This is a genomic window from Amycolatopsis sp. NBC_01286 (assembly GCF_035982555.1).
Taxonomy (GTDB): domain Bacteria; phylum Actinomycetota; class Actinomycetes; order Mycobacteriales; family Pseudonocardiaceae; genus Amycolatopsis.
The window spans coordinates 2,542,308-2,596,813 of the sequence record NZ_CP108428.1; the positions used below are offsets into that span (position 1 = coordinate 2,542,308).

62 protein-coding genes (2 of these 62 cut by a window edge) are annotated in these 54,506 nt (G+C 70.1%); 32 read left to right on the plus strand and 30 right to left on the minus strand.

The annotated features are described in order from the left end of the window. Positions 1-588: the 3' portion of an FtsX-like permease family protein gene (locus OG570_RS12315; RefSeq protein ID WP_326956570.1), read on the plus strand. 1,926 nt of this gene lie to the left of the window's left edge; only the last 588 of its 2,514 coding nucleotides appear in the window; its start codon lies beyond the left edge, outside the window; its stop codon occupies positions 586-588. A 27-nt stretch (positions 589-615) separates the two neighbouring features. Continuing rightward, complete coding sequence (pyrE, locus tag OG570_RS12320) at positions 616-1,182, plus strand: orotate phosphoribosyltransferase (RefSeq protein WP_326945248.1); 567 nt, start codon at positions 616-618, stop codon at positions 1,180-1,182. A 36-nt stretch (positions 1,183-1,218) separates the two neighbouring features. Here the strand turns inward: pyrE and OG570_RS12325 are convergent, their stop codons facing one another. Beyond that, positions 1,219-1,407, minus strand: coding sequence for a CsbD family protein (locus OG570_RS12325; RefSeq protein ID WP_247059337.1), 189 nt, complete (start codon positions 1,405-1,407; stop codon positions 1,219-1,221). A gap of 157 nt (positions 1,408-1,564) precedes the next feature. Here OG570_RS12325 and OG570_RS12330 point away from each other — a divergent pair, with 157 nt between their 5' ends. The 11 genes from OG570_RS12330 to OG570_RS12380 all read left to right on the plus strand — a co-directional run bounded on the left by OG570_RS12330 (position 1,565) and on the right by OG570_RS12380 (position 7,153). Beyond that, a complete protein-coding gene (locus OG570_RS12330) occupies positions 1,565-2,131 on the plus strand; it encodes an RNA polymerase sigma factor (RefSeq protein WP_247059336.1) in 567 nt (188 codons plus the stop codon). Then, positions 2,122-2,724: an Asp23/Gls24 family envelope stress response protein gene (locus tag OG570_RS12335; RefSeq protein ID WP_326945247.1), complete on the plus strand. Its 603-nt coding sequence runs from the start codon at positions 2,122-2,124 to the stop codon at positions 2,722-2,724. The genes OG570_RS12330 and OG570_RS12335 overlap by 10 nt, the downstream gene beginning before the upstream one ends. Next, entirely contained in the window at positions 2,721-3,083 is a 363-nt protein-coding gene (locus OG570_RS12340) for an Asp23/Gls24 family envelope stress response protein (protein WP_326945246.1), read from the plus strand. The genes OG570_RS12335 and OG570_RS12340 overlap by 4 nt, the downstream gene beginning before the upstream one ends. Continuing rightward, positions 3,080-3,376: a hypothetical protein gene (locus tag OG570_RS12345; protein ID WP_326956571.1), complete on the plus strand. Its 297-nt coding sequence runs from the start codon at positions 3,080-3,082 to the stop codon at positions 3,374-3,376. The genes OG570_RS12340 and OG570_RS12345 overlap by 4 nt, the downstream gene beginning before the upstream one ends. A gap of 331 nt (positions 3,377-3,707) precedes the next feature. Further along, the gene (locus OG570_RS12350) at positions 3,708-4,160 is read left to right on the plus strand and encodes an Asp23/Gls24 family envelope stress response protein (RefSeq protein WP_326945244.1); all 453 of its coding nucleotides are present in this window, start codon (positions 3,708-3,710) and stop codon (positions 4,158-4,160) included. 2 nt (positions 4,161-4,162) lie between these two features. Continuing rightward, positions 4,163-4,345, plus strand: a complete 183-nt coding sequence (locus tag OG570_RS12355; RefSeq protein ID WP_326945243.1) for a hypothetical protein — start codon at positions 4,163-4,165, stop codon at positions 4,343-4,345. Positions 4,346-4,349: 4 nt separating this feature from the next. Further along, positions 4,350-4,703 (plus strand): Asp23/Gls24 family envelope stress response protein, encoded by a 354-nt coding sequence (locus tag OG570_RS12360; RefSeq protein WP_247059323.1) that lies wholly within the window; start codon positions 4,350-4,352, stop codon positions 4,701-4,703. Positions 4,704-4,729: 26 nt separating this feature from the next. Beyond that, a complete protein-coding gene (locus tag OG570_RS12365) occupies positions 4,730-5,221 on the plus strand; it encodes a DUF6286 domain-containing protein (protein ID WP_326956572.1) in 492 nt (163 codons plus the stop codon). Then, positions 5,218-5,775 (plus strand): alkaline shock response membrane anchor protein AmaP, encoded by a 558-nt coding sequence (locus tag OG570_RS12370; RefSeq protein WP_326956574.1) that lies wholly within the window; start codon positions 5,218-5,220, stop codon positions 5,773-5,775. The genes OG570_RS12365 and OG570_RS12370 overlap by 4 nt, the downstream gene beginning before the upstream one ends. Before the next feature lie 313 nt (positions 5,776-6,088). Beyond that, on the plus strand, positions 6,089-6,481 hold the full coding sequence (locus OG570_RS12375) for a DUF2784 domain-containing protein (protein ID WP_247059320.1): 393 nt from the start codon (positions 6,089-6,091) through the stop codon (positions 6,479-6,481). Positions 6,482-6,496: 15 nt separating this feature from the next. Further along, positions 6,497-7,153 (plus strand): TrmH family RNA methyltransferase, encoded by a 657-nt coding sequence (locus OG570_RS12380; RefSeq protein ID WP_326956575.1) that lies wholly within the window; start codon positions 6,497-6,499, stop codon positions 7,151-7,153. On the opposite strand, the gene OG570_RS12385 is transcribed toward OG570_RS12380, so the two are convergent. Next, a complete protein-coding gene (locus OG570_RS12385) occupies positions 7,154-9,292 on the minus strand; it encodes a molybdopterin-dependent oxidoreductase (protein ID WP_326956576.1) in 2,139 nt (712 codons plus the stop codon). It abuts the gene before it with no gap. Positions 9,293-9,364: 72 nt separating this feature from the next. Here OG570_RS12385 and OG570_RS12390 point away from each other — a divergent pair, with 72 nt between their 5' ends. Further along, complete coding sequence (locus OG570_RS12390; protein WP_326956577.1) at positions 9,365-10,363, plus strand: glycoside hydrolase family 76 protein; 999 nt, start codon at positions 9,365-9,367, stop codon at positions 10,361-10,363. Between the two features lie 62 nt (positions 10,364-10,425). Here OG570_RS12390 and OG570_RS12395 read toward each other — a convergent pair whose 3' ends face one another. Continuing rightward, positions 10,426-11,292: a LacI family DNA-binding transcriptional regulator gene (locus OG570_RS12395; protein WP_326945235.1), complete on the minus strand. Its 867-nt coding sequence runs from the start codon at positions 11,290-11,292 to the stop codon at positions 10,426-10,428. A 69-nt stretch (positions 11,293-11,361) separates the two neighbouring features. Then, entirely contained in the window at positions 11,362-12,399 is a 1,038-nt protein-coding gene (locus OG570_RS12400) for a LacI family DNA-binding transcriptional regulator (protein WP_247059310.1), read from the minus strand. 118 nt (positions 12,400-12,517) lie between these two features. Between OG570_RS12400 and OG570_RS12405 the strand changes: the two genes are divergently transcribed. From OG570_RS12405 to OG570_RS12445, 9 genes are all read left to right on the plus strand, one after another. Beyond that, entirely contained in the window at positions 12,518-13,534 is a 1,017-nt protein-coding gene (locus tag OG570_RS12405; RefSeq protein ID WP_326956578.1) for a substrate-binding domain-containing protein, read from the plus strand. Next, positions 13,531-14,529: an ABC transporter permease gene (locus tag OG570_RS12410; RefSeq protein WP_326956579.1), complete on the plus strand. Its 999-nt coding sequence runs from the start codon at positions 13,531-13,533 to the stop codon at positions 14,527-14,529. Before OG570_RS12405 ends, OG570_RS12410 begins: the two co-directional genes overlap by 4 nt. After that, on the plus strand, positions 14,526-15,335 hold the full coding sequence (locus OG570_RS12415; RefSeq protein ID WP_247059304.1) for an ATP-binding cassette domain-containing protein: 810 nt from the start codon (positions 14,526-14,528) through the stop codon (positions 15,333-15,335). Before OG570_RS12410 ends, OG570_RS12415 begins: the two co-directional genes overlap by 4 nt. Then, on the plus strand, positions 15,332-16,174 hold the full coding sequence (locus OG570_RS12420) for a PfkB family carbohydrate kinase (protein ID WP_326956580.1): 843 nt from the start codon (positions 15,332-15,334) through the stop codon (positions 16,172-16,174). Before OG570_RS12415 ends, OG570_RS12420 begins: the two co-directional genes overlap by 4 nt. Next, positions 16,171-16,806 carry a nucleoside/nucleotide kinase family protein gene (locus tag OG570_RS12425; protein WP_247059300.1) on the plus strand — a complete coding sequence of 212 codons (636 nt, stop codon included), beginning with the start codon at positions 16,171-16,173 and terminating at the stop codon, positions 16,804-16,806. The genes OG570_RS12420 and OG570_RS12425 overlap by 4 nt, the downstream gene beginning before the upstream one ends. Positions 16,807-17,027: 221 nt before the next feature. Further along, positions 17,028-17,834, plus strand: coding sequence for a hypothetical protein (locus tag OG570_RS12430; protein ID WP_326956581.1), 807 nt, complete (start codon positions 17,028-17,030; stop codon positions 17,832-17,834). Positions 17,835-17,863: 29 nt separating this feature from the next. Continuing rightward, positions 17,864-18,301, plus strand: a complete 438-nt coding sequence (locus OG570_RS12435) for a hypothetical protein (RefSeq protein ID WP_326956583.1) — start codon at positions 17,864-17,866, stop codon at positions 18,299-18,301. 27 nt (positions 18,302-18,328) lie between these two features. Then, positions 18,329-19,075, plus strand: coding sequence for an SDR family oxidoreductase (locus OG570_RS12440; RefSeq protein WP_326956584.1), 747 nt, complete (start codon positions 18,329-18,331; stop codon positions 19,073-19,075). A gap of 176 nt (positions 19,076-19,251) precedes the next feature. After that, complete coding sequence (locus OG570_RS12445) at positions 19,252-19,665, plus strand: VOC family protein (protein ID WP_247059298.1); 414 nt, start codon at positions 19,252-19,254, stop codon at positions 19,663-19,665. Position 19,666: 1 nt separating this feature from the next. On the opposite strand, the gene OG570_RS12450 is transcribed toward OG570_RS12445, so the two are convergent. The 4 genes from OG570_RS12450 to OG570_RS12465 form a co-directional block, all read right to left on the minus strand. Further along, positions 19,667-20,344, minus strand: coding sequence for a DedA family protein (locus tag OG570_RS12450; RefSeq protein WP_326945229.1), 678 nt, complete (start codon positions 20,342-20,344; stop codon positions 19,667-19,669). Positions 20,345-20,474: 130 nt separating this feature from the next. Next, entirely contained in the window at positions 20,475-21,296 is an 822-nt protein-coding gene (locus OG570_RS12455; protein ID WP_326945228.1) for a YceI family protein, read from the minus strand. Then, the gene (locus OG570_RS12460) at positions 21,293-23,884 is read right to left on the minus strand and encodes an MFS transporter (RefSeq protein WP_326945227.1); all 2,592 of its coding nucleotides are present in this window, start codon (positions 23,882-23,884) and stop codon (positions 21,293-21,295) included. Before OG570_RS12460 ends, OG570_RS12455 begins: the two co-directional genes overlap by 4 nt. Then, the gene (locus OG570_RS12465; protein ID WP_247059290.1) at positions 23,881-24,414 is read right to left on the minus strand and encodes a MarR family winged helix-turn-helix transcriptional regulator; all 534 of its coding nucleotides are present in this window, start codon (positions 24,412-24,414) and stop codon (positions 23,881-23,883) included. Before OG570_RS12465 ends, OG570_RS12460 begins: the two co-directional genes overlap by 4 nt. A 264-nt stretch (positions 24,415-24,678) precedes the next feature. On the opposite strand from OG570_RS12465, the gene OG570_RS12470 reads away from it, so the two are divergent. Together OG570_RS12470 and OG570_RS12475 are read left to right on the plus strand one after the other, a co-directional pair. Next, positions 24,679-25,104 carry a PPOX class F420-dependent oxidoreductase gene (locus OG570_RS12470; protein ID WP_326956585.1) on the plus strand — a complete coding sequence of 142 codons (426 nt, stop codon included), beginning with the start codon at positions 24,679-24,681 and terminating at the stop codon, positions 25,102-25,104. 131 nt (positions 25,105-25,235) lie between these two features. Beyond that, entirely contained in the window at positions 25,236-26,627 is a 1,392-nt protein-coding gene (locus OG570_RS12475; protein ID WP_326945225.1) for an FAD-binding oxidoreductase, read from the plus strand. 67 nt (positions 26,628-26,694) lie between these two features. On the opposite strand, the gene OG570_RS12480 is transcribed toward OG570_RS12475, so the two are convergent. The 4 genes from OG570_RS12480 to OG570_RS12495 form a co-directional block, all read right to left on the minus strand. Then, positions 26,695-27,405, minus strand: a complete 711-nt coding sequence (locus tag OG570_RS12480; RefSeq protein WP_326956586.1) for a DedA family protein — start codon at positions 27,403-27,405, stop codon at positions 26,695-26,697. A gap of 45 nt (positions 27,406-27,450) precedes the next feature. Beyond that, positions 27,451-27,840 carry a hypothetical protein gene (locus OG570_RS12485; RefSeq protein WP_326956587.1) on the minus strand — a complete coding sequence of 130 codons (390 nt, stop codon included), beginning with the start codon at positions 27,838-27,840 and terminating at the stop codon, positions 27,451-27,453. A 23-nt stretch (positions 27,841-27,863) separates the two neighbouring features. Next, positions 27,864-29,015, minus strand: coding sequence for an N-acetylglucosamine-6-phosphate deacetylase (gene nagA / locus OG570_RS12490; RefSeq protein WP_326951713.1), 1,152 nt, complete (start codon positions 29,013-29,015; stop codon positions 27,864-27,866). Positions 29,016-29,106: 91 nt separating this feature from the next. Further along, on the minus strand, positions 29,107-29,679 hold the full coding sequence (locus OG570_RS12495) for an RNA polymerase sigma factor (protein ID WP_247063810.1): 573 nt from the start codon (positions 29,677-29,679) through the stop codon (positions 29,107-29,109). 189 nt (positions 29,680-29,868) lie between these two features. Here OG570_RS12495 and OG570_RS12500 point away from each other — a divergent pair, with 189 nt between their 5' ends. After that, positions 29,869-30,153 (plus strand): YciI family protein, encoded by a 285-nt coding sequence (locus OG570_RS12500; protein ID WP_326945222.1) that lies wholly within the window; start codon positions 29,869-29,871, stop codon positions 30,151-30,153. On the opposite strand, the gene OG570_RS12505 is transcribed toward OG570_RS12500, so the two are convergent. The 6 genes from OG570_RS12505 to OG570_RS12530 all read right to left on the minus strand — a co-directional run bounded on the left by OG570_RS12505 (position 30,148) and on the right by OG570_RS12530 (position 36,011). Next, a complete protein-coding gene (locus OG570_RS12505) occupies positions 30,148-31,083 on the minus strand; it encodes a PDR/VanB family oxidoreductase (protein ID WP_326956588.1) in 936 nt (311 codons plus the stop codon). The two genes, OG570_RS12500 and OG570_RS12505, sit on opposite strands and share 6 nt — an antisense overlap. Before the next feature lie 119 nt (positions 31,084-31,202). Next, the gene (locus OG570_RS12510; protein ID WP_326956590.1) at positions 31,203-32,072 is read right to left on the minus strand and encodes a metal-dependent hydrolase; all 870 of its coding nucleotides are present in this window, start codon (positions 32,070-32,072) and stop codon (positions 31,203-31,205) included. Next, positions 32,069-33,541 carry a flavin-containing monooxygenase gene (locus OG570_RS12515; RefSeq protein ID WP_326956591.1) on the minus strand — a complete coding sequence of 491 codons (1,473 nt, stop codon included), beginning with the start codon at positions 33,539-33,541 and terminating at the stop codon, positions 32,069-32,071. The genes OG570_RS12510 and OG570_RS12515 overlap by 4 nt, the downstream gene beginning before the upstream one ends. Before the next feature lie 81 nt (positions 33,542-33,622). Next, positions 33,623-34,096 (minus strand): pyridoxamine 5'-phosphate oxidase family protein, encoded by a 474-nt coding sequence (locus tag OG570_RS12520; RefSeq protein WP_247059279.1) that lies wholly within the window; start codon positions 34,094-34,096, stop codon positions 33,623-33,625. Positions 34,097-34,105: 9 nt separating this feature from the next. Beyond that, complete coding sequence (locus OG570_RS12525) at positions 34,106-35,020, minus strand: SDR family oxidoreductase (protein WP_326945218.1); 915 nt, start codon at positions 35,018-35,020, stop codon at positions 34,106-34,108. Between the two features lie 82 nt (positions 35,021-35,102). Then, a complete protein-coding gene (locus tag OG570_RS12530) occupies positions 35,103-36,011 on the minus strand; it encodes an aldo/keto reductase (protein ID WP_326945217.1) in 909 nt (302 codons plus the stop codon). Between the two features lie 72 nt (positions 36,012-36,083). Between OG570_RS12530 and OG570_RS12535 the strand changes: the two genes are divergently transcribed. Both OG570_RS12535 and fbaA read left to right on the plus strand, forming a co-directional pair. Beyond that, positions 36,084-36,905 (plus strand): LLM class F420-dependent oxidoreductase, encoded by an 822-nt coding sequence (locus OG570_RS12535; RefSeq protein WP_326945216.1) that lies wholly within the window; start codon positions 36,084-36,086, stop codon positions 36,903-36,905. A 161-nt stretch (positions 36,906-37,066) separates the two neighbouring features. Next, on the plus strand, positions 37,067-38,098 hold the full coding sequence (fbaA, locus tag OG570_RS12540) for a class II fructose-bisphosphate aldolase (RefSeq protein ID WP_326945215.1): 1,032 nt from the start codon (positions 37,067-37,069) through the stop codon (positions 38,096-38,098). A gap of 47 nt (positions 38,099-38,145) precedes the next feature. Here the strand turns inward: fbaA and OG570_RS12545 are convergent, their stop codons facing one another. The 3 genes from OG570_RS12545 to OG570_RS12555 are packed head-to-tail and all read right to left on the minus strand — an operon-like array spanning position 38,146 to position 40,025. Continuing rightward, positions 38,146-38,550, minus strand: coding sequence for a type II toxin-antitoxin system VapC family toxin (locus OG570_RS12545; RefSeq protein WP_326945214.1), 405 nt, complete (start codon positions 38,548-38,550; stop codon positions 38,146-38,148). Next, entirely contained in the window at positions 38,543-38,821 is a 279-nt protein-coding gene (locus tag OG570_RS12550) for a type II toxin-antitoxin system Phd/YefM family antitoxin (protein WP_326945213.1), read from the minus strand. The genes OG570_RS12545 and OG570_RS12550 overlap by 8 nt, the downstream gene beginning before the upstream one ends. 22 nt (positions 38,822-38,843) lie before the next feature. Beyond that, entirely contained in the window at positions 38,844-40,025 is a 1,182-nt protein-coding gene (locus tag OG570_RS12555; protein WP_326945211.1) for a hypothetical protein, read from the minus strand. 255 nt (positions 40,026-40,280) lie between these two features. Between OG570_RS12555 and OG570_RS12560 the strand changes: the two genes are divergently transcribed. Together OG570_RS12560 and OG570_RS12565 are read left to right on the plus strand one after the other, a co-directional pair. Beyond that, entirely contained in the window at positions 40,281-40,691 is a 411-nt protein-coding gene (locus OG570_RS12560) for a DUF3151 domain-containing protein (protein WP_247059272.1), read from the plus strand. A gap of 92 nt (positions 40,692-40,783) precedes the next feature. Then, positions 40,784-41,428, plus strand: a complete 645-nt coding sequence (locus OG570_RS12565; protein ID WP_326956592.1) for a TetR/AcrR family transcriptional regulator — start codon at positions 40,784-40,786, stop codon at positions 41,426-41,428. Between the two features lie 11 nt (positions 41,429-41,439). On the opposite strand, the gene OG570_RS12570 is transcribed toward OG570_RS12565, so the two are convergent. From OG570_RS12570 to OG570_RS12580, 3 genes are all read right to left on the minus strand, one after another. Beyond that, complete coding sequence (locus OG570_RS12570) at positions 41,440-42,603, minus strand: GGDEF domain-containing protein (RefSeq protein ID WP_247063808.1); 1,164 nt, start codon at positions 42,601-42,603, stop codon at positions 41,440-41,442. A 323-nt stretch (positions 42,604-42,926) separates the two neighbouring features. Further along, a complete protein-coding gene (locus tag OG570_RS12575; protein ID WP_326945209.1) occupies positions 42,927-44,186 on the minus strand; it encodes an MFS transporter in 1,260 nt (419 codons plus the stop codon). 313 nt (positions 44,187-44,499) lie between these two features. Continuing rightward, the gene (locus OG570_RS12580; RefSeq protein ID WP_326956593.1) at positions 44,500-45,645 is read right to left on the minus strand and encodes an LLM class flavin-dependent oxidoreductase; all 1,146 of its coding nucleotides are present in this window, start codon (positions 45,643-45,645) and stop codon (positions 44,500-44,502) included. A gap of 124 nt (positions 45,646-45,769) precedes the next feature. On the opposite strand from OG570_RS12580, the gene OG570_RS12585 reads away from it, so the two are divergent. Continuing rightward, positions 45,770-47,662: an FAD/NAD(P)-binding protein gene (locus OG570_RS12585; protein WP_326956594.1), complete on the plus strand. Its 1,893-nt coding sequence runs from the start codon at positions 45,770-45,772 to the stop codon at positions 47,660-47,662. On the opposite strand, the gene OG570_RS12590 is transcribed toward OG570_RS12585, so the two are convergent. Together OG570_RS12590 and OG570_RS12595 are read right to left on the minus strand one after the other, a co-directional pair. After that, on the minus strand, positions 47,646-48,752 hold the full coding sequence (locus OG570_RS12590; protein WP_326956595.1) for a glycosyltransferase: 1,107 nt from the start codon (positions 48,750-48,752) through the stop codon (positions 47,646-47,648). The genes OG570_RS12585 and OG570_RS12590 overlap by 17 nt on opposite strands. A gap of 16 nt (positions 48,753-48,768) precedes the next feature. Further along, the gene (locus OG570_RS12595) at positions 48,769-49,668 is read right to left on the minus strand and encodes a glycosyl hydrolase family 18 protein (RefSeq protein WP_326945205.1); all 900 of its coding nucleotides are present in this window, start codon (positions 49,666-49,668) and stop codon (positions 48,769-48,771) included. Positions 49,669-50,144: 476 nt separating this feature from the next. Between OG570_RS12595 and OG570_RS12600 the strand changes: the two genes are divergently transcribed. After that, positions 50,145-50,456, plus strand: coding sequence for a hypothetical protein (locus OG570_RS12600; RefSeq protein ID WP_326956596.1), 312 nt, complete (start codon positions 50,145-50,147; stop codon positions 50,454-50,456). Between the two features lie 61 nt (positions 50,457-50,517). Here OG570_RS12600 and OG570_RS12605 read toward each other — a convergent pair whose 3' ends face one another. The 4 genes in view from OG570_RS12605 to OG570_RS12620 are tightly spaced (each overlapping or abutting the next) and all read right to left on the minus strand, a layout consistent with a single transcriptional unit that may run on beyond the window. Further along, positions 50,518-52,086, minus strand: coding sequence for an ABC transporter ATP-binding protein (locus tag OG570_RS12605; RefSeq protein WP_326956598.1), 1,569 nt, complete (start codon positions 52,084-52,086; stop codon positions 50,518-50,520). Continuing rightward, a complete protein-coding gene (locus tag OG570_RS12610; protein WP_326956599.1) occupies positions 52,083-52,916 on the minus strand; it encodes an ABC transporter permease in 834 nt (277 codons plus the stop codon). The genes OG570_RS12605 and OG570_RS12610 overlap by 4 nt, the downstream gene beginning before the upstream one ends. Next, positions 52,909-53,865 carry an ABC transporter permease gene (locus tag OG570_RS12615; RefSeq protein ID WP_326959995.1) on the minus strand — a complete coding sequence of 319 codons (957 nt, stop codon included), beginning with the start codon at positions 53,863-53,865 and terminating at the stop codon, positions 52,909-52,911. Before OG570_RS12615 ends, OG570_RS12610 begins: the two co-directional genes overlap by 8 nt. Further along, on the minus strand, positions 53,862-54,506 hold the 3' portion of the coding sequence (locus OG570_RS12620; protein ID WP_326956601.1) for an ABC transporter substrate-binding protein. 969 nt of this gene lie beyond the right edge of the window; 645 of the gene's 1,614 nt are visible here — the last part of the coding sequence; its start codon lies beyond the right edge, outside the window — the gene reads right to left on this strand; the stop codon is at positions 53,862-53,864. The genes OG570_RS12615 and OG570_RS12620 overlap by 4 nt, the downstream gene beginning before the upstream one ends.

Genomic DNA, 54,506 nt, shown 5'->3' on the forward strand with positions numbered 1-54,506 from the left:
AGCCTGCTGTTCCCCGCCGGGCTGCTCGCGCCGCACACGACCACCGGGCTCGTCCCGCAGCTGCTGGTCCGCGCCGCTCCCGGCGTCGACCCGGCGACGCTGGCTTCGCACCTCCGCGCGGCGACAGCGGGGTTGCCGGTGCAGATCGGCGACCGGGACACGCTGATCGCGGCGCACGCCAAGGGCAACGAGGTCGGCGCCTGGGTCAACTACCTGCTCGTCGGGATGATCATCGCGTACACCGTGATCTCCGTCGTCAACACGCTGGTGATGGCGACCGGCAAGCGGCGCCGCGAGTTCGGGCTGCAGCGGCTGAGCGGCTTCACCCGCGGCCAGGTGCTGCGGATGGCCGGCGTCGAAGGCGGGCTGATCGCGACCATCGCGATCCTGCTCGGCACGGCGACGGCAGCCGGCGCGATCGTCCCGTTCTGCCTCGTGGTGACCGGTTCCGTGCTGCCGCAGGGGCCGATCACGATCTACCTGACGGTGCTCGCCATCGCCGTAGTGCTTGCGCTGGTGGCGATCTTGGTCCCGGCCTGGGCGGCGACGCGCGGGCGTGCGGTCGACGCCACATCCATCGGGGAGTGAACCCGGTCGTGTGTAAGACTCACGGCCGTGGCGAACCCCGTTCTGGATCAAGCGGCGAAACTCGAACTGGCCAGGTTGGTCACCGATCTTTCCGTGGTGCACGGAAAAGTGACCCTGGCGTCCGGCAAGGAAGCCGACTACTACATCGACCTCCGGCGGGCGACGCTGCACCACGCGGCCGCGCCGTTGATCGGCAAGCTGCTGCGGCAGCTCACGGCGGACTGGGACTACGTGGCGGCCGGTGGGCTCACGCTCGGCGCCGACCCGGTCGCGCTGGCGATGCTGCACTCCGCGGCGACCGACGGTGTCGTGCTCGACGCGTTCGTCGTCCGCAAGGACACGAAGGCGCACGGGATGCAGCGGCGCATCGAGGGCATGGAGGTCCGCGGGCAGCGCGTGCTGGCCGTCGAGGACACCTCCACGACCGGCGGCAGCGTGCTCACCGCGGTGGCGGCGCTGCGTGAAGCCGGCGCCGACGTCATCGGGGTCGTGACGGTCGTCGACCGCGACACCGGCGCGCGCGAGGCCATCGAGAAGGAAGGCCTCGAGTACCGGTTCATCCTGGGCCTGGACGACCTGGGGCTGGAAGGCTGACGCGGGGCCGGGGGCGGCCGCGCGTCAGCCCCCGGCTCACTTCTTGCCGAAGAGGTCCTTCGCGGCGTCCTTGACGTGCTCGACGGCGTCCTTCAGGCCCGCCTTCGCCTGGTCGCCCTGGCCCTCGGCCTTCAGCTGCTCGTCGCCGGTGACGTTCCCGGCGGTCTCCTTGGCCTTGCCGCCCAGGTCCTCGGCCTTGTTGCTGATCTTGTCGCCCAGCGACATGGGACACCTCCCGATCCGTGGCACCCCGGTGGGTGCCTGGTGCCGGAAGGACCCCGGCGGTGATCTTTCGTCACGGATTCGCACGAGTGATGGCTGTCACCCACAATCAGTGCGTGACGTTTCCCGGGCTCCCGTGTCCTCTTGCCGAGGAGGTGCCGTGACGACGACCAGCGCGGATCCCGGCACGCCGCTCGACGACGCGACCCTGGTGGGCCGCGCGCGGGACGGCGACGTCCGGGCGTACGAACAGCTCGTGCTGCGCTACCAGGGCCCGATGTTCCGGCTCGCGGCGAAGATGCTTGCGAACCGCGGTGACGCCGAGGACGTCGTGCAGGAGGTGTTCCTCAACGCCTGGCGCAAGCTCGACCAGCTCGGCGAGGACGCCGCGTTCGTCGGCTGGCTCTACCGGGCCACGACGAACCGCTGCCTGAACGCCATCCGGGCGCGCCGGCCGCAGGCCGACGTCGATCTGGACACGGCGGAGTCGCCGCGTCGCGACCTCCAGCCGGAGCGGGCCGCGCAGGTGAGCGGCCAGCTCGCGGCGTTGAACACGGCCTTGGCGCAGCTCACCCCGGAACAGCGGGCGTGCTGGCTGCTGCGTGAGGTGCACGGCCGGTCCTACGAGGAGATCGGCGAAATCGTCGGCGTGAACGGCACCGCGGTGCGGGGCCGGATCGCGCGGGCCAGGGCACAGCTGGCGGAGGTGATGAAGCCATGGCGATGACGGACTACGAACTGCCCTGCGAACGCGATGTCGAGCAGGTGTGGGAGCGGCTCGACGCGGTCGGCGCCGGGCTGGCCGACGAGCACGAGCTGACCTGCCCGCACTGCCGGGCGGCGCGTGAAAGCCTGCTCGCGTTGCGCGAGGCGACGTCCGAGATGGTGGCCGAAGCGGACGCGCCGCCACCGGACCTGTTCGGCCGGATCATGTCGGCGGTCCGGGCCGAGGTGCGGCGCGGCTCGATGGTGCCGCTGCCGAGCCCGGAACCCGGGTCGGTCGAGATCAGCGAGCAGGCGGTGGCGGCGGTGCTGCGCTACGCGGCGGACACCGTCGTGGGCATCCGCGCCCGGCGCTGCCGGATCCACGACGACGGCGCGGGTGTCGTCGAAGTCCAGCTCACCCTCGCGGTGAGTCTGCGGAACGCTACGGGCGGTGAAGCGTTGTCGCTGGTGCGGGAGCGGGTGACCGCGGCGGCCGCGGCCCGGGTGGGCCTGACGCTGGCGAAGCTCGACCTGCTGGTGGACGACGTTTTTGAAGAGGACGCTGTCGAGGAAGACACTCTCGGCGAGGACACTGTCGGGGAGCCAGGGGAATGACTGTGGAGTACGTCATCGCCGACCCGGTGATCGCCAGTGTGGCGGCCCGGGCGGCGATCACCGCGCCGGGCGTGGTGCGGCTGGAGCCGGGCCTGCGGGGGCTGGTGACGGCGTGGACGCGGGCGGCCCGCCAGCGCTGGAAGGGCCTCGACCCGGCCCCGGCCGACGGCGTCCGCGTCCGCACGGTGGACGGCAGGCTGAGCGTCCAGGTGGACCTGATCGCGTCGGGCGCCGACCAGGCCGCGACGGTCGGCCGGTCGGTGCAGCGCGCGGTCAGCCGGTACGTCACCGCGCAGACCGGCCTGGTCGTCGACGAGGTGTCGGTGTCCATCATGGACATCGAAACGGCGAACCGGTGATCGCGGGCGAGGCGGTCGAGAAGATCATCGTCGCGATCAAGGGCATCCCGGGCCTCCGCCCGGCGACCCCGGTGTCCGCCGGCACGACGTGGCTCCCGGTGGACTGGGAAGGCATGGCGGTCGACCTGACGCCGGAACTGGTCCAGATCCGCCTGATCGCGTCCCGGCTGCCGATCCCGCCACTGCTGGACCGCGCGACGGAAGTCGTGCGCCCGGTGCTGGCGGGCACGGAGTGGGAGAACGCCCACCTGCGCTTGGTCGTCACCGACCTCGACGGCGCGGCCTTCGCCTGATCGCCCCCACACACATACCCCCACCGCTCCCTGGGGGGACGTCCCACGCCCAGCGTACCGGCGCCCACGGACAAAACTGGTGTCGTGCGGCCGATTCCGCCGAGTTGTCCACATGTGGCTCACCCTGGGGACAACCGGCCTGAGGCCCACGGATCCGCTCCACCGACAGCGTTTCGGGGCGCCGGACCCCAGCGGACACCCGCGGCCCAAGCCGAGACCCACGTCACACGATCGGGGCAGTGACGATTCCCCATCCCCGGTGTCCTTACCTACGAACCAGGCGGAAAGCCTTGTTCCCCAGGACATTCCCAGAACACCCGAGGAGGACCTCATGACCGCGACCGCCGAGAAGACCGTGGTGACCACCGCGAACGACGCCACCAGCGCGCTCGTCTCGAAGCAGGGCACCACCACCATCGCCGACACCGTCGTGCAGAAGATCGCCGGGCTCGCCGCCCGTGAGGTCAACGGTGTGCACGAACTCGGCGGTGGCGGGGCCGCTCGCGCTCTGAGCGCGCTGCGCGACCGCATCCCCGGCGCGTCCTCCAGTGTCGGCCAGGGTGTTTCGGTCGAGGTCGGCGAGAAGCAGGCCGCCGTCGATCTGCAGCTCGTCGTCGAGTACGGCGTCGCCATCGCGGATCTCGCGCGGTCGGTGCGGCGCAACGTGATCACCGCGATCGAGCAGATGACCGGGCTGCAGGTCGTCGAGGTCAACATCAACGTCAACGACGTCCACATCCCGGGTGACGACGACGTGCCCGTCACCAGCGACCGGGTGCTGTGACCGTGAACGGCACCCTGATCGGCCTGCTCTTCGGCCTGGCGCTGGGGTTCGCGGCCGCCTTCGGCGGGTTCGGCGCTTTTGTCGCCGTGCTCGTGCTGGGCGGCCTCGGCCTCCTCGCCGGCCGTTGGGCCGACGGCAAGCTCGACCTGTCCGCCCTCGTCGGGGCCGCCCGGGATCGGAGGTAACCCCATGTCCACGGTCACCGCGCGGCACCGCCGCGACGACGTCGAGACGGTCGAAGAAGAAGAGCGCGGCGAGACGACCGTCGAGCCGCGGGCGGTCGGGCGCATCGCCGCCCGGGCCGCGCGTGAGGTCGACGGCGTCGCCGCCGACGTCACCGCGAAGGCCACAGTGGACGGTGAAGTGACCACTGTGGACATCCGGTTGCCCGTGGTCTACCCGGCGCCCGTCACCGGCACCGCCGACCGGGTCCGGGCCCACCTGCTCGGCCGCACCACCGAACTGACCGGCCTGCGCACCCAGCGCGTCGACATCACGATCGCGCTCCCGCCGGTCGAGCAGCCGAAGCGGCGGGTCCGATGAGGCGGCCACGGCGGAGCGTGCCGGCGATGCTCACCGCGCTCGTCCTGCTCGCCGCGTGCGCGTTCGTCGTGACGGCGCTCGTGCAGCGGCTGCTGGGCGTGCCGCCGGTGCTGTCCTACGACGCGGTCGCCGCCCGCGTCCACGACACCTCCTGGAACGAACTGCCCGTGCTCGTCGGGGGCGGGGCCGCGGTTCTCGTGGGGTTCGTGCTGCTGGCGGCGGCGCTGCTGCGCGGCCGCCCGGTCGTCCTGCCGCTGGCGCCGGAGCCGGGTTTCGACACCGGCACCACGCGCCACGGCCTGCGGACGTCGCTGCGGGCGACCGCCGCGCACGTCGACGGCGTCTCGGCGGCCGCGCTCAAGCTGCGTCGCCGCACCGTGCGGGTGAAGGTGAAGACCCAGCGGACGCGCACCGACGGGCTCGCCGACGCCGTCCGCTCCGCGCTCGAAACGCGGCTCGGCCAGGTCGATCTGGCCACGCCGCCGCGGGTCCGCGTCCGCGTGCGAGGTGCGCGATGAACCGGCCCGCCGCGCTCAACCGCACCCTGCTCGCCCTGATCGGGCTCGTGCTGCTCGCCGCCGGCGGGTTCGCGCTGGCCACCCACTTCGGGCGGCTGCACGTCCTCGACCCGGAATCTTCGCTGGTCCCGGGCTCGACGGCGCCGCCGACCTGGGTGTTCTACGCGGCGATCGCGGTCGCCGTCGTGCTGGGGCTGCTGTGCCTGCGCTGGCTGACGGCCCAGGCGTTCCGGCGGCCGAAGACCGTCGCCTGGCGGACCGAGGAGGCCGAGGGTGCGACCACGCTGGACTCGTCGACGGCCGCCGCGCCGGTCGCGGCCGACGTCGAGGGCTACGCCGGCGTCCGGTCGGCGTCGGCCTGGCTCACCGGGCCGCGCGAGGCGCCGGCACTGTTCCTGATCGTCACGACCGACGCCGAGGCCGACGCGGGGGCGATCCGCGCCCGGATCACCGAGCACGCCGTCCCGCGGTTGCGCCAGGCCCTGGAGGTCGACGCCTTGCCGGTGCGGCTCGAAGTTCGGCTGACGGCGAAATCCGGCGCTCGCGCCCGGTGAAGCGGTGGCCGCCGGGGTTACCGTCGACGGATGGACGAGCAGCCGTCGACGCCCGGTGAGCCGCACCGCCCGAACGACCCGAACCGGAAGAAACCGGACGGCGCACCCGATCAGTACCCGCACGAGGAACCGACGAAGTACCCGGCGAAACGGCCCCCCGAATTTCCACCCGGTGTGACGCCTCCGTCACCACCCAGGTGAAGAAGTTGCTCCGGTGGGTTGAACATCACACGCCTGGGCATTCTTCGAGCAGGCCGATTCCGATCAGCGGAGTAAAGTCCCTGGTAGGGGGATCGGGGTAAGGGGGTGGGCGGTGGCGAAGTTCCTGGCCGACGTGACCGTTGCGGTGCACATCCTCGCCTTGCTGCTGATCGGCCTCGGCGGGTTCCTCGCCTGGCGCTGGCCCAAGCTGATCTTCGTGCACATGTTCGCGGCGTTCTGGGGCATCCTCGTGAACGTCACGCCGGTGCCGTGCCCGCTGACCGCGCTGGAGAACTTCTTCCGGAACCAGGAAGGCCTCGGCGACCTGCCCGGCGGGTTCAACGCGTACTACCTCTACGACACGGTGTTCCCGCGGTCGTGGCTGCCGGCGATCGGCATCATCGCGGTCGTGCTGGTGATCTACTCGTACGTCGGCGTCTACCACCGGTGGCGCCACCGCGATCACCACGAGGACGCCCGCGCGCACGCCGTCCACCTGGGTTAGGCGACAATCGACGCCGTGAGCACACCCCACGACGTCGGGCCCACCGAGTGGGTGAGCCGCGAAGAGGTCGGCGTCGGCCCCTGGCCGGGTGACCGGCCCTCGGACGACCGCTACGACCCGGACCTCCTGCGCGACGGCGACCGCCGCAACGTCGTCGACAAGTACCGCTACTGGCGCCGCGAGGCGATCGTGTCCGATGTGGACGCCCGCCGCCACCCGTTCCACGTGGCCATCGAGAACTTCCAGCACGACCACAACATCGGCACGGTGGTCCGCACCGCCAACGCTTTCGCCGCGGCCGAGGTCCACATCGTCGGCCGCCGCCGCTGGAACCGCCGGGGCGCCATGGTGACCGACCGCTACCAGCACCTCCGCCACCACGACGACGTCGCCGGACTGCTCACCTTCGCGGCCGAGCAGGGCCTCGCGGTCGTGGCGGTCGACAACACGCCGGGGTCCCAGCCGGTCGAGACGGCGGACATCCCGCGCGAGTGCGTGCTGCTGTTCGGCCAGGAAGGACCGGGCCTGTCGGAGGCCGCCCAGGCCACGGCGGCGCTGGTGGTGTCGATCGCCCAGTTCGGCACGACGCGCTCGATCAACGCCGGCGTCGCGGCGGGCATCGTGATGCACGCCTGGGTCCGGCAGCACGCGGACCTGTCCCAGGCCTGGTGATCAGGCCGGCGCGACCTCGACCGGGATGCCGTTCAGCACCGAGGTTCCCGACGGCACGTCCAGCAGCGTCTCGTCGGCGACCAGGTTCGAGTTGACGCCCGGGTTCGCGCTCGCCACCCGCGTGCGCGAACCGGCGACGTCGTGCCCCCAGCCGTGGGGGATGCTGATCACGCCCTCGCGGACCTCGTCCGTCACCTCCACCGGGACCTCCAGTTTCCCGGCGCGCGACGTCACCGACGCGAGGCTGCCGTCGGTCAGGCCGAGGCGGGTCGCGTCGCTCGGGTGGACCTGGACCGTGCAGCGGTTCCCGCCGCGGACCAGCGGCGCGAGGTTGTGCATCCACGAGTTGTTCGAGCTCAGGTGCCGCCGGCCGATCAGCACCAAGCCGTCGTCCAGGGGGCGGGCCAGCTCGTCGCGCAGCCGCGGGACGTCCGCGACGATCGGTTCCGGCGCCAGCTCGATCCGCCCGGACGCCGTGCACAGCACCTCCGGGATCCGCGGCTTCAACGCGCCGAAGTCGATGCCGTGCGACGCGGCTTCGAGGTCGGCCAGCGTGACGTCGTACGGGCCGCTGCGCAGCATCAGGTCCACCAGTCGCGCGGGGCCGGTCCGGTCGCCGGTCATCTCCAGCTTGTTGCGCCGCGCGGTTTCGGCGGCGACGAAGTCGTCCAGCGCGGCGACGTCCGCCTCGGGGCCCTGACCGGTGACGATGCCGGTGAGGCGCAGCATGGTCTCCCACTCCTGCGGGAGCTTCGACGGCAGCGTCGGCGGCGTCCAGTTGGCGATGTTGCGCACCGAAAGCTGGTAGAACGCCAGGTCGAAGTGCGGCCGCTCGAGCGGTGACGGCCCGGGCAGGATGACGTCGGCCTGGCGGGACGTCTCGTTGAGGTAGACGTCGACCGAGATCATGAAGTCGAGGCCGTCGATGGCCGCGGCCAGGCGGCCCGCGTTCGGCGTGCTCAGGCAGGGGTTGCCGCTGACCGTGATCAGCGCGCGGACCTGGCCCTCGCCCGGGGTTTCGATCTCGTCGGCCAGCGTCGCGACCGGCAGCTCGCCGACGACCTCGGGGTAGCCGCGCACCCGGCTGTGCCAGCGGCCGACGGCGAACGGGCGCCGGTTCCCGGTCGGCGTGCACGCGGCCAGCGGGAACATCGCGCCGCCGGGCTCGTCGAGGTTGCCGGTGAGCACGTTGAGGACGTCGACCAGCCAGCTCGCGATCGTGCCGAACGTCTGGGTGGTGGTGCCGATCCGGCCGTAGACCACGGCGTTCTCGGCGTCGGCCAGCTCCAGGGCCATCCGGCGGATCTCGGCGGCGCCGATGCCGACGCGCGGCGCGACGGCCTCGGGGGTGAACGGCCGCGCCAGCGCGCGGACGTCGTCGAGGCCGTTGACGTGCTCCGCCAGCCGGCCCAGCTGGACGCGCTCTTCCGAGACCAGGACGTTGACCAGCGCGAACAGCAGCAGTGCGTCGGTGCCGGGCCGGATGGCGTGGTGCTCGTCGGCGAACTGCGCGGTGCGCGTGCGGCGCGGGTCGACGACGACGATCTTGCCGCCGCGCTCGCGGATCCCGCGCAGCCGCCCGCGCATGTCCGGCGCGGTCATCAGGCTGCCGTTGGACACCAGCGGGTTCGCGCCGAGGATGAGCAGGTGCCGCGTGCGGTCGACGTCGGGCACCGGGATGGCGAGCGGGTCGCCGAACATGGTGCCGGACGAGTAGTGCTTCGGCATCTGGTCGACCGACGTCGCGCTGTAGAAGTTCTTGGTGCCCAAAGCTTTGTAGAGCACACGGCTGTAGAGCGTCAGCGCGATGTTGTGCACGCCGGGGTTGCCCGCGTAGACGGCGACGGCGTTGCGGCCGTACTTCTCGAGGATCGGCGGGAGCCGCCGGTCGATCTCGTCGTAGGCCTCCTGCCAGCTGACCTCGACGAACTCGCCGTCGCGCTTGAGCAGCGGCGCGGTCAGCCGGTCGGGATCGTGGTGCAGCGCGCCGAGCGAAGCGCCCTTCGGGCAGATGTAGCCCTTCGAGAAGACGTCCTGCTGGTCGCCGGTGACGCGGGTGACCTGCTGGTTCTCGTCCAGCGTCACCTCGAGGCCGCAGGTCGCTTCGCACAGCGGGCAGGTGACGTGTGCCGTGGTCATGAGTACCTCGCAGGCCGTCGGGTCCTTCAACATACCGAGCGGTATGTCGGTGGGCAAGGCAGGATTGCCCGCATGGACGTCTCGGCCGCCGAACGCGCGGTGACCTCGCGGCACCTGCGCCGGGTGTGGGGGCTGCCCGGCACGGTCCTCGGCCGCAGCGGCTGGCCGGCGACGCCGGGACAGCGGCTGCACTGGCACTGGAACTACTGGTGGCAGGCGCACCTGCTGGACACGCTGATCGACGCCCAGCTGCGCGAGCCTTCGGCTGCTCGGCTCGCCCTGATCCGTTCGTTCGTCCGCTCGGTCCGGCTGCGCAACTTCGGCCGCTGGACGAACGACTTCTACGACGACATCGCGTGGCTGGGCCTTGCGCTGCAACGGGTTCAGACACTGGGCATCGACGTCGGCCCGGCACTGGCGGCGATCGACACGCAGCTCCTGTCGGGCTGGACGGAGGCGGCGGGCGGCGGCATCTGGTGGCGCGTCGGCGACGAGTTCAAGAACGCCCCGGCCAACGGCCCGGCGGCGATCTTCCACGCCCGCTCCGGCAACCGCACCCGCGCCCGCGAGATGACGGACTGGCTGTCGTCGACCCTGGTGGACCCGTCGACGGGCCTCGTGTGGGACGGCATCCGGACGGACACGGGCGAGCTGGTGAAGCACATTTACACGTACTGCCAAGGGGTCTACCTCGGCGCGTGCCTGGAACTATCCTTAATGGACGAAGCGGCGCGGACGGTCCGGGCGGTGGCTGAGCATTGCGCGCCCGGCGGCGTGATCCGCGGCCAAAGCGGCGGCGACGGAGGTTTGTTCGCGGCGATCCTGGCGCGCTACCTGGCCTTGGCGGCCCGTTCTTTGCCCGGCCCCGAGGCTTCGGTGGCGCGATCGCTGGTGCTCACGTCGGCCGATGCGTGCTGGTCAGGCGCGTCGGAGGGCCCGGTGTTCAGCGCGTTCTGGGACCGCTCGGCACCCTCGCCGTTGCCGAAAGACGCCCCGGAGCGCGACATGTCGGTCCAGGTCGGCGGCTGGATGCTCTTAGAGGCAGCGGCAACGCTGTCCCAGACGTCGTGAGTGTTCAGGGCGGTTAGAACCGCCCTAAACACTCACGACAAGCCGCGGCAGGACGCTCGGCCTCAGCAGCCGCAGGACGCGCCGTGCAGGAACCTCGGTGTCAGCAGCACCGACTCCGGGGGCCGGTCCGGGTCGGCCATTCGGGACAGCAGCAGCTGCACCGCCCGGCGGCCGATATCGGCGATCGGCTGGACCAGTGTCGTCACCGCCGGGCTCACCCGGCGGGCCCAGTCCATGTCGCCGTAGCCGACCACGGCCAGCTCCGAGCCGATGCGGATGCCGCGGCGGTGGGCCTCGTACTGGACGCCCACCAGCATCGCCTCGTCCGCCACCACCAGCGCCGTCGGGGAGGGCCAGCCGTCCAGGAGCTTGGCCGTCGCGCGGGCCGCTCCGCCCGACGTCGACAGGCCGCTCTCCACCAGTTCGCGGTTCCAGCGCAGGCCCGACTGCTCCAGGCCGAGGCGATACCCCCGGACGCGCTCGCGGCTGACGTCCTGGCCGTCGTCGCCCGAGATCAGGCCGATCTTGCGGTGGCGGCGCTCGATCAGGTGCTTCACCAGCGTGCTCATCGAGTGGACGCTCTCCGTGCCCACCTGGTCGACGTCGTTGCGCGCCGCGACGCGATCCATCAGCACCGTCGGCACGCCCATCCGGACCAGGCCGTTGACCACCGCTTCGTCGCCCGGCGTGGGAACCAGCAGCACGCCGTCCACGAGGTCCGCCCGCAGTGCGCGGACGACCGCGGCCTCTTCGCTGACGCTGTCGCCGGTGTCGGCCAGGGTGACGTCGCAGCCGGCCTGCGCGGCGGCGGCCCTGATCGAGCGCAGCAGCTCACCCGAATCGGGGTGCGCTTGCGCACCCAACGCGACGCCGATCCGGTAGGTGACCGGGGGGTCCCAGAACCGGAGCTCCGGCGAAAGTGCCGTCATAAGCCCTCGCAGACGCTCAGCCGAAAGGTATCCGCTGAGCGGCCGGGCAGCGGCCTTAACACCCGAGAATCACTGATGTGAGTGAACCGCCGGGCAGCCGCACGACTCTCGGTGACGCAGGGTTGGCGGTAGGCGCACGGTTTCGGCCTTGCGGGCCGGGTCGTTGATGCGCGCCAGCAGCAGCCGCACCGCCTGCCGGCCGATCTCCTCGATCGGCTGCGCCATCGTCGTCAGGGGCGGGTCCACCAGGTCGGCCCACTCGACGTCGTCGTAGACGACCACCGGCAGGTCCTGCCCGATCTTGAGTCCGCGCCGCCGCGCTTCGTGCAGCACCCCGACCATCATGCTGTCGTTGCCGACCACCAGCGCGGTCGGCGGTTCGGGCAGCGCCAGCAGCTGGCTGACGGCCAGCGCGCCGCCCTCGTGCGACGAGTTTCCGCAGGCCACGAGGTCGGCCGACCACGTCAGCCCGGAGCGGCCGAGCCCCAGCCGGTAACCCAGCACGCGCTCCTCGCTGGTCGACAGGCCGGGCGCGCCGCTGATCATGCCGATCCGCCGGTGCCCGAGCGTGGCCAGGTGCGCGGTCAGCGCCGACGTCGCCTGGATGTTCTCCGTACCCACCTGGTCGACGTCGACGCGGGTGGTCAGCCGGTCGATCAGCACCGTCGGGACGTCGAGGGAGACCAGCTCGCCGATCACCGAGCCGTCGCCCGGCGCCGGCGTGATGAGGAGGCCGTCGACACGACGGGAGCGCAACGTCCGGACCGTGTCACGCTCCGTGTTCACCGTGTCGTGGGTGTCGGCCAGCAGCACGGTGTACCCGTGCGTGGACGCCTCCCGCTCGATCGCCTGCATCAGCGTCGCGAAGTACGGGTTCGCGACGAGCGAGATCGCCATCCCGATCGAGCGGGTGCCGCCGGTGACCAGCGAGCGCGCGATGGCGTCGCCGGTGTAGCCGGTCGTCTCGATCGCCCGCAGCACCGCCGCCTTGGTGTCCTCGGCGACCGCGCGCGTTCCGTTCACCACGTGCGAAACGGTCGTGATCGAGACGCCGGCGAGCTCGGCGATGTCCCGCTGGGTCGGCCGCGATGATCTCGGCTGGGGCATACCAATCCTTACCTGGGGGTAACTCGGCAAGCGTTTGCGCAAACGCTTGCGTCCGGGGTTGAGTCTGTCTACCTTCCCGACCATCGGCAAGCTTCGACCTATAAAAGGGTGGGAACCCATGAGACAGCGAAGTCTCACAGCACTCGCGCTGGCCGCCGTCCTCGCCACGACGACCGGGTGCACCGTGGAACGCCACTGGGGTGGCAACACGAACACCGGTGGCAGTGGAAAGGCGAAGGTCGGCCTGGTCACCAAGACCGACACCAACCCGTACTTCGTGGCGTTGCGCGAATCCGCGAAAGCCACCGCACAGGCCAACGGCGCCGATTTCAGCGCCCTCGCCGGTCAGTTCGACGGCGACAACGACGGCCAGGTCCGCGCCATCGAGAACCTCGTGCAACAGGGCGCGAACACCATCCTCATCACGCCCAGCTCGTCGACCGGCGTGCTGAAGGCGATCAAGGACGCCCGCGACGCCGGGATCCTGGTCATCGCGCTCGACACCGCGACCGAGCCGCCGGACGCCGTCGACGCCACCTTCGCCACCGACAACTTCGCGGCCGGCCAGCAGCAGGGCGCGTACGTCAAGGCGTCGCTCAAGGGCACCCCGCCCAAGCTGCTGATGGTCGACGGCACGGCCGGCAGCTCGGTCGACACCCAGCGCCACGGCGGCTTCCTCAAGGGCATCGGGCTGACCGACGGCTCGCCCGAGATCAAGGGCCACACCGCGGCCAACGGCGACCAGAGCCTCGCCCAGCAGGGCATGGAGAACCTGCTGCAGCGCACCACGGACATCAACGCCGTGTACTCGATGAACGAGCCGATGGGCCGCGGCGCCAACGCGGCGCTGAAGGCCCGCGGGCTCACGAACCAGATCGTCATGGGCTCGATCGACGGCGGCTGCGAAGGCGTCCAGAATGTCAAGGACGGCCTCTACGCCGCGACCGTCATGCAGTTCCCGAAGAAGATGGCCGAGCAGGGTGTGCTCGCCGCCGTCGAGTACGCGAAGACCGGCAAGAAGCCCACCGGCTTCGTCAACACCGGATCCGCCGTGATCACCGACAAGCCCCTGCCCGGCGTCGAAAGCCACGACACCGCGTGGGGCCTGCAGAACTGCTGGGGAGGCACGAAGTGACCACGGCCACCGTCGCCAGTCCGTCCACAAAGGAACGTGAGTCGCTCGGCGAGTTCCTCCTCCGCGCCCCCGCGGTCGGCCCGGCACTCGCGCTGATCGTCGCGATCGTGGTGTTCTCGCTGTCCACGGACACCTTCTTCGACCTCGACAACCTCTCCACCGTCGTCCAGCAGTCGCTGGTCGTCGGGACGCTCGCGCTGGGCCAGACGCTCGTCATCCTCATCGCGGGCATCGACCTGTCCAACGCGTCGTCGATGGTCGTCGCGACGCTGATCATGGCGAAGCTCGCCGCGGCCGGCACCAACGGCTTCGTCGCGCTGCTGGCCGGCGTCGTGCTGACGATCATCGTCGGCATCTTCATCGGCTCGCTCGCCACGCGGATCAAGCTCCCGGCGTTCATCATCACGCTCGGCACGTTCACCATGCTCACCGCGGTGTCCAAGCTGATCGCCGGCGGCCAGGCCGTGCCGGTGACCGACGGCCTGCTGCAGTGGCTCGGCACCAAGCGCTACCTCTTCGGCGGCATCCCGATCACCTACGGCATGACGCTGGCGCTGCTGATGTACCTCGGGGTCTGGTACGCGCTGACGAAAACCGCGTGGGGCAAGCACGTCTACGCGGTCGGCAACGCGCCGGAGTCCGCGCGGCTGTCCGGCATCAAGGTCAACCGCACGGTCCTGTCGGTGTACATCGTGGCGGGCCTCGCCTTCGGCCTCGCCGCGTGGCAGGCGCTCGGCCGGACGCCGAACGCCGACCCGAACCAGTTCCAGCTCGGCAACCTCGACTCGATCACCGCCGTCGTCCTCGGCGGGACGAGCCTGTTCGGCGGCCGCGGCTCGGTGCTGGGCACGTTGATGGGCGCGCTGGTCGTGGCGGTGCTGCGATCCGGGCTGACGCAGATGAACGTCGACGGCAACTACCAGGACCTCGCCACCGGGGCCCTGCTCATCGCCGCCGTCGTGGTGGACCGGATCGCGAGGAGGCAGCAGTCATGACCGAACCGATCCTGCAGGCCCGTGGCCTGGTGAAACGCTACGGCCGGGTGACCGCCATCGACGGCGCCGACTTCGACCTGCTGCCCGGCGAGGTGCTCGCCGTCGTCGGCGACAACGGCGCCGGGAAGTCGTCGCTCATCAAAACCCTGTCCGGGGCCGTGATCCCGGACGAGGGTGAGATCAAAGTGGACGGTGAGACCGTCCACTTCAAGTCCCCTTTGGACGCTCGCCAGTACGGGATCGAGACGGTGTACCAGGATCTCGCCGTCGCGCCCGCGCTGGACATCGCGTCGAACATGTTCCTCGGCCGCGAGAAGCGCATCGGCGGCGCGTTCGGGCTGTTCCGCAAGCTCGACACGGCCACCATGCGGTCCGAGGCGCAGCGGATCCTCGACGAGCTGGGCATCAACATCAAGTCGATCACCCAGCTCGTGGAGACGCTCTCCGGTGGCCAGCGCCAAGGTGTCGCCGTCGCGCGCGCCGCTGCGTTCGGCACCAAAGCCGTGATCATGGACGAGCCCACCGCCGCGCTCGGCGTCGCCGAGTCCGGCAAGGTGCTCGACCTGATCGGCCGGATCCGCGACCGCGGCCTGCCGGTGGTGCTGATCAGCCACAACATGCCGCACGTGTTCGACATCGCCGACCGCATCCACGTGCACCGCCTCGGCAAGCGCGTCGCGGTCGTCTCGCCGAAGACGCACTCGATGAACCAGGTCGTCGGCCTGCTCACGGGGGCGTTGCGGCTCAACGAGAACGGCGAGATCGAAGAGGCGGCTGCCGCGACCCACGTGGCCGGCTTGAAATGAGGGTGCTGCTGGCGGGGTTGTGCACCGTGGACGTCGTCCAGCGCGTCACCGAACTGCCGGCTCCGGGCGAGAAGGTGCAGTCGCTGCAGGTGGACGTCGCGGCCGGGGGGCCCGCGACGAACGCCGCGGTGACGGCCGCCGCGCTCGGGGCCGAGGCGACGCTGCTGACGGTCCTCGGTGCACACCCGCTGGCGGCGCTCGCCCGCGCCGACCTCGAAACCCACGGCGTCGAGGTCGTCGACCTGGCCCCCGAGCACCCCGATCCGCCGTCGGTCAGCGCCGTCGCCGTCCGCGACCGCGACGGCGAGCGCACGGTCGTCTCCCGCAACGCCGGAGGGCGGCACTTTCACGTGAAAGTGCCGCCTTTGACAGCTGATGTCGTTTTGCTCGATGGGCACTATCCGGAGCTGGCGCTGGACGTCGCGAAGGCGGCCAGGGCCGCGGGCGTGCCGGTCGTGCTCGACGCCGGGAGCTGGAAGCCCGTGCTCGACGCGCTGCTGCCGCTGGTCGACGTCGCCGCCTGCTCCGCGCACTTCCGGGCGCCGGAACCGGGCCTCCACCAGCGGGGCGTGCCGACCGTCATCACCACGTCCGGCCCTGGTCCGGTGCGGTGGTCGACCGCGGACGGGCGTTCGGGAGAGGTGCCCGTGCCGGCCGTCGAAGCGCGGGACACACTAGGTGCGGGAGACGTCTGGCACGGCGCGCTCGCCGTCGCCGTGGCACGAGAACACACGGTGGCGGACCGGATCCGCTTTGCCAACGAGGTGGCCGCCGAACGGGTGCGGTTTGTGGGACCGCGGTCTTGGACGACCGCGATCGCAGGAAGGAACAGAACATGACGGCGTTCGACGACCTGCTCGCCCGGGCCGAGGGGCTGACCGTGCGCGGGCAGCGCAACGTGCTCGGCATCATCGGGGCGCCCGCGTCCGGCAAGACCACGCTGGCCTGGGCGCTGGCCAACGCGCTCGGTTCGCGCGCCGCCGTGGTCGGGATGGACGGTTTCCACCTGGCGCAGGTCGAGCTGCGCCGGCTCGGCCGCGCCGAGCGCAAGGGCGCGCCGGACACCTTCGACGCGGCCGGTTACTACCACCTGATCCGGCGCCTCGCCGAAGGCCGCGAGACGGTGTACGCGCCGGAGTTCCGCCGCGAGATCGAAGAGCCGATCGCGGGCGCGGTCGCCGTCGCCCCGGAGGTCCAGCTGGTCATCACGGAGGGCAACTACCTCCTGTTGCCGGACGACCCGTGGAGCGCCATCCGGCCGCTGCTCACCGAGGCCTGGTTCCTCGCGCCGGACGAGCCCGAACGCATCGAACGGCTGGTGTCGCGCCACCGCCGCTACGGCCGTTCGCTCGTCGAGGCGCGGCAGCGGGCCCTCGGCTCGGACCAGCGCAACGCCGACCTGATCACGCAGACGCGGGACCGCGCGGACCTCGTGCTGGAGAACCTCCCGCTGGTCAACTTCGCGCTGTGAGATCTTGATTCGAAGGATTGTCTAGTATTTGTCAGGTGCCTGCTCGTAGCTGATCTGCGAACATTTTCGGCTGGGGTGTCGTTGCCGTTGTAACGGAGTGCGGCGGCACCCCGACTGTTGGACGCGACAGACGCGAGCAGATGACCTCTCGGTCACCGAGGGTTGCGTTGGCGTATTCGTTGCTTTTGCAATCTGACTGAACCGTAAGGGGTCACGTCATCATGCTCAACCAGACGGTCAGGTCGACTCTCCGCCACGCGCTTGGAGTTATCCTGCCGGTCGGTGTTCCGATTCTTTCCTTCCTTGCAGCTGCCAACCAGGGGGCGGTGAAGGCATATTTGATCATCGGTGTGATCGTTTGCACCGCGGGTAGTGCGCTGTTGGCTGTTCGTAAAGAAATCCGGGTCAGGCGAGCGAGTCTTGAGGTCGAGTCGAGCAAGGAACGACTACGCATCTCACTTGCCGAGACCAGTCAGCCGTTGGTGGCCGCGTTGGGGCACGTGTCGGCCTCGCACGACCTCCGGGAGAAGCAATCCGCTATCAAGGTGCTCTTAGGGCTGGCGCTGAAGACCTTGCGCGGTCAGTGCGGTTGCGGTAGTAGGGAGAGTTATCGCAGTTGCTTCTACCTGCTCGATGGCGATCGACTCGTTCGAGTGAACTACGAAGGTCGACCGGGTGAGACTGCGCCAAGGAAGACGTTCGATCCGGCGGACCACAGCGACAGCGACCGAGATCGCCAGGCAGATGCACGCAACGCGGTGGACCGGGCGTTGGGCGAAGATGCTCTGCTTGTCAAAGATCTGCACGTTGAGGCGCCCTCCTACATGGTGAAACCCAAAGAGCGAAGCTATCGGACGATGTTGTCGGTTCCCGTAAATGCGGACGCACAGAGATTCGGGCTTTTGTCAATTGATTCACCCGAGCAGGAGACTCTGAAGGATATTGACAGAAGGTATATAATGTTGATAGCTGGCGTTTTGGCTGCCGGGCTTGCGCAACTGAAGTTCGACGAGCTTTCGCTGATCTAGGTTTGGTGAGTCCGTGAGGGGTGCTGTAAATGAGCAAGGTGACCAAGAAGCCTGCTGGCAGAGTGTCCGATGATCATTATCTCACGTCGATCAGATCGGCGGAGCGAGATGCTTTCCTAGATGGAAAGCTCACGTTGGACGAGTATCTCGAGTACGCGCGCAAGGTCGCTCACGGCGGGGTGATGGCAAGCAAGGCCATAGCTGTCGAGGACCAGCGGCTACGGAGAGCTAGCCGTCTACTTGCGGTGTTCTCTCGTCTCACGTTCTTCTTTCTTGCTCCCGTGGCCTATCTGGTCATCGGCGTAGTCGCGATTTTCAACCACCCTGGGTCGGCGATTGGGTGGTTGAGTGTGACAACGGCCGCTGTGGTGGTTGCCTTCTCAGGGTTGTTCTCGCGTTGGTTGCGAAAGTCTGAATCAGGCGTTATGTCGCATTATTTTTCGCACGGCGGTTCGCCTGAGGCCTAGTGATGCTCACCTCGCATACTGAAGTGTATGACAGGAGTTCTGATCGTCACCGGCGGCAGCCGGGGGATCGGTGCCGCCATCTGTGAGCTGGCCGCATCGCGGGGGTACGACGTCGTCGTCAACTTCTCGGGTGCTGCCGCGCCCGCGGAGGAGGTCGCGGAGCGCGTGCGGGCCTTCGGGCAGCGAGCGCTGGCGGTCCGCGCCGACGTCTCGGCCGAGGACGACGTGCGCGCGTTGTTCGACGCCGCCGCGTCCCTCGGGCCGGTCGACGCGCTGGTCAACAACGCCGCCACCACGGGAAACACCCCCGGCCGGCTCGACGAGTACGAGGTCGACGTCGTCCGGCGCACCCTCGACGTGAACGTCACCGGCGTCTTCCTCTGCTGCCGCGAGGCCGTCCGCCGGATGTCGACGCGGCACGGCGGCGCGGGCGGCGCGATCGTCAACATCTCCTCGACGGCCGCGCGCACCGGCTCGGCCGGGGAGTGGGTGCACTACGCCGCGTCGAAGGCCGCCGTCGACACCCTGACCTTCGGGCTCGCCCAGGAGGTCGCGGGTGAGGACGTCCGGGTCAACGCCGTCGCGCCCGGGATGATCCACACCGGGCTGCACGCGGCGGCCGGCCTGCCGGACCGGATGGCGAAGTTCGCCCCGCTGATCCCGATGGGCCGCGCCGGCCAGCCGAGCGAGATCGCCGAAGCCGTGCTCTGGCTGCTGTCGCCGGCGGCGTCGTTCACCACCGGCGCGGTGCTGGCCGTCGGTGGCGGTCGGTGATCGTGCGCGTACGTTACGATACCTCGAAATAACGGTCGGTCACCAGCGTCCGCGTACTGGGACGGCCGGAGACGGCGAGATCACGATTGTCCCGGGAACTTGGTCACCGACGTTTTGCCAAGCGAACGCTGTGCAACTCTGGGGAGCCGCCACGCGAAAGGACGGCTTCGAAAGCCATGGCGAAACTCATGTCCGTGCACCACTTGGCGCTGACCGTGACCGACGTCGACCGCAGTGTGCCGTGGTACGCCCGGGTCCTGGACCTCGAGGAGGTCACCCGGCGCGAAGAGCCGGACACGGGACTGCGGAAGGTCGTGCTGCGCTCCGCCGGGGACGAGTTCTCCGTCGTGCTGGTGCAGCACGCCGACACCGGCCGACGCGGCTTCGACGAACGCCGGACCGGGCTGGACCACGTCGCGTTCAAGGTGGGTTCGGTGACCGAGCTGGTCGAGTGGGAGGACCGGCTCGCCGAGTTCGGCGTCTCCTACCTGCCGGCCGCGCCGTCGCGCACCTTCGAGGGATCCCGGGTGGTCGTGTTCCGCGACCCCGACGGCATCCAGCTGGAGATCTGGGCCGACCCGGAACTCTGAGTCAGGCGCGCGCGTCGTCCGTCTCATCGGCCTTTTCGACGGGACGGCGCATTTCCTGGCGGTAGCGCAGCACGCCGTACGCGGTCCCGAACACGAAGAACGCCACGCTGGCCCAGAGCGCGGCCGTCTTCAGCCACGGCAGCACGTCCAGCAGGCCGGCGCCGTAGTAGCCGAGCAGCACGAGCGTCGGCACCCAGAGCAGCCCGCCGAGCGCCGTCGCCAGCATGAACCGGCGCGGGTCCATCCGGGCGGCCCCGGCGATGAGCGGCGCGAGCGTGCGGATCCACGGGATCCACCGCGCGGCGACGATCGCGAAGAAGCCCCGGCGGTCCAGGAACTCCTGCGCGCGTTCGAGGCTCTGCCGGTTGAGCACCTTGCCGTCGCGCCGCGCGATCAGCTTGGAGCCACCGGTGCGCCCGATGTAGTAACCGATCTGGTTGCCGAGCACGGCGACGATCAGCGCGGCGCCCGACAGCAGCCACGCGTTGAGGTCCGAGCCGTGCTGGGCCAGCACCACGCCGGCGCCGAACAGCAGCGAGTCGCCGGGCAGGAACAGGCCGATGATCAGCGCGCATTCGACGAGCACGAAGCTCAGCACGATCACCCAGACGAGCACGGGCCCGGCGGTGTCCAGCCAGCTCACGCCGACGCCCGCGGCCTCCACGCTCACGACGTTCACCCCCGAAGCCTACGTGCCCCAGGTGAACGTCCCGCGGCCAACGACCGAATCGAGCGGTCCGGAAGCCGCACCCCGCACCAACCGTGAAGGCCCCCTCACCAGCGGTGAGAGGGCCTTCGACGAGGGTTTCTCAGAACTGCGGCAGTGACTCGCCCTGGACCGCTTCGATGTCCAGTTCGACCTTCACCGTCGTGCCGACCGCCGCGACGCCGGCGCGGACCATCGCGCTGTAGTTGATCGCGAAGTCGTTGCGGTGCAGCTGCGTCTCGGCGTGGAACGCGACGCGGACGCCGCCCCACGGGTCCGGGCCCCAGCCGCCGTAGGTCAGTTCCAGCTCGATCTCGCGGCGCTCGCCGTGCAGCGTGAGGTCGCCGACCAGCGTCCACGAGTCCACGCCGCGCTGGCGCATCCCCCGGCTCGCGAAGGTGATCACCGGGTGGACGTCGACGTCGAGGAAGTCCGGCGACCGCAGGTGGTCGTCGCGCATCCGGATGCCGGTGTCGATGCTCGCCGCCTTGATCTCGGCGTGCACCGACGACTGCTCGGCCGGGCGGCCGATCTCGAGCCGGCCCGACACGTCCGGGAACCGCGCCTTGATGCTCGCGATGCCCAGGTGGCGGGCGGTCGCGACGACCGACGAGTGCATCGGGTCGATCGTCCACGCCCCGGCGGGCGGCAGGTCGATCGCCTCGGCGACCGGGGCCAGCACGACGTCGCCGAGCGAGCCGGTGCCGTCCGAGGCGATCTGCGCCATCCGGGCGACCGGGGTGTACCCGGCCGCCGTGACGACCGCGGTGTAGGTGCCCGGCGCGAGCGCGTCGGTGGCCACCTCGCCGCGGACGTCGGCCGCCTGCCGCGAGACCTGGCGCCCGGCCGGGTCCGTGACGGTGAGCACCGCGTGCTCCACCGCCCAGCCCTCGGCCGTGCGCAGGGTGGCGCGCAGTCCGGTCATGACCGGTCGACCAGCTCGTCGAGGGCCTGGTCGTAGCTCAGCCGGACGTCGTGGTCCGCTTCGCCACCGGTCAGCTCCACCTGGCTGGTCGCCGGCGGGTAGCCGCTCGCGACCACGGTGTAGGCGCCCGCGGGCAGGTCGCTGACCAGGTACCGGCCTTCGCTGTCGGTCCGGGCCACGGCGGCCACGTTGCCTTCGGGGTCGAGCACGGTGATCCGCGCGTCCGGGACGATCCGGTCGCCCTCGGTCCGCGCGGTGCCCGCGAGGAGCACCGAGCTGGCCAGCTCGACGTCGTGGCGCAGCACGCCGCTGTCCGGCACGGTGAGCGTCACCGCGACGGGCCGGTAGCCCGGGCCGCTGGCGACCAGGGTGTAGGCCCCGGCGCCGACGCCGATGAAGGCGTAGGTGCCGTCCGTGGTCGTGATGAACGCGCCGTTCACCTCGCCGCGGCTGTCGGTCAGGGTGACCGTGACGCTCGCCAGCGGCGCGCCGGTGGCGGCGGCCTTCACGGTGCCGGTCAGCTCGCCGGACCCGGTGAGCGTGACGTCGACCGTCGCCGGCCCGTTGCCGATCACGACGCTGGAGGCCTGCGGCTGGTGGCCGTGGGCCGACACGATCAGGACGTAGGCGCCCGGGCCCTGGCTGGGCACCGAGTAGCTGCCGTCGCCCGATCCGGTGGCCCGCGCGACCTGGCGGCCGCGCTGGTCGATCAGGGTGAGCGCGGCGCCCGCGACGTGGCTGCCGTCCTGGCGGCGCACGTGCCCGATGACCGGCACGCCACCCGCGCCGACCGGGGTGTCGATTTCGGCGTCCGAGATCGAGTTCGTGATCGGCAGCGCGCCCGACACGGCCTGGTAGTCACCGTGCCCGTTGCTCAGTGCGTGCTTCCCGCCGCCCACGAGCGCCGGTTCGCGGTCGAGCGGGCGGACCGGCTCGACGATCTCGGTGGGCGCGTCCGCGAAGTCGTCGGCCTCGGCATCGGCGTCGAGGAACGCTTCGCCGCCTTCGACCGCCGCCGCGGCGGGGTTCATCCCGGCCAGCGGGATCTCCTTCATGAACAGCAGCACGACGGTGGCCAGCAGGGCCACCGCGCCCGCGACGTAGAACACCGTGGTGATCGATTCGGTGAAGCCGATCAGCACCGGGGTCTTGATCGCCTCGGGCAGGTCCTGGATGCCGCTGGTGTTCTCGGACAGGTTGGCGACCCCGGCACCCGCACCCGCCGGCAGCTTGCCGCCGAAGGCCTTGGTGATGTTCGGGCCCAGCGTGTTGAACAGGATCGTCAGGAAGATCGCGACACCGGCGGTACCACCGATCTGGCGGAAGAACGTCGCCGACGCGGTCGAGGCGCCCATGTCGCTGCGCGGGCCGGCGTTCTGCACCGCGATGACCAGCGTCTGCATGCACTGGCCGAGGCCGAGGCCGATGATGGCCGCGGCGACCAGCGGGTGCCACAGCGCCGAGTTGTACTCGACCTGCGCGAAGAAGAACGCGCCGACCGCGATCAGCAGGGTGCCGAGGATCGGGAAGATCTTGTAGTGCCCGGTCTTGGACGTGATCCGGCCGGAGACGATCGAGCTGGTCATGATGCCCGCCATCAGCGGCAGCATCAGCAACCCGGACTCGGTCGGCGTGTAGCCCTGCACGACCTGCATGAACTGCGGGATCATCGTGATCGCGCCGAACATCGCCACACCGACGATGACACCGCCGATGATGGCCACGGTGAACGTCGAGTTCTTGAACAGCCGCAGCGGGATCAGCGCGGCGTCCTTCATCAGCCGTTCGATCAGGATGAACGCGATCACGCCGACGCCGCCCACGACGTAGCAGAGGATCGCCTTGCCGTCGCCCCAGCCCCACTTCTGGCCCTGCTCGGCGACGATCAGGAACGGCACGACCGCGACGACGAGCGCCAGCGCGCCCCACCAGTCGATCTTCTGGTCGTGGCGCTCGTGCGGCACGTTCAGCACCTTCGCCACGACGAACAGCGCGATGATGCCGATCGGGACGTTGATCAGGAAGACCCAGCGCCAGCCGGAGATGCCGGCCAGGGTGTCGAAGCCGGCGAAGAAGCCGCCCAGCACCGGGCCCAGCACGGTCGAGAGACCGAACACGGCGAGGATGTAACCCTGGTACCGCGGGCGTTCCCGCGGCGGGACGACGTCACCGATGATGGTCATGGCCAGCGACATCAGACCGCCGGCGCCGAGGCCCTGGACCGCGCGGAACGAGGCCAGCTCGTACATCGACGTCGAGAAGCTCGAGGCCAGCGAACCGGCGACGAAGATCGTGATCGCGGCGAGGTAGAACGGCTTGCGGCCGTAGATGTCGGACAGCTTGCCGTAGATCGGCGTGACGATCGTCGAGGTGATCAGGTACGCCGTGGTGGCCCACGCCTGCAGGTCGAAGCCGTGCAGGTCGTTGGCGATCTTGACGATCGACGTGCCGACGATCGTCTGGTCGAGCGCCGCCAGGAACATGCCGCACATCAGCCCGCTCAGGATCGTGACGATCTGGCGGTGGCTCAGCTGCGGCAAGGCCTTCGACGGCAATGGCAGATCGGGTTTTTCGACGGTGGTGCTCATGCAGTGGCCCCCTTGGCCGGTGCAGCGGTCGGCGCCTGCGCGTCCGCCAGCTGTGGAGAGTGTTTCTCGATACCTGTGTTGAGCCGGCCGAAGAGCCGGTTGAGGTTCTGGCGGTCCGTTTCCGACCAGTCCTCGAGCACTTCGGCCAGCCACTGATTGCGTTGCTTGCGGTTCTCTTCGAACACCCGGAGGCCCTCGGCTGTCGGCGCGAGCAGGCAGGCCCGCCCGTCCTCGGGGTCGGCCTGGCGCTCGACCAGGCCGTGCTGGACGAGCGAGCTCGACTGCCTGCTGATCGTCGAGATCTCGGCGTGCAGCGACTCGGCCAGCCGGCTGGTGCGCTGCGGGCCCTCGTGGATGAGGGTGAAGAGGATCGCGTAGGCCGCCCGCTCGATCCCGTCCGGTCCCTGCTTGGAGACCTGGGACTTCGCCTTGTTGATCAACCGGATGAAGCGCACGAGCTCATGGCCGAGCGAGTCGGCCAGATCCAGTTCGGCCCGTGGCCGGGCTGCTGCTGAGCTGTCGGGTGCCATGGTTGGTCCTCACGCGGCTTTGGTTGGCGGCTGCAACTAGTTGCCTCAGGCAAGGATGTGCCTTTACGGACGGTTCTGCAAGCGAGGACCGCCCGATGTGTCACAACACACTTTAGTTGCCGTATGCAAGCAGATTCCCGTGCCCCAGTTTGTCGCTTCTGTGCGGTTCGAGGGCGCTGAGCTGCGCTTATGGGTGACACCCGGCCGTGTGAGCGCGTCCTCCGGACTGCGGAACAACGACGGCGCCGACGGGTTGGAAGGGGTATGACCGACGACACAGCGTTGAGGGAATTCATCACCGCGCGCCGCCACGGCGTCCTGGCCACCATCCGCCGCGACGGCCGGCCGCAGCTGTCCACCATCACCCACCTCTACAACCCGGAGACGGACACCGTCACCGCGTCCATCACCGAGACCCGGGCGAAGACGAAGAACATGCGCCGCGACCCGCGGGTCACTTACCACGTGGGCAGCGAGGACGGCTGGAGCTACGTGGTCGCCGAGGCCCGCGCGGAGCTGACGCAGCCGGCCGCCGCGCCCGACGACGCGACCGTGGAGGCCCTGGTCGGCTACTACCGCCGCGCGGCGGGCGAGCACCCGAACTGGGCCGAGTACCGCGAGGCGATGGTCACCGACCAGCGCGTACTGCTGACCCTGCACTTCGACAAGGTCTTCGGCGTGATCCGCTGACCCGGGCGTGTCCTGAAGGGCACCCTCATGGCTTGTATGTCCCTGAAGGTGCCCTTCACGGCATTGCGCGGACCGGGCGGATTCGAAAGAAGATTTCCGCAGTGCGGACTATCCGGGCTTACCATGAAGTCATGAGCGACGAAGCTTTGGTCACCCGGCTCCGCGACCTGCTCGGCAAGAGCGCCGTGCTCACCGACTCCGACGTCACGGCGTCGTATTCGCGCGACATGATGCCGCTCGCGCCGTCGGGCACGCCGCTGGCCGTGGTGCTGCCCGAGAACACCGAGCAGGTGCAGGCCGTCGTGAAGGCCTGCGCCGAGGCGAAGGTGCCGATCGTGCCGCGCGGGGCGGGGAGCGGGCTGTCCGGCGCCGCCAACGCCATCGAGGGCTGCGTGGTGCTCGCGCTGACCAAGCTCAACGAGATCGTCGAGATCGACGCCGGGAACCGGCTGGCCGTCGTCCAGCCCGGGGTCGTCAACCTGGACTTCCGCAACGCCGTCGAGAAGCACGGCCTCTTCTACCCGCCGGACCCGTCCAGCTACGACTGGTGCACCCTCGGCGGCAACCTCGCCACCAACGCCGGCGGCCTCTGCTGCGTGAAGTACGGCGTCACCACCGACTCCGTCCTCGGCCTCGAAGTCGTCTTGGCGGACGGCGAGATCCTCCGGACCGGGCGCCGGACCGTGAAGGGGGTCGCCGGGTACGACCTCGCGCGGCTGTTCGTCGGCAGCGAGGGCACGCTCGGCGTCATCACGCAGGCGACCGTGCAGCTCAAGCCGCTGCCGCAGGCGCCGGCGACGTTCGTCGCGGGCTTCAGCAGCACCGAAGCCGCCGGTGAGGCCGTCGCGCGCGTCGTCCGCGAAGGGCTTGTGCCGTCCCTGCTGGAGATCATGGACGCGTCCTCGATCAAGGCGTCCGAGGCCTACCTCAAGACCGACCTCGGCGCGGGTTCGGACTGCCGGGCCCTGCTGCTCGGCCAGTCCGACGCCGGCGGTGAGGTCGCCCGCCGCGAGCTGGCCAAGCTCGAGCAGATCTGCGTCGACTGCGGGGCCGACCTCGCGTACACCACCGAGGACCTCGAAGAAGGCCGGATGCTGCTGCAGGCCCGCCGGGTCGTGCTGACGGCCCTGGAGACCTACGGCCTCTGGCTCACCGACGACGTCTGCGTGCCGCGCACGCGCATCGCCGAGCTCATCCGCGGCTGCGAAAAGGTCAGCGAAGACGTCGGCCTGCGGATCGCCGTGGTCGGGCACGCCGGCGACGGCAACATGCACCCCACGATCGTCTACCGGCCCGAAGACCCGGACGAGTTCGCCCGCGCCCAGCGCGCGTTCGACGAGATCCTCGAGATCGGGCTCTCGCTCGGCGGCACCGTGACCGGCGAACACGGCGTCGGCAAGATCAAGCGCGAGTGGCTGGAACGCGAGATCGGCCCGGTCGGGATGCGCGTCCACCGGGAGATCAAGCGGGCCCTCGACCCGGAGAACCTGTTCAACCCGGGCTCGATGTTCTCGATGACCTGATCCGCGGAATGGCGAAGGGCCCTCACCGCCGACCGGTGAGGGCCCTTCGCCGTTTCTACGGAAAGAATCAGTCCTTGATGCGCGGGATGCGCTGCGTGACCTCGGGGTCGGACGACGCCATCGCGGCCGACGCCTTCTTCTCGCGCCGCGACTTGAGGTACTCGAACAGGATCGGGACGACCGAGACCAGCACGATCAGCACGAAGATCGAGTCGACGTTGTTCCGGATGAAGCCGATGTTCCCGAGCAGCGACCCGAGGATCGTGATGCCCGCGGCCCACAGGATGCCGCCGATGACCGTGTACGTGAAGTAACGCTTCGGATCCATCCGGCCGATGCCGGCGATCCAGGTGATGAACGTCCGGACGAAGGGCACGAACCGGGCCAGCACGACCGCCTTGGGGCCGTGCTTCTCCAGGAACTCGTGCGTCTTGTCGATGTACTCGCGCTTGAAGAACTTCGAGTCCGGCCGGTTGAACAGCTTGGGTCCGGCGAAGTAGCCGAGGTAGTACCCGACGACGTTGCCGAGCAGCGCCGCGACCGTGACCAGCACACACACCAGCCACAGCGAGGCGTCGAGGGTGCCGTTCGCGATGAACAGGCCGGCGGTGAACAGCAGGGAGTCACCGGGCAGCACCGGGAAGACGCTGCTCTCGATGAAGATGATCAGGCACAGCACCGCCAGGACCGGCGTAGTCAGGCCGCTCAGCAAGTGCTGCGGGTCCAGCCATGACGGCAGCAGCGACATCGTGTTGACCGTGCTCTGGGCGAGAATCACCTCAAAAACGGTACAGGGTCACCCTGAGTGCCTGATAAGACCCGTTCAGACCAGGGTGAGCAGGCCCACCACGGACCCCGCGGCGAGGCCCAGCAGGACCGCCAGCATCAGGATCCAGTACGCCGGGAGCTGCGCGCCGGACGACGCCGGCTGCCGGACGGTCTCCGGCTCCGGGCGCGGGGTGAACGTCGTGGGCGCGTCGGCGTCGGCGTCGTCCAGCGCCGCGCGTTCCCGCTCGAGGGAGTCCGCGCTGGCGCCGGAAAGCAGCCCGTACGCCGAGGGCAGCTCGGCGGGGGTGGCCAGCGCGTCCGTGGGCACGGCGTCGGTACCCGGCTCGGAGTCCCGGACCGGGGCGGGCGACACCTGCGGGGCGAAGACGGCCTGCGCGCGAAGGGCGTCCGCCAGCAGCTGCTCGGGGTCCTTCGGCTCGCTCATCCCGCCCGTCTCCTCGTGTTCGTTCAGGTGCTCAAGGTAGCCGTTCCCACCTCGGCGACCCATTGTCCCCGCCGCAGCACCTTGGCCGGCCGCAGGTCCGTGTCGAGCACGACGATGTCCGCCACCTTGCCCGGCGTGAGCGAGCCGGTGCGGTCGGCGATGCCGAGCAGCTCGGCGGGCCGCAGCGACGTCGCGTGCACGGCGTCGAGGATGCCGAGCTTCGCACCGTTGAGGAGGTTGCGGAAGGCGGTGTCCATCGTCAGGGTGCTGCCGGCCAGCGAACCGTTGTCCGCGAGGGTGGCGACGCCGTCGTGCACGTCGACCTCGAGCCGGCCCAGCGTGTAGCGGCCGTCGGCGGCGTCGGTGGCCGACATCGCGTCGGTGATGAGCACCGTCCGGTTGCGCCCCGCGTGCTTGGCGGCCAGCCGCACCACGGTCGGGTGCAGGTGCACCAGGTCGCAGATGAGCTCGATGGTGATGCGCTCGTCGTCCAGCAGCGCGCCGACCGGGCCGGGCTCGCGGTGGTGCAGCGGGCGCATGCCGTTGAACAGGTGCGTCGCGACGCTCGCGCCGGCGTCGATCGCCGGCAGCAGCTGCTCCTCGACGCCGTCGGTGTGCCCGATGGCGGCGATGACGCCCGATTCGGCCAGCTGGCGGACGGCCTTCACGCCGCCGTACAGCTCGGGGGCGATGGTGACCATCCGGATCGCGCCCTGGCCGGCCCGCAGCAGCTTGTCGACCGTGCCCGTGTCGGGCTCGAGCAGCGTCTCCGGGTCGTGGGCCCCGCAGCGGGCCTTCGAGATGAAGGGCCCCTCCAGGTGGATGCCCGCGACCTCGCCGTCCTGGACGATCTCACGCAGTGCGGCCACCTGCTCACGCAGGATGTCCACGGGATCGGAGACCAGGCTGGCGAGCATGGTCGTGGTGCCGTGACGGCGGTGCGCTCGCACCGCCGTCAAGAGCTCCTCGGGATCGAGGGAGGTGAACGAAGCACCTCCCCCGCCGTGGCAGTGGGTATCGACGAATCCAGGTACGACCAGTGCCCCGCCGACGTCCACGTGCTCGCCGGACGGCGGGGTCCCCGAACCCACGCCGGCGATCCGCCCGTCGGAGACGGCTACCCAGCCGTCGTCGAGTACACGGTCCGGGGCGGCGACCCGGCCGCCCATGATCACGAAATCTCCGGCGCCTCTCACGCACCCCAGCATATATTGGTCTGGACCAAGCATGGTGATACGACTCAGTGATCGGGATGGTCCACCCGGGTCACTGTGGGGCCTGCATGGCCTTCTGGAGGGCCTCGAGCGCCCGGCTGGCGGTCGACTTGACGGTACCCTTCGAAATGCCTGCGGCCTCAGAGATCTCGGCTTCGCTCAGTCCGCCGTAGTAGCGCAGCACCAGCACCTCGCGCTGGCGGGGCGGCAGCTTGGACAGCGCGCTGACCACGGCCTGGTGCTCGCTGGAGAGCATCGCGAGGCTCTCCGCGGACCGCGCGTTGACCGCGTGCGGCGGCACGTACTCCCGGGCGGTCTTGCGGCGGCGCAGCACGCTGCGCGACCCGTTGACCACGGCGGTGCGCAGGTAACCGACAGCAGCGGCGGCGTCACGCAGCCGGCCCCAGTTGCGGTGCAGGCCGGTGAAGGCCTCCTGGACCACGTCTTCCGCGGTCGCGGGCTCGTCCACCAGCAGAATCGCCAGCCGGACCAGCCGCATCCGGTGCTGGCGGTAGAGGTCTTCGAGGTTCAGCGGCGCCGGCGTCTGCACCGGCGCCGGCCCGTCCATGACCCGCAAGTGGCCGAGGGTCGCCTCGACACTGCGTTCCGCATTGCCTTCGAGCATGAACCCCTGCCTGTCCTCGACCCCGGTTTGCACGGTGTGCCGCGTCAGCAGGTTCACGGTATTCACAGCGCTCACACAGGTACTGACGCACACCTAGCCTATCGGGTTGGCCCCGCGTCGCCAGCGTTCGGATGCTGGGACACAGAGTAGCGTCGGTCGCATCCCGCCCGTCCGAGCACGGAGATCCACATGGCCTGGTACCTCGTCGAAATCACCTACGTCCAGGAGAAACTGCAGGAGGTGCGGCCCCGCCACCGCGAGTTCTTGACCAAGCTCGCCGAGGAGGGCCGCGTGGCGGTCGCCGGCCCGCTCGGCGACGGCACCGGCGGCGTCACGCTCTACCAGGCCGACGACGAGGCGCACCTGCAGGAGACGATCGGAAAGGACCCGTACTTCCTGGAGGGCGTCATCGCCGAGCGGACGGTCCGCGAGTTCAAGCCGGTCATCGGCGCCTGGCTGCCCGAGGGCTCATAACTCCAGCACCGCGGGGCCGCGGTCGACGCAGATCCGCATCGATCCGCCGTCGGCCGTCGGCACCGCGCAGGTCCCGCAGAAGCCCTGGCGGCACGAATACGGCGTGTCGGGTAGTGCTTCCCGGACGACGTCGAGCGCGGACCGGTCGCCCGGGACGTCGAGCACCCGGCCGGACCTGCGCAACGTGAGCGTGAACGGCGCCCCCGCCACGATCGGCGGCGGCGCGAACCGTTCGAAGTGGACCGCGCCCGTGGTCAGGGCCAGGTCCACCCGGAGGCCGGCGATCATCGGCACCGGACCGCAGCAGTACACCGAAGCGCCGTCCGGCATGCCGTCGAGGAGTTCGGCGCCCGACGCGGGGACGCCGTACTCCGCGTCCGGGCGGATCCGGACGCGGTCGTAGTGCGCGAGTTCGTCCAGGAACGGCATCGTCGCCCGGCTGCGGCCGGTGTAGACCAGCCGCCAGTCGGCTCCCTTGGCGGCCGCGCGGTGGACCATCGGCAGGATCGGCGTGATCCCGATCCCGCCGGCGACGAACCAGAACGGCCCCTCGCCGACGAACGGGAACGCCGTGCGCGGCCCGCGCACGGTGACCCGGGCGCCCGCCCGCAGCGCGTGGACCTCGGCCGACGCGACGCCGATCCGCCGGACGGCGATGCGGTAATGGTCGTTTTCAGTCGGGTCGCCGCACAGGGAGTACTGCCGGACCAGGCCCGACGGCAGCACCAGGTCGATGTGCGCTCCCGGCCGCCAGCTCGGCAGGGGCGTGCCGTTCGCCAGGCGCAGGCTGACGACGCCCTCGGCTTCGGGGCGCACCGCTTCGACCGTCAGCGGCAGGTTCCGGTCGACCGCCCGCACCGGCGGCCGCCGCTTCCCGCTGACCTGCGAGAGCCTGCGGTAGGCCCCGACCACGCCGACCAGTGTGGACATCAGCCGATCGGTCCGGTCGCTGCCGTCCAGCCGGGTGGGGCGGCCAAGACCGGCACTTTCACGTGAAAGCGCCCACCTGGGGGCGGCACTTTCACGTGAAAGTGCCGCTTCGGGCTCGGTCACCTCGGTGCGTCCGCCGCCCGGGCGGCGGGCGAGGACGCCAGGTAGGCCACGGCCTGCTCGGTGTTGCCGGTCTCGGTCGGGTGGTACGACTTCCGGAAGTACGGCCGGATCTCGCGCAGCAGCTGCCGCCCGGTCGGCAGCAGGCCCTTCTTCGCCGCTCGGCGATAGCCCCGGAGCGACGCGCGGCCCGGGCGTGTCGGGTCGTTGCGCATCAGGAACCGCGTCCCGCGGGCGAAGACCCACGCCAGCACCGGCGTCACCGCGGCCATGCTGCGCACCCGGCGGGTGTAGCGGCCGTCGAGGTGCGTGAACAGGTCGTAGGCGACGGACCGGTGTTCGACTTCTTCCGCGCCGTGCCAGCGCAGCAGGTCGAGCATCACCGGGTCCGCGCCGGCCTCGGCGAGCGGCGCGTCGAGCACCCACTGGCCGAGGAACGCCGTGTAATGCTCGATCGCGGCGATGATGCCGAGCCGTTCGACCAGCCACTCCTCGGCGGCTCGGCCGGTGAGGTCGCGGTCGCCGAGCAGCTTCCGGAACAGCCACTCCATCTGCGCGATGTAGGGCCGGACGCGCACGCCCGCGGCCTCCAGGTGCGCCGCGGCGCCGTCGTGCGCCTCGGCGTGCACGGCCTCCTGGCCGATGAAGCCGAGGACGTCCTCCTTGAGCCGCTCGTCGCGGATCAGCGGCACGGCCTGCTTGAACACCTCGACGAACCAGCGCTCGCCCTCGGGCAGCGCGAGGTGCAGCACGTTGATGGTGTGCGTGGCCTGCGGTTCGCCGGGGATCCAGTGCATCGGCAGGCTCGCCCAGTCGAAGTGGACGTCCCGGGCGTGCAGGACGACCTGCTCGTTGTCCTCGCGGGTCATTGCGCACGACCGGAAAGCTCGTAGTCGGCGGGGTCCACCTTCCGCGTCTCCAGCCAGTAGCGCCAGGTGAAGCCCGGCCAGATGGTCCGGTTGACACCCTTGGCGTCGAGGTACCAGCTCTTGCAGCCGCCCTGCGTCCAGACGCCCTTGACCAGCTTGTCCTGGATCTCGCGCTGGAACTCGTCCTGCACGCCCGGCCGGACGTCGATGGCGGCGGCCGCGCGGGAGTCGGCGAGCTTGATGGCGTCGACGACGTAGCACGACTGCGACTCGATCATGAAGACGACGGAGTTGTGGCCCAGCGCGGTGTTCGGGCCGAGCAGGAAGAACAGGTTCGGGAAGCCGGACACGGTGATGCCCTTGTGCGTCCGCATCCCTTCGACGGCCCACTCCTTGGCCAGGTTGCGGCCGTCGACGCCGGTGATGTCCAGGTACTCGAGCGCGTCGGTGACCTTGAAGCCGGTGCCGTAGACGATCGCGTCGACCTCGTGCTCGACCCCGGCGGCGTCGACGATCGAGTGCGCCTTGACCTCCTTGATCCCGGCGGTGTTCACGTCGACGTTCGGCCGGTCCAGCGCCGGGTAGTAGTCGTTGGAGATCAGGACGCGCTTGCAGCCCATCGTGTAGTCGGGCGTGACCTTCTTGCGCAGCGCGCGGTCCTTGATGCCCTTGGAGATGTTCCGCTTGGCAATCAGCTCGCCGGCCTTCATGACGCCGGGGTGGCCGTTGAAGCCGATGGCGCGCGCTTCGAGGACCCAGTAGAGCGCGTTGCGGTAGGCGCGCTGGGTGCCGGGGACGCGGCGGAACAGCGTCTGCGCCCACTCCGGCATCGCGTGGTCGGGCTTGGGCATGATCCACGGCGGCGTCCGCTGGAAGAGCGTCAGCTCGGCGACGTCCGGGGCGATCTTCGGGACGAACTGGACCGCGCTGGCGCCGGTGCCGACGACGGCGACGCGCTTGCCGCGCAGGTCGTACTCGTGGTTCCACTGCGCGGAGTGCCAGGTCTGGCCCTGGAAGTTCGCGATCCCGGGCAGCTCGGGGACCTGCGGGATGTGCAGGCCGCCGACGCCGGAGACGAGGAACTGCGCGGAGAACTCCCGGCCGTCCTTGGTCGTCGCCGTCCAGCGGCGCTCGCGCTCGTCCCAGTGCGCGCCGGTGAGCTCGACGCCGAAGCGGATCTTCTCGCGCAGCCGGTACTTGTCCGCGACGCCCTTGAGGTAGCCGAAGATCTCCGGCTGCGGCGAGAACGACCGCGACCAGTCCGGGTTCTGCTCGTAGGAGAACGAGTACATGTGCGACTGCACGTCGCAGGCGCACCCGGGGTACGAGTTGTCGCGCCAGGTGCCGCCCACCTCGGTGGCCTTCTCCAGGATCACGTAGTCCCGGATGCCGGCCTTTTCGAGCTGGATCGCCTGGCCGAGCCCGGAGAACCCGGTGCCCACGATCACGACCTTGAACCGCTCGGTCATCTGTCGGCCTCCGCTGCGCTGGGGGTCTGCCGCAGATGACGTTACCTCAAGTAACAGTTACTTGGAAGTATTACCTACCCGTTAGTACGCCCCGCCGAGCTTCGTGTGGTCCCAGCTGACGATCTTCGTCGGGCGGAAGACCAACCCGACCCGCTTGGGGGCCTGACCTGCGATGAAGCCGCTCAGCTCGGACGGTACGGGGTCGCCCGGCTTGGCGCCCGCGTAGCGCTGCATGAGCGTGATCCCCATCCGGGTGACTTCCTCGGTGTCTTCGACGAGCTCGACGTCGGCCTCCAGCGAGACGCCGCGGAGCTTCTCGTAGCTGCCGCCGTCCTCGATGAGCACGGTCGCCTCCGGCAGCCGCCGCAGGTTCTTCGCCTTCTGCGACGTGCCGTACGTCCAGGTCGCGACGCCGTCCTCGTGCGGGTAGTACCAGAGCGGCGCGAGGTGCGGGCGGCCGTTCGGGCCGACGCTGGCGACGTTGATGACCTTCTGCTCGGCGAAGAACGCGCGGACCTCGTCCTCGGTCATCCTGATCTGGTCGCGACGTGACATCCGCAGCTCCTACGACTTGGTGGTGGCCGCGCGGCCGCCGTGCCCGGTGACCGCGGACTCGAACGCGCCGCGGGCCTCGATGTCGGCGAGCGCGGCCCTGTCCGCCGAAGGTACCCGGCTGCGGGACCCGATTTCGATGATCGGCGGCAGGAACGCGCGGAACAGCTTGAGCCCGCCGACCCAGCGCGGCACGTGGATCGTCCTGGCGCGCTTGAGGATCCCGGCTTCGAGGTCGTCGAGGGCGACGTCCAGCGGGTAGGTCTTGCCGATCAGGCCGGGCATCGACGAGCGGAGCTTGCCGAACACCGGATGCGCGTCGGCGCTCTCGACCAGGTCGGTGCGGATCCACGTCGGGTGCGCGACGCCGACCTTGACACCCAGGTGGGCGACCTCGGCGCGGAGGCTGTTGGAGAACGCCTCGACGCCGGCCTTGGCCGCGGAGTAGTTCGCCATGCCCGGCGCGTGCGTGATCGCGGCGAGCGACGAGATGGCCAGCAGGTAGCCCTTGCGGTCGATGACGTGCGGCAGCGTGACGCGGAACGTGCGCCAGACGCCGAGCAGGTCGACCTCGATGACCTTCTCGAACGCGGCCCGGTCGACCGAGCGGACGAAGCCCGCGGTCGCGATGCCGGCGTTCGCGATGACGATGTCGATCCCGCCGAAGTGCTCGACGACCCCGGCCGTGGCCGCCTCGAGCGCGTCCCAGCTGGTGACGTCGGCTTCCCAGGACTTCGCGTTGGCGCCGATGCGGTCGGCGACCTTCCGCTGCTCCTCGGCTTCGAGGCCGACGAGAGCGACCTTCGCGCCGCGCGCGGCGAGGCGTTCGGCCAGGCCGGCTCCGATGCCGCGGGCGGCGCCAGTGATGAGGACGACTTTGCCGTCGACCTTCTTGGTGCCGCTGAGCAGCGAAAACGGGTTGGCCACGGTGCCCTCCTGGACGTCGCACGTCGCTTCTGAAGGGCACCGTACCCCAACTTACCCGCAGTAAGCTACCCAAGAGTAGGCATCAGGCTTCGCTCAACTCGGTGATTTCGGCGCTGGTCAGGTCGAGCGTCACCGACGCGATCAGGTCGGTCAGCTGCTCGGGCGTCCGGGCGCTGGCGATCGGCGCGGCGACCGTCGGCTGCGACCGCAGCCAGGCCAGCGACACCGTGGCGACCGAAACGCCGTGCGCCTGCGCGATTTCGTCGAGCGCGGCGAGCACGCGCTCGCCGTGGGCGTCCAGGTAGGACGACGCGCGGGCGGCGCGCGGGCTGTCGACCGTCTCGTCCTTCGAGCGGTACTTGCCGGTCAGGAACCCCTTGGCGAGGGCGAAGTACGGCAGCGTGGCCAGGCCTTCGCGCTCGACGAGCGGCGCGAGGTCCTGCTCGTAGTCGCGCTCGACGAGGTTGTAGTGCGGCTGCAGCACGGCGTAGCGCGCGAGGCCGTTCTTGTCCGAAATGGACAGTGCCTCGGTCAGCCGCTCGGCGTTGTAGTTGGACGCGCCGAGGTAGCGGACCTTGCCCGCGCGGACCAGGGCGTCGAACGCGGTGAGCGTCTCCTCGAGCGGGGTGTCCGGGTCGTCCCGGTGCGCGTAGTACAGGTCGATGTGGTCGGTTTTGAGGCGGCGCAGCGAATCCTCGGCCGCGGCCTCGATGTTCTTCGCCGAGAGGCCCGGCCGGCCGTCCCACATGCCGACCTTGGTCGCGACGACGACGTCGTCCCGGTTGCCGCGCGCGGCGAGCCAGTTGCCGAGGATCTCCTCGGAGCCGCCGCCCCCGCCGTAGAGGTCGGCGGAGTCCACGAAGTTGCCGCCGGCCGCGGTGTAGGCGTCCAGCACGGCGAAGGACTGCGGCTCGTCCGCCGTCCAGCCGAAGACGTTGCCGCCGAGGTTGAGTCCGTACACGTCGAGGTCGGTGTTGCCCAGCTTGGTCATGTCACCACGCTAGCTTTCCCACGAACTGGGAGGGTGGGAGGAAAACCGCCGTCCCACGCGTTGGAGTGTTCCATGGCAATCGAACTGGGCAAGCTCGGAATCTGGCGGTACCACGGGAACGTCGACGCGAAGTTCGCGGCCGACGCGGAGGAGCTCGGCTACGGCGCGATCTGGCTGGGCGGCTCACCCGGCGGCGACCTGGCGCACGTCGACGACCTGCTCGCCGCGACGGACTCGCTGGTCATCGCGACCGGCATCGTGAACATCTGGCAGGACGAGCCCGCGGACATCGCGAAGGCCTACCACCGGATCGCCGGGAAGTTCCCGGACCGCTTCCTGCTCGGTGTCGGCGCGGGGCACCGCGAGGCGACCAAGGAGTACAAGAAGCCGTACGCGGCGCTGGTCGACTACCTCGACGGCCTCGACGCTGCGGGCGTCCCGGTCGAGGGCCGGGCACTGGCGGCGTTGGGCCCGAAGGTGGTGGCGTTGTCGGGCGAGCGCACGGCGGGCGCGCACCCGTACCTGACGACGCCGGCGCACACGCGTGACACCCGCGAGATCCTCGGCGCGGGCAAGCTGCTGGCCCCGGAGCACAAGGTCGTCGTGTCGACCGACGTCGCCGAGGCGCGGGCGATCGGCCGCAACACCGTGAAGTACTACCTCGGGCTGTCGAACTACGTCGCCAACCTGCGGAAACTCGGCTTCACGGACGAGGACCTCGAGGGCGAGGGCAGCGACCGCCTGATCGACGCGCTGGCCCTGCACGGCGACGCCGACACGGTGGCCCGCGGCCTGGCGGCCCACCTGGAGGCGGGCGCGGACCAGGTGATCGTCCAGGTCCTGAACGAGGACCCGTGGCCGGCGTACCGCGCGCTGGCGGCGGCGCTGCGCTGAGCGTGTGAGGCCCGTCCGGCCGCCGGTTCCGCCGGTGGCCAGACGGCTTCCTTCTGAACCGATCCCACGTGCGCGGAAGTTTCGGAGCGGGGACCGGTGTGCGGCGGCGGTACACCTCGTACGATGCGGTCGGGACCCATCCCTGCCAAGGAGGAATACCGATGCCCATCGCGACCCCCGAGGTCTACGCGGAGATGCTGGATCGGGCCAAGGCGAACGAGTTCGCCTACCCCGCCATCAACGTGACCTCGTCCGAAACCGTGAACGCCGCCATCCGCGGCTTCGCCGAAGCGGAGAGCGACGGGATCATCCAGTTCTCCACCGGCGGCGCCGAGTTCGCCTCCGGCCAAAAAGTCAAGGACATGGTCGTCGGCTCCGTCGCCCTCGCCGAATTCGCGCAGGTCGTCGCCGCCCGCTACGACGTCAACGTCGCCCTCCACACCGACCACTGCCCCAAGGACAAACTCGACGGGTTCGTCCGCCCGCTGATCGAGATCTCCGCCGAACGCGTCAAAAACGGCCAGAACCCGCTGTTCCAGTCCCACATGTGGGACGGCTCCGCCATCGACCTCGACGAGAACCTCGTCATCGCGCAGGAACTGCTGGCCAAGACCGCGGCCGCGAACATCATCCTCGAAGTCGAGATCGGCGTCGTCGGCGGCGAAGAAGACGGCGTCGAGGCGGAGATCAACGAGAAGCTCTACACCGCCGAAGGCGACTTCCTCAAGACCATCGACGCGTTGGGTTCGGGCGAGAACGGCCGCTACCTGCTGGCTGCGACGTTCGGGAACGTGCACGGCGTGTACAAGCCGGGCAACGTCAAGCTGCGCCCGGACGTGCTCAAGGGCGGCCAGGAAGCCGCGTCGAAGAAGCTCGGCCTCGACGCCGGCTCCAAGCCGTTCGAGCTGGTCTTCCACGGCGGCTCCGGGTCGCTGCCGGAAGAAATCCGCGAAGCCGTCTCGTACGGTGTGGTGAAGATGAACGTCGACACCGACACGCAGTACGCGTTCACCCGCCCGATCGTGGACCACTTCTTCAAGAACTACGACGGCGTCCTGAAGATCGACGGCGAAGTCGGCAACAAGAAGTTCTACGACCCCCGCTCCTACCTCAAGGCCGCCGAAGGTGGCATGGCCGCCCGGATCGTCGAGGCCTGCCAGGCCCTCGGTTCCGCCGGCACCAAGCTCAAGTAGAACGAAACGAAGGCCGCCACGAAAGGTCGTGGCGGCCTTCGTGCTGCTCAGACTTCTATGACCTCGAGCATGCTCTCGAGGCCCTGGAAGTCCTTCGCGTTACGGGTGTAGAGCGGCAGGTTTCGTGACGACGCGATCGCCGCGATCATCAAGTCCAGCTGCCGTGATCGCGGGGTCCGCCCGGCGGCCAGTGTCAAGGCGACCATCGTGCCGTACCGTGCGGCTGCTTCACCGTCGAACGGCAACGGGGTGTACTCGACGAGTGCGGCACCGAGTTGCTCGGTCCGCACGGCTTTCTTCGCCGGGTCCGTCGTCATGACGACGCCTTGGTGAAGCTCGGCCATGGTCACCGCGGTGACTTCCGGGAACTCCGGGAGCGTCGCCGGGTCCAGTCTGTCGATTTCGATGCAGGTGCAGGTGTCGAGCACGCCGGCGGTGTGACGCTCAGCCACGCGTACGCTCCCACGGGTTGTCGTCGTCGCTGAGGCGATCTTCGCCGAAGAACTCATCGGCCTCTCGTCGCAGCTCGGCGGCATCTACCCTGGGTAGTCGCTTGTGCCGCTCGACAAGTTCCTCGGCCGTGAACCTGCGTCGTCGGGACAAGGGGCGCAGCTCCGCGATCTCCGTGCCATTGCGCGTGACGTGGAATGTCTCGCCGGCTTCCACGGCGTCCATGATCGCGGCCGAGCCGTTGCGGAGCTCCCGTTGGCTGATGATCTTCACGAGTCAAGTGTAGCACCGCGTGCTACGCCGTGACCCGCCTCGCGTTCCACCGCCGGGTCACCGGCCCGGCCGCTGCCCACAGCACGAACACCGCCACCAGCGCCACCCCCGCCGTCCAGTACTCCACCGGTGGGGCCGACTCCGTGTGCGCGTCGCCCAGGACCCAGGGCCTGACCTGCGACTGCACCCACAGCGCCCCGTACCCGAACGCCGTCACCAGCAGCGCTCCCGCGCCCGCCGTCAGCAGGCCGTGACCGCGGCCGATGGTGAACGCCAGGTCCACGGCGAGACCCACGAAGAGCAGGTAGAACGGGATCGTCGAGACCGGGAAGCCCAGGCCCAGCAGCAGTGGCCACATCACCGCGCGGTACGCGATGTACGCCAGCGCCACAAAGGACGCCGACCAGCGGCGGCCGAGCGTCTGGCGGGCCAGGGCCAGGATCAGCGCCATCACGCCGATGCCCCACAGCGGGTACACCCATTCCGGGATCGGCATCGTGAAGTGCAGGATCGCCGTCCGGTCGACCGGGTGGCCGATCTGGTTCGCCGCGAACGAGAGCAGCGACGGCTCGGCCTCCGGCGCGCCGCGTTCCCAGGCGCGCAGGCCGAGGATGCCGTACTCCTGCTGGCCGTTCGGGAAGAACGTGTTCTCCAGGAAGAACGCCCACAGCGCGAGCAGCACGCCGCTGCGGAAGCGGCCCGGCGGCGCCAGCCGGAGCCAGCCGAGCAGCACGCCCGCCTGCATGATGCCCGTGCCCAGGTAGAGCATCATGTGCGACGGGCTCCACGCGGTCAGGTCGAGGCCGTTGACGCGGTGGTTGATGACGTCCAGCGGCGCCGCGACCAGGAACATCAGCAGGCCGATCTGCATCAGCCGCAGCGACGGCTTGTCGGCGCCCAGACCGGTGTAGCTGTGGATCGCCACCAGCACGACGATGATCACCGTGCCGACGGTGTTGATCAGGTGCGGCGGCGCCAGGTCGTCGCGCAGCCACATGAAGTGCCACGACATGTCCCACGACGAGCCGACCAGCTTGAACGCGAACGCCGCCAGCCACATCCCGTAGCAGAACCGGAGCACCCAGTCCGGTGTCGGCTGCCCGGGTGCGCCGCGGTGCCAGTGCCGCGTGAAGAACAGCCGCGTCTTGCCGATGGGGCTGCGCGGGATCACGTCCGCAACCGGGACGTCCACTGCCTTGGCCATGCGGACATCATGGCCGGTCGTGGTCACGAGCGGGCCAAGACAGTGGCAAACGACGCCAAAATCGGGGTTCACCCGTAGGGGTGGACGATTTGCTTTCGAACTGCGGGGCTTGGCAAGGTGTGCCGCCATGATGCCGAAACGAGTTGTGGCCGCGGTCCTGATCGGCGCGCTGGTGCTGGCCGGCGGCGGGGTTCTCGCGGGCCTGTTCTTCTGACCCACCAGCCCCTGACCCGCGGGCGTGAGCAGAATGGGCGCATGACGCACAACCTGCTCGGCCCCGAGCCGACGCTGCTGCCCGAGCACACCGCCGCCCAGGCCGCGCTCGACGCCGGGAACGACCCGGCGACCGTCGCGGCCGAACACCCCTACTACAGCGAGGCGTGGGCGTCGCTGGCCGAGAAGGCCTTCGAGTCGGGTGAGACCGTCGCCGCCTACGCCTACGCGCGCACCGGCTACCACCGCGGGCTCGACCAGCTGCGCCGCGCGGGCTGGAAGGGCTTCGGCCCGGTGCCGTGGACGCACCGCCCGAACCAGGGCTTCCTGCGCGCCCTCGCCGTGCTGGGCAAGGCCGCCGGCAAGATCGGCGAGACCGAGGAGTACGACCGCTGCCGGACGTTCCTCGCCGACTCCGACCCGGCCGCCGCGGAAGCCACCGGCCTCAAGTGACCCACCCCTCGTGAGTGGTAATGAGGGTTCTAACCCGAATTACCACTCACGACGGGCCGCGGCAGACCGCAGAACCAGTGAGGTGGGTCACCATGTCGAGCCCCGCTCCGCGCGGGCGGCCGCGGAAGCTCCCGGTCGCGGAGCAGCGCGCCCGCGTGCTCCAGGCGACGGCGAAGGTCGTCGCGCAGCACGGGATGCAGGGCGCGACGATCGAGCAGATCGCGCGCGAGGCCGGCGTCTCGCGCCAGGCCGTCTACGAACAGTTCGGCGACCGGACGGCGCTCTTCGCCGAGGTCGTGGCCGAGATCGAGGAGCGGGCCTTCACGGCCATCGCCGGCGCGTCGGTGGCCGATCCGCAGACCGGGCTGCGGGGGTGGGCGCGGGCCAACTACGCCACCATGGTCACGTTCGTCGCCGACAGCCCGGAGGCCTACGGCGTGCTCCGGGCGGCGGAACGCGCGGGCGACCCCGCGCTCACGCGGCTGCGGGAGCGGCTGGCCGTCGTCTACGCCGACGCCACCGCCAAGCGGTGGGCCGCGCACGGCATCGACTCCGGCCGGGCCGACCGCGCGCTCATCACGCTCGTCTTCGCGATGACCGAGTCACTGGTCCAGGCGACCTGGGACGGTGAGCCGCCGCCGCAGGACGCCCTGATCGACCTGCTGACCGAGTTCACCGTCGGTGGCGTCGCCCGCCTGCAGACCAAGGCGAGCGACGTCATCGAACGGCTGCGCTGAACCAGCCTGCGCTAAGCGGCGGCCATCGTCAGTTCCCGCGACCCGACGACGCGGTTGCGCCCGCCGTCCTTCGCCGCGTAGACGGCGGCGTCCGCGGACGCCATCACTTCCTCGATGGACGCCCCGTCGAGTGGGTAGCAGGCAACGCCGATCGACGCCGTCTGCCGCTTGATGTCCACCGCCTCGCCCTCGTTGGTGGTGGTGCTGATGATCAGCTCGCTGACCCGCTGCCGGATGCGTTCCGCCGTGACGATCGCGTCCTCTTTGGACGTCGACGGCAACAGCGCGACGAACTCCTCGCCGCCGAACCGGCCGACCAGGTCGTGCGCCCGCGTCTCCTGCTTGACCACGGCCGCGACCGCCTTGAGCACGTCGTCCCCCGCGAGGTGCCCGTAGGTGTCGTTGATCCGCTTGAAGTGGTCGAGGTCGATCATCATGGCGCCGAAGCTGCCCTTCTCCCGCTCCGCGCGGGAGATTTCGCGCTGCGCGCCGTCCTGCCAGGTCGTGGCGTTGAGCAGCTGGGTCTTCTGGTCGGTGGTGGCGAGCTCTTCGAGCCGCTTGATCAGCATCGAGCGCTGCAGCACGTACAGCGGCAGGATCACCAGCACCGACAGCAGCGGCTCGTCGGTCAGCACCATCACCAGCAGGCCGCCGACGCACAGGGTGGCCAGCTCCAGCAGGTTGTCGTCCATGTTCCCCAGGCAGCCCTCGATCGTGGCGTTCTCCTCGTTGGCGAGGTAGAGGCCGACGCTGGTGAGCAGGGCGTTGACGACGAAGTACACGGCGACCGCGACGCACACGGTCAGCACGCTGAGCTGCGGCGACACGTGGATCGCGAGCCCGGCGGTGCACGCGGAGAGGCTGGCGGTGGTGGCGTTGGCGGCGACCCGGTGCGGCTGCCCCGGCCGCGTGCCGGACCAGCTGCGCAGCGCCATGTTGAGGTAGAGCGACACGCTCAGCGCGACGACCAGGTGCGCCGGCAGCAGCAGGCCGGCCGGGATGAGCCAGACCGACGTCATGTTGACGTGCGAGGTCTCGCTCAAGCTGCGGCGTGCGCGCTCGATCCGGCGGCTGATCTCGTTCTGGGCGACGGCCAGCGCGAGCAGCAGGCCGAACATACCGATTTGGTCAAGGGAGACCGAGTTCGTGATCGTGGCGGCGGCTCCCCAAGCCAGCGCCGCGGTGATTGCGGTCAATGTGAGGGCGATCCAGCGCGGCGGCCGCCGCCAGAGTGCCCACTCCGCAACACCAAATACCCGGTCTTGTCCAGATCGTTCCCCCGATGTGACCATTTTTCCCCCAAGCTATTGCGTAGATCCGCGGTGACACCCCACTCACGGACAGTTTCAGCCCGTTTGCCTCCTGTCCACAAGGGCAATCGGTGTGTACCTTTTTCCTGACGCCGGATGAAGGGTGACCAGCGATGCGAACCAGAGACCAGTAACCAGGCGCACCGCAAGGTCGCGAGGTCTAGTGACCCGCGCGTGGGGCACGAGGATCAAGCGTGCTCGGCGCGCGGGGCTTCGTTGTCGACTCTGGACGTCGTCCCCGTGTTCATCGACCGGTGCCAGGCCACGGCCAGCGGGAGGGTGAGCACCACTCCTGCCACGCCGAAGATGCCGACCGTCGTCTGTGGACCCACCAGGTCCGTGAGCAGCCCGCCGATCAGCGGGCTCACCCCCAGCATCGTCGTCAGCCCCGTGTTGGACAGGCCCATCGTCTGCGCGCGGTTCTCGTCCGGCACCGCCAGCGTCAGCGACGCCGTCGCCTGCAGCAGCGCCACCGAGCCGAACGCGCCCGACAGGACGAAGAGGACGATCGAGAGCGGCGTGCCGGGCTGGGTGAACCCCACCAGCATCGGCACAGCGCACAGCGCCGACAGCGGCGCGATCAGCTTCGGCCGGGCCTGGGCGGGCACCCAGCGCGTGAACACGAACGTGCCGATCACGCTGCCCACCGGGTCGGCCGCGAGCAGAAGCCCGACGAGCTCGGGGCCACCGCCCGCCGACGAGACGTACGGCGCCGCGATGCCCTCGTAGACCGGCAGCAGGCCCATCAGCCAGGTGAACAGCACGAGCGCCCGCAGCGCGGGGCTGGACCACGCCACCCGGCCGCCGGTGCTGATCATGGCGAAGAACGACTTCCGCTTCTCGGCGCTCGCGGCGGGCGGCCGGGCCTGGACGCCGAACCGGACGAAGGCCGCGGACAGCAGGAACGTGGCGGCGTCGATGACGAGCGCCAGGTGCGGGTCCACCGCGAGCAGCAGCGCCCCGCCGCCGGCGAAGCCGAGCAGCTGCGCGGACTGGACCGTCATGCTCCGCACGCCCATGCCGACCACGAACCGGTCGCCTTCGAGCACCTGCGGCAGCAGCGCGAGCTGCGCGGCCTTGAACGGCGGGTTCAGCAGCGAGACGGCGCCGACGAGCACGCAGACGACCCAAAAGGGCAACGCGGGGAGGGCGACCAGCACGATCAGGCCGGCCCGCAGCAGGTCGACGACGACCATCACGGTGCGGCGGGAGAAGCGGTCGGCGAGGCCGGTCAGGAAGATCCCGCCGAGCAGTGACGGCGCGAAGGTCAGCGCGTAGGTCAGGCCGGTCAGGGTGGCGGAGCCGGTGGCGGTGAACACCAGGATCGACAGCGCGACTCTCGCCAGCTGGTCACCGGCGATCGAAAGCAGTTCCGCGAGCCACAGCGCCCGGAACTCGGCGATTCCGAACACCTCGCGGAACGTGACTCGATCCGGCGGTGCTGCCATGCGTTTCTCCGACCCTTTGTGCCAGTCCTTTGCGCTCCCTTGACCACCGGCGTGTCACGGGGCGATCACGAGACGTGAGTTACCTCCGTCAGTGTCTCGTGACTGTTGGTGAATCTCTAGGTTCTTTCGCCGGTATCGAAGGTGTGACGAAGCTTTCCCGAACGTGTCAGACGATAGCCCGCCGTGTCTGCCCGATCGCTCAGGAGTCACCAATGGATCATTCCTCACCCGTTGACCCAGGACCAGAGGCAAAAGTAGCCACCTCGCGCGGGGCGAGGTGGCTACCGGGTGAAGTGAATCGGGCGACTCGGGCTCAGCCGTCGACGGCGAGGGCGTCCTCCGCGGGGGTCCGGGTGGTGCCGGCGGCCCGGGCCGCGTCGCGCTTGGCGACCTCTTCGCGGACGATCGGGATGACGTAGCGGCCGAAGTCGATCGTGTCGCCGAGCATGTCGTAGCCCCGGGCCGACAGGATCTCGACGCCGAGGTCGTAGTAGTCCAGCAACGCCTGCGCGACCGTCTCCGGCGTGCCGACCAGCGCGTTCGAGTTGCCCGAGCCGCCCGTCGCGGCCGCCGTCGGCGTCCACAGAGCACGGTCGAACCGCTCGCCCTGCGCGGCGACCGCCAGGAGCCGCTGGGAGCCCGTGTTCTCCGGCTCGGTCAGCTTGTGCCGCCGGGTCAGCGGCTGCCCGCCCTTGGTGCGGTCCTTGATCGCGCCGACCGTGCGGTGGGCCTTCTCCCAGGCCAGCTCCTCCGTCGGGGCGATGATCGGGCGGAACGCGACCTGGATGCGCGGCACGTCCGTGCGGCCGGCCGCCAGCGCCGCCGCCTTGACCGACTCGATCTGCTCGGCGGTCTGGGCCAGCGGCTCGCCCCACAGGCAGAAGATGTCGGCTTCGGCGCCGCCGGCGGCGTACGCGGCCGGCGAGGACCCGCCGAAGGAGACGCCCGGCCGCGGCTGCTGCACCGGCTTGATGTCGCTGACGTAGTCGGCGAAGCGGTAGTACTCGCCGTCGAAGTCGAACGGCTCGGCCGACGTCCAGGCCTTCTTGATGATCTGGATGGCCTCGCGGGTGCGCCCGTAGCGCTGGTCCTTCGTCAGGAAGTCGCCCTCGCGCTGCTGCTCGTGGTCGTTGCCGCCGGTGATGAAGTGGACCGTCAGCCGGCCGTCGGAGATCTGGTCGAGCGTCGCGAACGTCTTCGCGGCGAACGTCGGATACGAGACGTTCGCCCGGTGCGCGAGCAGGATCTGCAGTTTGTCCAGCTTCGTGGCGACGTACGCGGCCGCCTGCGCGGGATCCGGCGAACCCGAGCCGTAGGCGAACAGCACCCGGTCCCAGCCGAAGTCTTCGTGCGCGCGGGCCAGGCGCAGCGTGTACTCCTTGTCGAACACCCCGCCCGAGCGGGCGTGCGTCTCCGACCCGTCGTGCGTGCCCCCGATGCCCAGGAACTCCACCGGCATGACGTCCACCTTCTCTCGCGTCGCTCCCTCAACGGCTACGCCTGGACGCACCGGTGCGGCAACGACGTCCGCAGGGTGGAACGGTTCGAGGCTGCTGCGGGAACCCCGGCGTAGCTTCGAACACGTGGCCGATCTCGCGCCGTTCACACTCGCCGTCGTGGGCGCCGGACCCCGCGGGGTCGGCGTCCTCGAACGGCTCGGCGCGAACGCCGCCGAGCTGCTCGGCGGCCGGCGCCTCGAAGTCCACCTGATCGATCCCTTCCCGCCGGGGCCGGGCCGCGTGTGGCGCTACGACCAGTCGCCGTTGCTGCGGATGAACTCCATGCCCGAGGACGTCACGATGTTCACCGACGACTCGGTGAAGATGGCGGGCCCGGTGCTGCCCGGGCCGGCGCTGCTGGAGTGGGCGCGGCAGGTGCGGGACGGCTCGCTCGAGGCCGAGGTGCCCGCGGACGTCGTCGCCGAGCTGACCGCGCTGGACGCCTTCCACTTCCCGACGCGGCGGCTGCAGAGCGCGTACCTGACCTGGGTGTACCGGAAGATCCTCGGCGACCTGCCCGGCGGCATCGACGTCGTCGAGCACGCGGCGCGCGCGGTGGACGTCGAAGGTTCGCTGGTCCGGCTCTCCGACGGAACGGAACTGCGCGCGGACGCCGTCGTGTTCACGGTCGGGCACCTCGACGCGGAACCGGACGAGCGGGAGCGCGAGCTGGCGTCGTTCGCCGGGCGCCACGGGCTCGCCTACTACCCGGCCGGCTACACCGCCGACGTCGACTACTCCGCCGTCGAACCGGGGGAAACCGTGCTGGTGCGCGGGTTCGGCCTGGCGTTCGTCGACCTGATGCTGCTGCTCACCGAAGGCCGCGGCGGCCGCTTCGAGGAGCTCGACGGCGGCGGCCTGCGCTACCACCCGAGCGGCACCGAGCCGGTGCTGCACGTCGGCTCGCGGCGCGGCGTGCCCTACCACGCGAAGATCGGCTACCGGCTGCGCGGGAAACCGTTGCGGCTGCCCAGGTTCTTCGACGCCTACGCCATCGACGAGCTGGCCGGGGCGCCGGGCGCGCTCGACTTCCGCGCCGACGTCTGGCCGCGGATCGCGAAGGAGCTGGCCTGGGGCTACTACAGCGAGCTGTTCACCGGGCACCCGGACCGGGTGCGGCTGGACTTCGCCGTGTTCGCCGACGCCTTCGCCGACCTGGCTTGGGATTCGCCGGGGATGCGGGACCTCGTCGCGCGGGCCGTGCCCGCCGAGGAGGACCGCCTCGACCTCGACCGGCTGGACCGGCCGATGGCGGGCCGCGCGTTCGGGACGGCGGAGGAGTTCGGCAAGGAGCTGCGCGAATACCTCGAGGCGGACCTCTCGCGCCGCGCCGACCAGGCGTTCAGCGCCGACCTCGGTGCGTTCATGGCGCTGCTCTCGGTGTACGGCCAGATGCCGGCGTTGGTCCAAAAGCGACGGTTGAACGCGGCCTCCCAAGTGTCCGATATGGACGGTTGGTTCCACGGGTTCTTCTCGTACTACGCCAGCGGGCCGCCGCCGCGCCGGCTGGAGGAGCTGCTCGCGCTGCACGAAGTCGGGGTGGTTTCGTTCGCGGGCGCGGAAATGCGCGTGACGGCGGACGCCGCGCGTGGCGTCTTCGTGGCGTCCGGCGCGAGTTACCCGGGCGAGGTCGTGTCGCGCACGCTGATCGAGGCGCGCCTGCCGGGCCCGAGCGTGACGCGCGCGGCGGACGTCCTGCTGCGGCAGCTGCGTGACACGGGCCAGCTGGCGGAGGAGACGGTGGCGGACCCCGAGACCGGCGTGCACCTGCCGTCGGGCCGGATCCACACGCGCGTCTCGGACTCCCGCCTCCTCGACGGCGCGGGCCACCCGCACACGCACCGCTTCGCCGTGGGCCCCCACACCAGCGCCCGCTCGGCGGCGGCCTTCACCCGGCCGCGGACGAACGCGTCGTCGTTCCGGCAGAACGACGCCGTGGCGCGCGAGATCCTGGCGCTGGTCAACCCGCCCAGCTGACGAGCTCGTCGAGCACCTGCTCCGGCGCGGGCATGGCCGCGATCTCCCGCGCGACGCCTTCGGCGATGGCGCGCGGCTTCGGGTCGGCCAGCAGCTCGCGGGCCGCGGCTTCGATCGCGTCCATCCGCACGGCCTCGCCGACCAGAGACTGTGCCGCGCCCAGGGCGGTGAGCGTCTCGGCGTTGACGAACTGGTCGGCGCCCTGCGGCAGCACCAGCTGGGGCAGGCCGGCGGCGAGCGCGGCGAGCACCGTGCCGGTGCCGCCGTGGTGCACGACCAGGCCCGCGTGCTTCAGCACCTCGGTCTGCGGCACGAACCCGGCGGCCCGCACCCGGTCCGGCAGCTCGCCCAGCAGCGCGGGATCACCGGGGCCGAGCGCCACCAGCACGTCGACCGGCAGCCGGGCCAGCGCGTGGAGCGCCCCGCGCAGCACCTGCGTCGCGCCGAAGACCACGGTGCCCAGCGTCAGGTAGACGAACCCGTCGGCCGGCAGCGGCGGCAGCGGGACGTCGGGGTCGACCGGCGTCGGGCGCATCCGGAACACCTTCGGCACGCCCGCGGTGCCCGGGTCGCGGACGCTGTCGGGCCAGACGTCGACGCAGGCGTCGCCGAACATGGCGTCCGCGGGGAGCGTGCCCCAGAGTGGGGCCAGCCGTTCGGTGGCGAGGGCCAGCAGCTCCGGCGGCATGGACCGGCCGATCACGACGGAGACGGCGGGGATCCCCGCGCGGCGGGCCGCCACGCCGGCGCCGACGTCGCTCTGCTCGTAGACGACGAGGTCCGGGCGCAGCCGTGGGAGCAGCGGAGTCAGGTCTTCGAGCAGCGCCACCGGCAGCAGCTCGCCGAACATCGTGATGCCGACCTCGGCGAAGCCGGCGTCCTCGCCGTGGCGCCGGTTGGCCTCGGTTTCCGCGTCGCTGATGGCGATGCCGGCGCGGTGGGCCTCGAAACCGCGGTCGCGCACGGTGGCGAGGAACGCCTCACCGGTGCCGAACACGACGTCGTGGCCGACGGCTTTCGCCGCGTCGGCCAAGGGCAGCAGGGGGAAGAGGTGGCCGTACGCCGGGCGGCACGAGAAGAGGATTCGCACCACCCGAGCGTACTGGTCAGCCCTTGACGACCGGGGCGATCTGCTGCACCCACTGCCACGGCGCGGACGTGCCGCCGGGCAGGGAGTTGAAGTACTCCCAGCCGTCGATCCCGCCGAAGTCCGGGTACTTCGAGACGAGACCGCGCACCGTCGACTGGAGGGTCGACATGGCGACGTAACCACTGCAGTTCGCGGGGTTCGTCACGGTCCCGGCGACGACCTTGCTCGCGGGCACGATGCCGCGCTTGACGATGTTGTCGTAGCCGGACGTGCTGCTCAGCGAGCCCCAGCCGCAGTAGAACTGCGTGTTGAACCAGGAGATCTGCGCGCCGCGGTCGCGGTAGAGGGTGTCGTAGTTCAGCCCGGACAGCCCGCCGCCGCCGGTCAGCTCGCTCGCCACCGGGGCGAGCGTGACGAGGAACGAGCTGCCGAAGTCCGCCCGCAGCGCGTCGATCAGCTTGTTGAGCGCGCCGTTGGACATGTGCTCTTCGACGTCCAGGTCGATGCCGGAGAGCGAGTACGTCCGGATCAGGTTGCGCAGCAAGGGGTAGTAGGTGTCGAACTGCGTTTCGAGCCGCTGGAAGCTGCCCGCCGCGGCCCCGCCGACGAAGGCGAGCACGTGCACCCCCTGGCTGCGCAGGGTCGCGAGGTCCTGCCACATCCGCGTGAACTTCGACGCGTTCGGCGGATCGTCGTTGAGGTGCACGACACCGTTCGTGTCGAGGTGGATCGCCCCGACGACGACGTCGGTGACGCCGGTGTTGTTCTGGGTGAGTGTGAGCGGTGAGACGTAGGTGGAGCCGTTGTAGATGGTCTGGTAGTAGACGATCACCCTGCGCCCGGCGGCGGCCGAAGCCGGCACCGCACCCGAAAGCAGCATCACCAAGGCCACGAAGGCCACGCCGATCCTCCGCATGGTCCAGACCATACGTCGCGGAGGGTGGTGAGGAAAGAACCCACCGTCGATCCTGTCCGGTTTTGTCTCAACTTCAGACGCGAGGCAGTAGCTCTTTCACCACCGCCGGCATGACGTCGGAACAGCTCCAGCGCCGAGCGGGCCTTGCCTGCGGTCAGGCCGTTCACCGAGACCGCATGAGGCGAAATCACCGGATTACCCGCAGTGCAAAGCGTCGACTGCGAGGTACACTCCTTGCTAGTTCGTCGAGGGCTGCAGAGATCCAAAGGGACCTGCGGTTTTTGACGGCAGTTCCACTACTCCGCGAAGCTCGCTACAACGCGAGACTCGTTGACCCTGAACTGCTCGCGGTAGTGAGCACCCGAGGACAGGGTTGGCAAGGCTCAGCCGCGATCTCCGATCGTGGCTCATTCAGGCACCAGCCCCTAGCCGGCCGGTGTGTACGCCTCGGGGCGCACTGGCGGTATGGGACGCCCGTGTCTGCTGAGGCCGTCATCACCCGCATCGCGGAGATGTCCACCGGGGGCTTGTGGGCCGTTGTCGCCCTCGTCGCGGTCGTTTTTGGCGGAGTTTCCCTGCTCATGCGCCAGTTCTTGAAGAACCGGCAGCCCGGTGACCGGGTTCGCGTCAAAGCGCCTTTCTTCGAGATCGAGGCCGGCCCCGCGCAAACCCCGGAAGCGCAGCTCCCGGAGCAGCGCAAGGACGACGGAAAACTCCCGCCGAAGCCGTCGACCAGCTCTCCGGCCGCCCGATCTCCTCGACGCGGCGGCCGAGCCAAGCAGGATTGATGCTGGTGGACCGAGTTGGAAGACGCGTTCTAGGTGATCGAGAGGGGAGAACAGCGCGGTCTCAACCGACCTCCTGGACCGACCGTCCCGGGATCGCCGCCAGCAGTTCCTTCGTGTACTCCGCCTTCGGCTCGTGCAGCACCTGCGCGGCCGGGCCCAGTTCGACCATCGTTCCCGCCCGCAACACGCCCACCTGGTCCGCGAGCTGCCGGACCACCGCCAGGTCGTGCGAGATGAACAGGTACGACAGGCCCAGCTCCGACTGCAGTTCCGCCAGCAGCCGCAGGATCTGGGCCTGCACCGAGACGTCCAGCGCCGACACCGGCTCGTCGCACACCACCAGGTCCGGCCGCAATGCCAACGCCCGGGCGATCGCGACCCGCTGTCGCTGGCCGCCTGAGAGCTCAGCCGGCTTTCGGCGGGCCACCGACGCCGGCAGCGCGACCTGCTCCAGCAGCTCCGGAACCCGCGTGCGCGGCAGACCGAACGCCCGCAGCGGCTCGGCGATGACGTCCTCGATCGAGAACTTCGGGTTCAGTGACGCGTACGGGTTCTGGTAGACGATCTGCATCCGGCGCCGCAGCCGGCGCAGCTCGTTGCCGCCGAGTGACGTGATGTCCTGGCCGTCGAACTCGATCGCACCGGCGGACGGCGTTTCGAGGCGCAGCAGCATGCGCGCCGTCGTCGACTTGCCCGAGCCGGACTCGCCGACCAGCGCCAGGGTCTGGCCGCGGGGGATGTCGAACGAGATGCCGTCGACCGCGCGGATGCCGCCGTCGAACGTCTTCGCCAGGTCGCGCACCGTCACCAGCGGCTCGGCGGCCGGAGCCGCCGGACGCAGTGTGCTCGTCATGCTTGGTGCCGCCGCGAGCAGTTGCTGCGTGTACGGCTGCGAAGGCGCGCTGACGATTTCGGCGGTCTTGCCTTCTTCGGCGACTTCGCCGCGGGAGAGCACGACAATCCGTGACGCGCGATCGGCCGCGACGCCCAGGTCGTGCGTGATCAGCAGGATCGCCGTCCCCGACTCCGCGGCCAGCGACGTCAGGTGGTCGAGAATCCGTCGCTGCACGGTGACGTCGAGCGCGCTGGTCGGCTCGTCCGCGATGATCAGCTTCGGCCGCCCGGCCAGCGCGGCCGCGATCAGCACGCGCTGCCGCAGCCCGCCCGACAACTGGTGCGGGTACTGCTTTGCCCGCAGCTCCGGCGAAGGTACTCCCGCGCGTTCGAGCAGTTCGACGGCCTGCAGCGAAGCGGCGCGGCGGTCGGCGAGGCCGTGGATCCGCAGCACCTCCGCGACCTGCTCGCCGATCCGGTGCACCGGGTTGAGCGAGACGGCCGGGTCCTGCGGCACCAGCGCGATCTCCCGGCCTCGCACACTCCGCCATTGCTTGAGGGACAACGACGTCAGGTCGCGGTTGCCGAAGCTGATCGCGCCGCCGTCGATCCGGCCGCCGCGGGGGAGCAGGCCGATCGCCGCGTGTGCGGTGGTCGACTTGCCCGAGCCGGACTCGCCGACGACCGCGACGACCTCGCCTTCGCCGACGTCGAGGCTGACGTCCTGGACGGCCGGGACCAGCCCGGCCCGCGTCCGGTACGACACGGCCAGGTTTTCGATGCGCAGCAGGGTCATCGCTCGCCTCCGTCCAGTGCGCGGGACAGCCGGTTCGCGGACAGGACCACCGCCGCGACCGTCAATCCCGGGAACGTCGTCATCCACCAGGCCGTGGCCAGGAAACTGCGGCCGCCGGCGACGAGCGAGCCCCACTCCGGCGTCGGTGGGGTCGCGCCGAAACCGAGGAAGCTCAGCGCCGACACCTCGAGCACGGCCGTGCCGAGGGTGAGCGTCGCGAGCGCGAGCACCGGGCCCGCCGCGTTCGGCAGGACGTGCCGCAGCAGCACACCGGACCAGCGCACTCCGCTGGCTCGCGCGGCTTCGACGAATACGCCGCTTCGCACGCGAAGCACCTCCGCGCGCATGACTCGCGCGAAGGACGCGAGGTTCGCGATGCCGACGGCGATCGCGACGTTCGTCGTGCCGAAACCCAGCGCCGTGACCAGGGCCAGCGACAGCAGGATCGGCGGGATGGCCAGGAAGACGTCGACGATCCGCATGATCACGGTGTCGGCCCAGCCGCCGCGGAACCCGGCGAGCAGGCCCAGCGCCGAGCCCGCGATCAACGCCGTCAGCACGGCGATCGCGGTCGCGCGCAGCGAGAGCGACGCGCCGTGGATCACCCGCGCGTAGACGTCGCGGCCGGTCTCGTCGGTGCCGAAGAAGTGGTGCAGCGACGGCCCCTGCAGCCGTTCGGCCGGGACGCCGGTGATCGGGTCGTAGCTGGTCAACAGGCCGGGCACGAACGCGGCGAGCAGCACGAACGCCAGCACCACAACGGCGATCACGAGCCCCGGCGGGAACGGCACTTTCACGTGAAAGTGCCGCTTGGTGGCGAGGTCAACCACGGGCCACCGCCTCGGGGGTACGCGCGATCCGCGGATCGAGCAGCGGGTAGAGCAGGTCGACGCTCAGGTTGAGCACCACGAACACCAGCGCGGCCAGCACGATCACCGCCTGCACCACCGGGACGTCCTGCGCGGTGACGGCGGCCGCGGTCACCCGGCCGACGCCGTCGCGCGAGAACGCCGTCTCGGTGATCACCGAACCGGCGACCAGGTTGCCCGCCACCACCCCGGCGACGGTCAGTGTCGGCACCGCGGCGTTGCGCAAGAGGTGTCCGAAGTGGACGCGCCAGCGGCTCGCGCCCTTGGCCGCGGCGATCTCCGCGTACGGCTGCTCCTGCTGCGTGGCCAGGCTCTTCGCCAGCACCTGGCCGATGATCGCGCCGGTCGGCAGGGCGAGCGTGATCGCGGGCAGGATGATCGTCTCGAAGCCCTGCGTGCCGAGCGCGGGCAGCAGCCGCAACCGGAACGAGAAGAACTGGATCAGCACCAGGCCCACCCAGAACGGCGGCAGCGAGATCGCCAGCGACGGCAGGGACAGCAGCGCCTGCCGCAGCCAGCGGAACTGCGTGAACGTGCCCAGGAACGCCGAGCCACCACCGAACAGCACGGCGAGCACCAGGGCCAGGCTCGTCACGGCGAGCGTCGGCGGCAACGCCGTGACGACCATGTGCGTCGCGTCGTCGCCGGTCGCGACGCTGCGGCCGAAGTCGCCGTGCAACGCCGAGACCAGCCGTTTCAGGTACTGGACCGGCAGCGGCGAGTCGAGGCCGTACTCCGCGCGGGCCGCGGCGAGCTGCTCCGGCGTCGTCGACGACCCGGCCTCCCCGCCGGCGAGCTTCGCCGAAACAGCGTCACCCGGCAGCAGGTAGAGGATCAGGAACGACAGCGTGAACGCCGCCCACAGCACGAAGACCGCTTGCGCGACCCGGCGGAGCAGGTAGTTCCTCACGACAGCCACGCGTCGAACAGCTGCAGCCGTGACGACGCTTCGAAGTCGACGGCGTGCGCCTTGGCGCTCTCCGCGACGACCTGGGTCAGCTCGAACACCGGCACCGCGTAGGCGTGGTCGACGATCAGCTTCTGCGCCTCGTCGGCCGACGGCTTCCGCTTGGCGTTGTCCACAGTGGACGACTGAGCGTCGAGGGCGACGTCGAGCGGGTTGCCCGGCGTGAGCCGGCTGCGGTTGCCGGCCTTCGTGGAGAACTGGCCGCGCAGGATGTCCGGGTCGGCGCGGGTGACGTTGTACCAGAGGAAGTCGTAGTTGCCGCTCAGCTGGATCTGCGTGGTCTCGGCGTTGGTGTGCTGCTCGATCTTGAGGTCGAAACCGATCTTGCGCAGCTGCTGCTGGATCAGCTCCAGCACGCTGCGGTTCTGGTTGAACACCGGCGAGAACACGACGGCCGCGCTCAGCCGTTGCCCGTTCTTCACCCGGATGCCGTCGGCGCCGGGCACCCAGCCGTCGCCGTCCAGCAGCGCCGTGGCGCCCTTCTGGTCGTAGGCCAGCTGCGCGGACAGGTCGCTGTGCAACGGCGTCGCCGAGCCCAGGATGCTGGTGGCCGGCTTGTAGCTCGGCGTCAGCACGGTGTTCAC

Coding starts and splice junctions, on each gene's coding strand:
- OG570_RS12580 (WP_326956593.1), bottom strand. CDS start 45,645: ATGCCGGTGGAGTTCCTGGGCATCGGGGGCACGCACGACGGGTCGGAG.
- OG570_RS12560 (WP_247059272.1), top strand. CDS start 40,281: ATGACGCACAACCTGCTCGGCCCCGAGCCGACGCTGCTGCCCGAGCAC.
- OG570_RS12465 (WP_247059290.1), bottom strand. CDS start 24,414: ATGGCACCCGACAGCTCAGCAGCAGCCCGGCCACGGGCCGAACTGGAT.
- OG570_RS12390 (WP_326956577.1), top strand. CDS start 9,365: ATGGACGTCTCGGCCGCCGAACGCGCGGTGACCTCGCGGCACCTGCGC.
- OG570_RS12500 (WP_326945222.1), top strand. CDS start 29,869: ATGGCCTGGTACCTCGTCGAAATCACCTACGTCCAGGAGAAACTGCAG.
- OG570_RS12350 (WP_326945244.1), top strand. CDS start 3,708: ATGACCGCGACCGCCGAGAAGACCGTGGTGACCACCGCGAACGACGCC.
- OG570_RS12335 (WP_326945247.1), top strand. CDS start 2,122: ATGGCGATGACGGACTACGAACTGCCCTGCGAACGCGATGTCGAGCAG.
- OG570_RS12325 (WP_247059337.1), bottom strand. CDS start 1,407: ATGTCGCTGGGCGACAAGATCAGCAACAAGGCCGAGGACCTGGGCGGC.
- OG570_RS12365 (WP_326956572.1), top strand. CDS start 4,730: ATGCTCACCGCGCTCGTCCTGCTCGCCGCGTGCGCGTTCGTCGTGACG.
- OG570_RS12385 (WP_326956576.1), bottom strand. CDS start 9,292: ATGACCACGGCACACGTCACCTGCCCGCTGTGCGAAGCGACCTGCGGC.
- OG570_RS12360 (WP_247059323.1), top strand. CDS start 4,350: ATGTCCACGGTCACCGCGCGGCACCGCCGCGACGACGTCGAGACGGTC.
- OG570_RS12440 (WP_326956584.1), top strand. CDS start 18,329: ATGACAGGAGTTCTGATCGTCACCGGCGGCAGCCGGGGGATCGGTGCC.
- OG570_RS12460 (WP_326945227.1), bottom strand. CDS start 23,884: ATGAGCACCACCGTCGAAAAACCCGATCTGCCATTGCCGTCGAAGGCC.
- OG570_RS12565 (WP_326956592.1), top strand. CDS start 40,784: ATGTCGAGCCCCGCTCCGCGCGGGCGGCCGCGGAAGCTCCCGGTCGCG.
- OG570_RS12510 (WP_326956590.1), bottom strand. CDS start 32,072: ATGACCCGCGAGGACAACGAGCAGGTCGTCCTGCACGCCCGGGACGTC.
- OG570_RS12370 (WP_326956574.1), top strand. CDS start 5,218: ATGAACCGGCCCGCCGCGCTCAACCGCACCCTGCTCGCCCTGATCGGG.
- OG570_RS12520 (WP_247059279.1), bottom strand. CDS start 34,096: ATGTCACGTCGCGACCAGATCAGGATGACCGAGGACGAGGTCCGCGCG.
- OG570_RS12445 (WP_247059298.1), top strand. CDS start 19,252: ATGGCGAAACTCATGTCCGTGCACCACTTGGCGCTGACCGTGACCGAC.
- OG570_RS12395 (WP_326945235.1), bottom strand. CDS start 11,292: ATGACGGCACTTTCGCCGGAGCTCCGGTTCTGGGACCCCCCGGTCACC.
- OG570_RS12400 (WP_247059310.1), bottom strand. CDS start 12,399: ATGCCCCAGCCGAGATCATCGCGGCCGACCCAGCGGGACATCGCCGAG.
- OG570_RS12485 (WP_326956587.1), bottom strand. CDS start 27,840: ATGAGCGAGCCGAAGGACCCCGAGCAGCTGCTGGCGGACGCCCTTCGC.
- OG570_RS12475 (WP_326945225.1), top strand. CDS start 25,236: ATGAGCGACGAAGCTTTGGTCACCCGGCTCCGCGACCTGCTCGGCAAG.
- OG570_RS12470 (WP_326956585.1), top strand. CDS start 24,679: ATGACCGACGACACAGCGTTGAGGGAATTCATCACCGCGCGCCGCCAC.
- OG570_RS12425 (WP_247059300.1), top strand. CDS start 16,171: ATGACGGCGTTCGACGACCTGCTCGCCCGGGCCGAGGGGCTGACCGTG.
- OG570_RS12595 (WP_326945205.1), bottom strand. CDS start 49,668: ATGCGGAGGATCGGCGTGGCCTTCGTGGCCTTGGTGATGCTGCTTTCG.
- OG570_RS12605 (WP_326956598.1), bottom strand. CDS start 52,086: ATGACCCTGCTGCGCATCGAAAACCTGGCCGTGTCGTACCGGACGCGG.
- OG570_RS12415 (WP_247059304.1), top strand. CDS start 14,526: ATGACCGAACCGATCCTGCAGGCCCGTGGCCTGGTGAAACGCTACGGC.
- OG570_RS12530 (WP_326945217.1), bottom strand. CDS start 36,011: ATGACCAAGCTGGGCAACACCGACCTCGACGTGTACGGACTCAACCTC.
- OG570_RS12505 (WP_326956588.1), bottom strand. CDS start 31,083: ATGTCCACACTGGTCGGCGTGGTCGGGGCCTACCGCAGGCTCTCGCAG.
- OG570_RS12555 (WP_326945211.1), bottom strand. CDS start 40,025: ATGGCCAAGGCAGTGGACGTCCCGGTTGCGGACGTGATCCCGCGCAGC.
- OG570_RS12455 (WP_326945228.1), bottom strand. CDS start 21,296: ATGACCGGACTGCGCGCCACCCTGCGCACGGCCGAGGGCTGGGCGGTG.
- OG570_RS12340 (WP_326945246.1), top strand. CDS start 2,721: ATGACTGTGGAGTACGTCATCGCCGACCCGGTGATCGCCAGTGTGGCG.
- OG570_RS12405 (WP_326956578.1), top strand. CDS start 12,518: ATGAGACAGCGAAGTCTCACAGCACTCGCGCTGGCCGCCGTCCTCGCC.
- OG570_RS12575 (WP_326945209.1), bottom strand. CDS start 44,186: ATGGCAGCACCGCCGGATCGAGTCACGTTCCGCGAGGTGTTCGGAATC.
- OG570_RS12535 (WP_326945216.1), top strand. CDS start 36,084: ATGGCAATCGAACTGGGCAAGCTCGGAATCTGGCGGTACCACGGGAAC.
- fbaA (WP_326945215.1), top strand. CDS start 37,067: ATGCCCATCGCGACCCCCGAGGTCTACGCGGAGATGCTGGATCGGGCC.
- OG570_RS12420 (WP_326956580.1), top strand. CDS start 15,332: ATGAGGGTGCTGCTGGCGGGGTTGTGCACCGTGGACGTCGTCCAGCGC.
- OG570_RS12495 (WP_247063810.1), bottom strand. CDS start 29,679: ATGCTCGAAGGCAATGCGGAACGCAGTGTCGAGGCGACCCTCGGCCAC.
- OG570_RS12430 (WP_326956581.1), top strand. CDS start 17,028: ATGCTCAACCAGACGGTCAGGTCGACTCTCCGCCACGCGCTTGGAGTT.
- OG570_RS12435 (WP_326956583.1), top strand. CDS start 17,864: ATGAGCAAGGTGACCAAGAAGCCTGCTGGCAGAGTGTCCGATGATCAT.
- OG570_RS12515 (WP_326956591.1), bottom strand. CDS start 33,541: ATGACCGAGCGGTTCAAGGTCGTGATCGTGGGCACCGGGTTCTCCGGG.